The following is a 43,527-nucleotide window of genomic DNA, read 5'->3' as shown; positions in this document are numbered from 1 at the left end:
GAGGCGTGCACCCTGGCCGGAGGCTGCACCACCGGCACGGTCACGATCACCGTCACCCCCCGGTGCGCGGCCCCGCCCCCGCAGGCCCCCGGCGCCTGACCCCGTCCCCACCGACATCCCGCCCGTCAGCGGCCCGTGCGGGCCACGGGATCGAGCCCGCCCCCGCCGACCGGCTCGACCCCGCCGCCGAACACCCCTGCTGACCGGCTCGACCCCGCCCCCGAGCGCCCCCGGCGCCGTGACCCTCACCTGCTCCCCCGCGGCTCGCCGGACGCGACGGCTCAGTGCGCGACACGGACGGAGGTGGGGATGCTCCAGGGGCCGCAGTCGGAGCTGAACGTGCCGCGGTCGCACCCCTGGACGACGAAGGCGAACCTGTTGACCTCGTGCCCGTTGGTGGTGCTGCACACGTCGCCGTCGCAGTACGGCGTCATGACGTACTGGCCGCTCCACGGGGTCAGCCGGCCGACCTTGACCTGGGTGGCCCGGCCGCCGTCCTTGCTCCAGCGGACGTTGAAGAAGTCCCAGTCGCGCCCCACGCCGCTCCATTTGAAGACGACTTTGTTCCCCTTCTGGTACGCGCGCACCAGGGTGCCGTTGCCCAGGTTCGGAGACCAGACGATCTTGCCGTTGCGGAAGGTCTGCCAGGAACCGCGCTTGTCGGGGTAGCCGAACTCCTTGCTGGTGGGGCAGCCGTAGACGCTGCCCTGGCCGCCGTTGGAGCGCCACAGACCACCGATCAGGCTGCCCTCGGGTGCCACCAGTGACGCGTCGCACGCGCTGTGAGCGGTCGAGGCCTGCGCGCCGGTCGGCACGGCGAGGACGGTGGCGCTCGCCGCGACGGCGACGGCGAGACCGAGAAGTGAACGAGAGGCGCGTCCCATGGAAGTGGTCCTTTCGGGTGGGATTCGCTGTTGCCCCTCATATGTACGATGAGCCGCTTTCACCCCGGCATCCACGCCTTGAGAATGACTTGCAAGCCGCATATCCGACCTTACAAAGCCCTAATATCCCGACATATCCATAAATACATAGGAGGTCAAAATAAAGACGAGAAACCTGACACTCCCGGCCCTCGCCCTGCTGCTCTGCGGATGCACCCTCGTCACCGAGCGGGACGCGTCCCCGGTGCCGTACGTGACCCCGTCGGCGCTGTTGCCCGAACCGCCGTCACCACCACCGTCGTCGTCCCCCCGGCCGGATCAGGAGAGGCAGGTGGCACTGCCGCCCCCCGAGGGAAAGGGCAGCCGCGACCCCGGCGACGTCAACGGCGACGGCTTCGCCGACCTGGTCCTCCTCGTGCCCCACGACCGCTGGTCACCCGATCTCGTGATCGTGTACGGCTCGCGGCACGGGCTGAATCCCGTGACCCGGACGACGGTGGCCTCCACGCACGTGGAATTCACCCTGGGGACGAGCACCGCCGATCTGAACGGCGACGGCTTCGCCGACATCCTCGCCCACGGCCGTCCGGCGAAGACGCTCAAGAAGCCGGAGGCGCCGTACATCCTGTGGGGCGGCCCGAAGGGGGTGGATCCCACGGTCAGACCGACCCCCCTCGGAAGCCTTTCGGCCTCTATCGCCCTCATGGAGGCGGGGACCGCGGGGGACTTCGACGGCGACGGCAACGCCGACCTGGCGATCCCGGCACGGGAAACGGACAATCCGGCCCCCTTCTTCTCGACCCACCTGGCGCTGCTCTACGGACCGTTCGCCTGGGTCGGCACCGCCCGGCGTCACGACATCCGGCGCTCACCCGACGGAGAGGCGCCCGGCCCCATGATCGCGGGAAGGATCGGCCGTCACCGCGCCACCGACCTGGTCGAGCACATCTCGGGCATCGAGGGCCAGAACGCGCCGTGGCTCCTCAAGGGCGGCCCCACCGGCCTCTCCCGCACCCCTTCCACACTGAACGAGGGCGGCACCGTGGCCGTGGGCGACTTCGACGGGGACGGCAGGGACGACGTCGTGGTCGCCGACGACGGCGGACGCCACGGCGAACCGGGGCACGAGACCGAGCCACCCGAGGTGGACGGCGTGATGACCGTCTCCTTCGGCGGGGCGCGACGTGCGCCACAGGTGTTCAGGAACATCAGGTTCGCACGGGACCTGGTGGCGGGAGACTACGACGGCGACGGGGACGACGACCTCGCGGTCGACCTCGGCCAGGACGGCGGCCCCGGCCGCGTCGAGCTGTTCCACGGCGGAGGCTCCGGGCTGCGTCGCAGCGGGAAGACGACCCAGCGGCTCGGGCCGGCCACAAGCCCGACCGGCCGGAAGGAGTCCGGCTCGAACCGCCGGGCAGAACTGCAGGGGGCGGCCGACTACGACGGCGACGGCCGGGACGAGCTGGCGCTGACCTGGTCCGCCTACTACTCCGAGGAATCGGGGTGGGAGCGGGGAGTGTCGGTGTGGTGGATCACGGACGGCACCCGCGACGAGACCGTCTTCGGCACCGGCGGCTGGTGAGCGCGGCGCCGCACCGCGTCACAGGAGCTGTACCGTCGCCGAAAGGCCCGGCCCTGCGCTCGAAAGGCCCGACCCTGCGCTCCTTTCCGCAGGGGCGCTTCAGCTACGGCGGCTCCCCCGGGTCGTCCCGCAGGGAGGCTTCAGCGTCGGCGCGCACCCTGGGCGGCCGGAGACGGAGCGGCTACGGCCTGCACCCCCTACGGCCGGATCGCGGTGCGCGGAGGCGGGCCGGTGTTCCGGGCGGCGTATAAGAAAGCGTAACCGTCGCGCCCGACAGGCCGGAGGCCTGACCGCCGGAGCGCGCCACGACGGCCGCCCGGAGCACCGGCCCGCCGCAGCGCGAACCCCGCCCGCTCTCACCCCGGACGCCGCCCCACCCTGAGAATCACCACATCCAGGAAAACCGGGATCAGCGAACCGGATGCCCCGCCAGCCGCAGCGTCTCCTTGACGTCACCGATCTTCAACTGCCCGAAGTGGAACACCGAGGCGGCCAGCACCGCGTCCGCCCCCGCCTCCACCGCCGGTGGGAAGTGCTCCAGCTCCCCGGCGCCGCCGCTGGCGATGACCGGGACCGACACCGCGGTCCGGACGAGCCGGATCAGCTCCAGGTCGTAGCCGTCACGCGTGCCGTCGCCGTCCATGGAGTTGAGCAGGATCTCCCCCACGCCGAGCTCCTCGCCCCGCCGCGCCCACTCGACCGCGTCGAGGCCGGCGCCCCGGCGGCCGCCGTGCGTGGTCACCTCGAACCCCGAGGCCGTGGGCGGGCCGTCGACGACCCGGCGGGCGTCCACCGACAGGACGATGCACTGCGCCCCGTACCGCTGCGACGCCTCGGTCAGCAGCTCGGGCCTGGCGATGGCCGCGGTGTTCAGGACGACCTTGTCCGCACCCGCCCGCAGCAGCTTGTTCACATCGTCCACCGAACGTATCCCGCCGCCCACCGACAGCGGGATGAACACCTGCTCGGCGGTCCGGCTGACCACGTCGTACATGGTCGTCCGGTCGGAGCTGGAGGCCGTGATGTCCAGGAACGTGAGCTCGTCGGCCCCCTCCGCGTCGTAGCGGCGGGCCAGCTCCACCGGGTCCCCGGCGTCCCTGATGTTCTCGAAGTTGACGCCCTTGACCACCCGCCCGGCGTCCACGTCCAGGCAGGGGATCACGCGCACCGCGACACTCATCACAGGCTCCTCGAAAGGCAGATCACGAACGTACCGCCGCGAGGGCGTCCTCAAGGGTGAAGGCCTGCGCGTACAGCGCCTTGCCGACGATGGCGCCCTCGACGCCGATCGGGACCAGCGAGGCCAGGGCACGCAGGTCGTCCAGGGACGAGACGCCGCCGCTGGCGACCACGGGCTTGTCCGTACGGGAGCAGACCTCGCGGAGCAGGTCCAGGTTGGGGCCGCGCAGCGTGCCGTCCTTGGTGACGTCGGTGACGACGTAGCGGGGGCAGCCGTCGCCCTCCAGCCGCTCCAGGACCTCCCACAGGTCACCGGCATCCTGGGTCCAGCCCCGGGCCGCCAGGGTGGTCCCCCGCACGTCGAGGCCGATCGCGATCCGGTCCCCGTACTCAGAGATGATCTTCGCGCACCAGGCCGGGTTCTCCAGCGCGGCGGTGCCGATGTTCACCCTGCGGCAGCCGGTGGCCAGCGCCAGCTCCAGGGTCGCGTCGTCGCGGATGCCTCCGGACAGCTCCACCTTGACGTCGAGCGCCCCCACCACGGTGGCGAGCAGCTCGCGGTTGCTGCCCCGGCCGAAGGCCGCGTCCAGGTCGACCAGATGGATCCACTCCGCACCGGCCTCCTGCCAGGCGAGCGCCGCCGACAGGGGGTCGCCGTAGGAGGTCTCGGTGCCCGCCTCGCCCTGGACCAGGCGGACCGCCTGGCCGTCGGCGACGTCCACGGCGGGGAGCAGCTCAAGCGACATCTGTTCAGGTCCTCCGGTCGAAAACAAGGGTGAGGAAAAGCGGTACGAACAACAGGGACAGGACCAGGGTGCCGAACCGCGCGGCCCACGAGGACCAGAGTAGCCAGGCGATGACCTGGACGATCAGGAACAGCACCGCCGCGACGGCGTTCTGCGCCCGGCGGCGCCGGGCCATGATGCCGCCCTGGGACACGATTTTGACGGGTCTGCCCGGCAGCAGCGCGGTCACCCTGCCGACGCGCTCGCGCCGGCGCGCCAGCCTGGCCTCGCGCTCGGCGCGCAGGGCCTCCTGACGGGCCCGCTCCGCCTCCCGCTCGGCCCGCCGCCTGGCCCGCTCCTTGCTCACCACGTACCCGCCGGAAGGCTCGTCGCGAAGACACCCGCCGAAGATCCGCCGCAGGAAAAGCTCACGCGATCGTTCCCAGCCAGTTCACGAGCAGCTGGGCCCCGGCGTCGCCCGACTTCTCCGGGTGGAACTGGGTGGCCGCCAGCGGCCCGTTCTCCACGGCCGCGACGAACGGCACGCCGTGCTCGGCCCAGGTGACCAGCGGGTCGTCGAAGCCCGGCCCGGGATGCAGCTCCCAGGAGCGTACGCCGTAGGAGTGCACGAAGTAGAAGCGCGTGGCCGCGTCGAGCCCGGCGAACAGCGCGGTCTCCGCCGGGGCCTTGACCGTGTTCCACCCCATGTGCGGCAGGACCGGCGCCTCCAGGCGCTCCACCGTGCCCGGCCACTCCCCGCAGCCCTCGGTCGTGACGCCGTGCTCGACGCCCGTCTCGAAGAGGATCTGCATGCCGACGCAGATGCCCAGCACCGGCCGTCCCGCCGACAGGCGCCGCGCGACGATCCGCTCGCCCCGTACGGCGCGCAGCCCGGCCATGCAGGCCGCGAACGCTCCGACCCCGGGGACGACGAGGCCGTCGGCCTCCATCGCCGTCTCGTAGTCGGCCGTGACCGTGACGTCCGCGCCGACCCGGGCCAGGGCCCGCTCCGCGGAGCGGAGGTTGCCCGAGCCGTAGTCGAGAACCGTTACCTTCTTCACCACCACAGCACCGCCGCCGTCGTCGCCAGGACCGCCAGAACGCCGAGCAGCACCGCGCCCCGCCTCAGGCCCTGTTTGATGAATGAGATGATCCCGCCGACGAGGAAGAGGGCCACGAAGGCCATCGCGACCGCCGACCAGTTGTCACTCACGGCCGCGCCCTCTCGTCCGGGAACCGGTCACAGCACGCCCTTGGTACTGGGCACCCCGGTGGCACGCGGGTCGCGCTCCGAGGCCGCCCGCAGCGCCCTGGCCAGCGCCTTGAACTGGGCCTCCACGATGTGGTGGGCGTTGCGCCCGTACGGGACGCGCACGTGCAGGCAGATCGCGGCCTGGGCGACGAACGACTCCAGGATGTGCCTGGTCATCGTCGTGTCGTACTCGGCGCCGATCATCGGCGCCATGCCCTCGGGCTCGGCGTGCACCAGGTACGGGCGGCCGGACAGGTCGACCGTGACCTCGGCGAGCGACTCGTCCAGCGGGCAGGACGCGTTGCCGAACCTCCGCAGGCCCGACTTGTCGCCCAGGGCCTCGCGGAACGCGGCGCCCAGCGCGAGCGAGGTGTCCTCGATCGTGTGGTGGGAGTCGATGTGCAGGTCGCCCTCGGTCTTCACGGTCAGGTCGAACAGGCCGTGCTTGCCGAGCTGGTTCAGCATGTGGTCGAAGAACCCGACACCGGTGGACACCTCGACGTTCCCGGTGCCGTCGAGATCGACCTCGACCAGCACCGAGGTCTCCTTGGTGACGCGCTCGACCCGACCGCGACGGGGCGCGGCCGTGCCGCCGGCAGTGATGCTCACAGGATCTCCTCCAGGGCGGCGCGGAACGCCGCCATCTCCTCGGTCGTTCCGATCGAAACCCTAAGCCACCCCGGCGGGCCCACCTCACGGATCAGCACCCCGCGGTCCAGCAGGCCCCGCCACACCGCGTGCCGGTCCTCGAAGAGCCCGAACAGCACGAAGTTGGCGTCCGAGTCGGCGACGGTCAGCCCCCGGCCGCGCAGCCACTGCACGACGGAGTCCCGCTCGGCCCGCAGCGTGTCGACCGCGCTCAGCAGCTCGGCCCGGTGGGCGAGCGCGGTCAGCGCCGCCGTCTGGGTGAGCGTGGACAGGTGGTACGGCAACCGGACCAGCAGCAGGGCCTCGACGACCGCCGGGTGGGCGGCCAGGTAGCCCACCCGGGTACCGGCCATGGCGAACGCCTTGGACATGGTCCGCGTGACGATCAGCCTCGGGTTGTCCGGCAGCAGGGTCAGCGCCGACGGGGTGCCGGTGCGGGCGAACTCGAAGTAGGCCTCGTCCACCACCACGACGCCCGGCGCCGCCTCGACGATCCGGGCGATCAGCGCCGGGTCCAGCGCGGTGCCGGTCGGGTTGTTGGGCGAGGTCAGGAAGACGACGTCGGGCCGGTGCTCCTCGATCGCGGCGACCGCCTTGCCGGGGTCGATCCCGAAGTCCTCCTCGCGCGAGGCGGAGATCCACTCGGTGGACGCGCCGGTGGTGATGATCGGGTGCATCGAGTAGGACGGCTCGAACCCCATCGCCGACCGGCCGTGGCCGCCGAAGGCCTGCAGGATCTGCTGGAGCACCTCGTTGGAGCCGTTGGCGGCCCACACCTGCTCCACGCCCAGGCCGTGGCCCAGATATCCCGCCAGCTCCCGGCGCAACTCCAGCGCGTCCCGGTCGGGGTAGCGGTTGAGCTCGGAGGTGACGCCCCGCACGGCCTCGGCCAGGTCCGCGACCAGGGACGCGGACGGCCCGTAGGGGTTCTCGTTGGTGTTGAGCCTGACCGGGACGTCGATCTGCGGGGCGCCGTAGGGCGTGCGTCCCCGCAGGTCGTCCCGGATCGGCAGGTCCTCCAGCCTCATGGGCGCACCGGCCTCACCGGACGAAGGAGCCGTCACGACGGCACCTCCCCGTCGAACCGGGCGCGGATCGCCGCACCGTGGGCGGGAAGGTCCTCGGTGTCGGCCAGCACGCACACGTGCGCGGCCGCCTCGGCCAGGGCCTCGCGGCTGTAGTCGACGACGTGCACGCCCCGCAGGAACGTCTGCACCGACAGTCCCGAGGAGTGACAGGCACAGCCGCCGGTGGGCAGCACGTGGTTGGAACCGGCCATGTAGTCGCCCAGCGAGACCGGCGCGTACGAGCCGACGAAGATCGCCCCGGCGTTGCGCACCCGGGCGGCCAGCTCGGCCGCCCCGGCGGCCTGGATCTCCAGGTGCTCGGCGGCGTACGCGTCGACGACGCGCAGCCCGGCCTCCATGTCGTCGACCAGCAGGATGCCCGACTGGCGCCCGGCCAGCGCCTCGGTGATCCGCTCGGCGTGCTTGGTCGCGGCGACCTGGCGGGGCAGCTCCCGCTCGACGGCCCCGGCCAGCTCCTCGGAGTCGGTGACCAGGACGGCGGCGGCGATCGTGTCGTGCTCGGCCTGGCTGATCAGGTCGGCGGCCACGTGCACCGGGTCGGCCGTGGCGTCGGCCAGGATCGCGATCTCGGTCGGGCCGGCCTCGGAGTCGATGCCGATCCGCCCCTTGAGCAGGCGCTTGGCCGCGGCGACCCAGATGCTGCCCGGGCCGGTGACCATGGCGACCGGCCGGCACTCCTCGGTGCCGTAGGCGAACATCGCCACCGCCTGGGCGCCTCCGACGGCGTAGACCTCGTCCACGCCGAGCAGCGCGCACGCGGCCAGGATCGACGGGTGCGGCCAGCCGCCGAACTCACGCTGCGCGGGCGAGGAGACCGCCAGGGAGGCCACCCCGGCCTCCTGGGCCGGGACCACGTTCATGATCACGCTGGACGGGTAGACGGCCCGGCCGCCGGGGACGTACAGCCCCACCCGGTCGACGGGGATCCAGCGCTCGGTGACCGTGCCGCCCGGCACGACCTGGGTGGTGACGTCGGCGCGGGCCTGGTCGCGATGGACGAGGCGGGTGCGGCGGATCGACTCCTCCAGCGCGGCCCTGACCCTCGGGTCGAGCTTCGCCAGCGCCTCGGTGATCACCTCGGCGGGCACGCGGGTGGACTCCAGCTCGACGCCCTCGAACCGGGCGGTCAGCTCGCGCAGCGCGGCGACCCCGCGATGGCGCACGTCCTCGCAGATGGGCCGCACCTTCTCCAGGGCGGCTTCGACGTCGAGGTCGGCACGGGGCAGCACGTCACGGAGGTCCTCGGGGAGGGCCCCTCGCAGGTCGGTACGGGAAATCACCCATTCAGTCTACGGAGGCGCGCCACCCGTTATCGTCACGTCCACCATGCGGACAGCACCTTTACGATGTAGATTTCGTTCAGCCGCTACGCTCCCCGCGTGAGCAAGAACAGGAACAGGGGCGGCCAGGGAACGCCCGCGACGGTGGCCCTCACCCAGGCCGGGGCCGATTTCACCCTGCACCCCTACGAGCACGACGCGAACGCCCAGGCCTACGGCGAGGAGGCCGCCGACGCGCTGGGCGTGCCGTACGGGCGGATCTTCAAGACGCTGGTGGCCGAGGTGGAGGGCGGCCTGGCCGTGGCGGTCGTGCCGGTGGCGGGCAAGCTCGACCTCAAGGCGTTCGCGGCGGCACTGGGGAGCAAGCGGGCGGCGATGGCCGACGCGGCCAAGGTCGAGCGGGTCACCGGGTACGTGGTCGGCGGCATCAGCCCGCTGGGCCAGCGCAGGCTCCTGCCGACCGTGGTCGACGCCTCCGCCCTGGAGTTCGGGACGATCTACTTCTCCGCCGGGCGGCGCGGGCTGCAGATCGAGACCTCCCCCGCGGAGCTGGTATGCCTCACCAAGGCCGTCACCGCCCCCATCGGCAGGACCGCGTGACCTCCCGCCGAGCCCACCCGTCAGAACCACGCGATCGGGAAGCACACGACCGCCAGGCAGGACCACGCGACCGCCGACCGGAAAACACACGACCGCCAGGCAGGACCACGCGACCGCCGACGGGGAAGCACACGACGCCCCCGAACCCCGCCCTCTGAGCCCCTGGGCCCCTGAGCCCCTGGGCCCCGAAGAGAGCAGGCCCCCCGGGCGGCAGGTGACGTTTCCCCACCTCCGCGCCGCCCCCGCTGTCGAAGGTTGCCGACGCGCCCCACCTCGCCGATCGGCCAGACTCGTCCGCGACGTCGTATCCGATCGGGGGAAAGATGCACTACCTGACCGCTACCGAGATGCTCCGGCTGCTGCGGACCAGGCAGGTCAGCGCGGTCGAGCTGCTCGACGCGCACCTGCGGAGGATCGAGGAGGTCAACCCGGAGGTCAACGCGATCGTCACGCTGGTCGCCGACCGCGCCAGGAAGGAGGCCGAGGAGGCCGACCGGGACCTGGCCCGCGGCCGGTGGCGGGGACCGCTGCACGGGCTGCCGGTCGCGCACAAGGACCTGACCGACACCGCGGGGATCCGCACCACGTACGGCTCGCCGCTCTTCTCCGGGCACGTGCCCGGAGAAGACGCGCCGATCGTGCGGCGGATGCGCGAGGCCGGGGCGATCACGGTGGGCAAGACCAACACCCCCGAGTTCGGCACCGGCTCGCACACGGTGAACGAGATCTTCGGCGCCACCCGCAACCCGTACGACCTCTCCAGGTCGGCCGGGGGCAGCAGCGGCGGGGCGGCGGCCGCGCTGGCGACCGGCATGGTGGCGCTGGCCGACGGCTCGGACATGGGCGGCTCGCTGCGCAACCCGGCCTCCTTCTGCAACGTGGCGGGGCTGCGGCCCACTCCCGGCAGGGTGCCCGCGCCGTCGGCCACGGCGGCCTGGTTCACCCTCGGCGTGCCGGGGCCGATGGCCCGTACCGCCGAGGACCTGGCGCTGCTGATGAGCGTGGTCGCCGGGTTCGACGCGGCCTCTCCGCTGTCGATCGCCGAGAGCGGCGCCGGGTTCGCCGAGCCGCTGGACCTCGACCTGACCGGGGTACGGGTGGCCTGGAGCCCGGACCTGGGCGGGCTGCCGATCGACGCCGAGACGGCCGAGGTCACCGCGGACGCCCCGGCCGTGCTCGCCGCGCTGGGCGCGCGGGTGGAACGGGTGGACGTGGACCTGACGGACGCCGAGGACGCGTTCCGGATCTACCGGGCCTGGTACTACGCCCTGTCCTACGGCGACCTGCCGCGGGAGGGCCTGGGGGACAACGTCCGCTGGAACGTCGAGCGGGGCCGCGAGGTGACCGGGGCCGACCTGGCCCGCGCCGAGCGGCTGCGCAGCGGGCTGTACCGCAGGATGAACGACTTCTTCGGCACCTACGACTTCCTGATCGCCCCGGCCAGCCAGGTGCCGCCGTTCCCGGTGGAGGCGCCCTACGTCTCGGAGATCAACGGCGAGAGGCTCCCGGACTACCTGGCGTGGATGCGCTCGGCGTACTGGATCAGCGTGCTGCACGCCCCGGCGGCGTCGGTGCCGTGCGGTTTCACCCCGGGCGGGCTGCCGGTGGGGGTGCAGATCGTGGGGCGGCCCTTCGCCGACATGGCGGTGCTGAGGCTGGCCCACGCGTTCGAGCGGGCCACCGGCCACGGCGCGCGCCGCCCGCCCCGCTGACCCGTCCCCCGCGTGCCCCGGCTCCACGGAACCCGGTCGTGGAACCCGACCATGGAACCCGGCTCGGGGAACCCGCCCGTGGACCCGGGCCCGCGGGACCCGGGCCTGCGGGACCCGGGCCTGCGGGACCCGGGCCTGCGGGACCCGGGCCTGCGGGACCCGGCCGCCGACCTACCGGTCGCTGATGTCGTACGTCGACCGCGGCGCGTACGGGTCGTCCCCGCCGAACGGGCGGCGCAGCGGGGACTCGCGGTAGCCCGCGACGCCCTCCAGGGCGAAGAAGAGCCCGGCGGCCAGGGTCGGCCACGCGTACAGCACGCCCCTGGCGGTCAGCTCCAGCGGCCCGGCCACCACCGAGGCCGACACCCCGGAGGCCGCGACGCTCACCGCGCCCAGGGTGACCGACCGGCCCACCAGCAGCGCCAGGTGCGCGCCGAGCAGCCCGCCCGCCGCCAGGCCGGCCACCACCGGCACCGGGCGGCCGTTGCGCGACACCGCGTACCCGACGGCCCCGCAGACGAGCCCGAGCCCGCCGGTGACGACGGCGAACCACCCGTCCGCGGCGATCAGCGCCTGGGTGGAGGGGTCGGCCAGCAGCGGTCCCTGCTTCGTCACGACGTACGGGGGGCGCGGCGCGGCCAGCGACCACAGCACCCCGGCGAGGACCCCGGCGACGGCGATCACCAGCACGGTGATCACGAAGTCACGCACAGCGCGCACCATGGCTCCCTCACCCTCTGTGCTGATGTGCCCGATGTTACCCATCCGTCCGGCCGGTGCCACCCAAGGCCATGATGCGAACCCCGTTACTCTGGCGGGGTGAACGAAGAGGCATGGCTGATCGAGCCCTCCGGACCGCTCCGCGGTGACGTCGAGGTACGCGGTTCCAAGAACGGCGTCTCCAAGCACATGGTCGCCGCGATGCTCGGTACCGGTGAGAGCACCATCCAGAACGCCCCCGACGTGGGCGAGGTCGGCATCACCGCGCAGATGCTCAGGGCCCTCGGAATCGACGTGGAGATCTCCGCAGGGGAGATCGGCGTCGCCCCGGGGCCGCAGATCAACCCGCACGTCCCCGCGGCGTTCACCGGCCTGAACCGGATCCCGATCCTCATGCTGGGCCCGCTGCTGCACCTGGCCGGCGAGGCGTTCGTGCCGCTGGTCGGCGGTGACCCGATCGGCCGCCGCCCGGTCGACTTCCACGTCGAGGCGCTGCGCGCGATGGGCGCCGAGGTCGAGGTGAGCGACACCGGCGTGTACGCCAAGGCCAAGCGGCTGCGCGGCACCCGGATCGAGCTTCCCTACCCCAGCGTCGGCGCCACCGAGACGATCCTGATGTCGGCGGTGCTGGCCGAGGGCAAGACCGTGCTCAAGGGCGCGGCCATGGAGCCCGAGGTGGTGGAGCTGGCCCTGTTCCTGCAGCGGATGGGCGCCCGCATCGAGCTGAGCCCGGACCGGCGCATCGTGATCGAGGGCGTGGAGCGGCTGCACGGCGCCTCCACCTGGCTCAACGGCGACCGCATCGAGGCGTTCTCCTACCTGGCGGCCGGCCTGATCACCGGCGGGCAGGTGCGGGTGCACGGCTGCCCGCAGGACCGGCTGGTCACCGCGATCACCACGCTGGCCCGGATGGGCGCCGAGGTCGACATCACCGACGACTACCTGTCGGCGTCGGCCCCGCGCGGGCTGCGGGCGGCGGCGGTGCAGACCGACACGCACCCGGGGTTCATGACCGACTGGCAGACGCCCCTGATGGTGCTGTTCACCCAGGCCCAGGGCATGTCGGTGCTGCACGAGACGGTGTTCGAGAACCGCCTGGTCTACGTGCCCGCGCTGCAGAGGATGGGCTGCGAGATCGAGGTGTTCGACGTGTGCCTGGGCGGCCCGGCCTGCCGCTACCACGACACCAACGCCAAGCACTCGGCCGTCGTGCGCGGCGTGTCCAAACTGAGCGGCGCCGACGTGACGCTGCCCGACATCCGCGCCGGGTTCTCCGCGGTGCTGGCCGCCGCCGCGGCCGAGGGGACGTCCACGCTGCGCGGGGTGCACCACATCGAGCGGGGGTACCACCGGCCGTTCGAGCAGTTCGCCTCGCTCGGGCTGAAGATCCGTCGAGAGAAGGTGCAGAACGGGTAAGGATTGGGCGATCGGCGTTTGCAGGTGATCACCGGGCCGCACGTTACTATGCGTGACATCCCGCTCGGAGCCGAGACGTGACCTCGCCGCCTGCCTGCGCGTCCTGGCGGCCTGCGGGGTGCTGGGCGGGCTGCTGGCCGCGCTGGCCGCGCTACCGCTGGTCGGCACGGCCGGGATCACCGTCAACCGGGTCAGCCGCACCCTGACCGACCTGCCGGACGGCCCCCGGGAGAACCCGCTCCCCCAGCGCACCGTGCTGCTGGACAGGAACGGCAAGCGGTTCGCCCAGTTCTACACGGAGAACCGGACGGTGGTGCCGCTGGAGCGGATCGCCCCCGTCATGCGGGACGCGATCGTGGCGATCGAGGACTCGCGCTTCTACGAGCACGCGGGCCTGGACGTCAAGGGCACCCTGCGCGCCCTGGTGACCAACACCAGGGCGGGCGGGGTGCGCCAGGGCGGGTCCTCGCTCACCCAGCAGCTCGTGAAGAACATCCTGGTGGAGAACTCCGAGAGCGAGAGCGAACGGGCCCAGGCCCGCGCGCCCAGCATCCAGCGCAAGATCACCGAGCTGCGGTACGCGCTGGCCATGGAGCGCCGCTACACCAAGGCCGAGATCCTGGAGCGCTACCTCAACATCGCCTACTTCGGCGCGGGCGCCTTCGGGGTGGAGGCCGCCGCGCAGCGGTTCTTCTCGGTCCCGGCCTCCCGGCTGACCCTGCCGCAGGCCGCGACGCTGGCCGGCGCGGTCCGCACGCCGTACTCGACCGACCCGTCGCTGGACGCCCGGCGCCGGGAGCGGCTGCGCGAGCGCCGCGACCTGGTCCTGGAGCGGATGGCCCAGCTGTCCTACGTCCCCCGCGCCCAGGCCGAGGCGGCGATGAGAAAACCGCTGGCCATCCGGCTGCGCCCCGAACCCGGCGGCTGCAACGGCAGCGACCACCCCTACTTCTGCCTGTACGTGCACCGGGAGCTGCTGACCAACCCGGCCTTCGGCCACACCCGCGCCGAGCGGGAGCGCCGCCTGGCCAGGGGCGGCATCGTGCTGCGCACCACCCTGGCGCCCAAGGCCCAGCTCGCCGCGGAGCGCGCCGTCTCCGCGCGCGTCCGCGCCCGCGACACCGAGGTGGCGGCCGAGGCCATGGTCGAGCCGGGCACCGGCCGGATCCGGGCCATGGCCGCGAGCAAGCGCTACGGCCGCAACGCCGGCGACGACGGCCGCAGCTCCTACGGCCCCCGTACCACCTACAACCTGCCCGCCGACACCGCGCACGGCGGCGGGCAGGGCTTCCAGGCCGGGTCGACGTTCAAGGTGTTCACGCTGGCGACCGCGCTGGCCAAGGGGTGGCGGTTCGACCAGGGGTTCATGACGCCCGGCAGCTTCGTGCCCGCCAGGGGCTTCACCGACTGCGCCGGCAACAGGGTCGACGACCCGCGCGCGAAGATCTTCAACGCGAGCGGGGAGGGCAAGGGCGGCCCGCAGAGCCTGTCCACCGGCACGTGGAAGTCGGTGAACGTCTTCTACATGATGCTGGAGCAGAGGGTGGGCCTGTGCCCGGTGGTGCGGACCGCCCGCGCGCTGGGGGTCGTCCGCGCCGACGGCGCCCCGCTGCGGGAGGTGCCGACCTTCACCCTCGGGGTGAACGAGATGGACCCGGTGACCGTGGCCGCCTCGTTCGCCGCGTTCGGCGCGCGGGGCCGCTACTGCCGTCCGATGGCGATCGTCGAGATCGCCGAGCGGGACGGCGAGAGCCTGCGGATCCCGCCCAGCTGCGCGCAGGCGATCGAGAAGGACGTGGCCGACGCCGTCAACCACCTGCTGTCCGGGGTGTTCACCAAGGGCACCATGACCGGCCAGGGCATCGGCCGCCCGGCCGCGGGCAAGACCGGCACCAACAACGGCTACACCTCGGCCTGGTTCGCGGGCTACACCCCGGACCTGGCCGCGGCGGTCAGCGTGGGCGACATCCGCGGCTCCTACCGCTACCCGCTGCGGGACGTGGAGATCGGCGGCGAGTACTACGGCTCGGTCCAGGGCGCCTCGCTGCCGGGACCGATCTGGGTGGCGTCGATGGCGGCCGCGCTGGAGGGGACCTCCGAGACGCCGTTCCACCGTCCCGACATGGGCCGCTTCGGCGGCGGGTTCACCCCCGGCATGGCCGAGGCCCTGGCCGCCGAGCGCGAGCGCGAGGCCGGGCGGGACGGCGGGCGCCGGCCGGTGTACCGCGGTCACCGCACCCGGGGCGGCACGGACGCCTACGGCCACCGGGGGTACCGGGAGCCCCGCGGGTACCGGTATCCGCGGGCGTACCGGGAACCGCGCGCATACCGGGAACCGCGCGGGTACGGGCGCGGCGGGACGGACGCCCGCCGCGACGGGCGCGCCCCGGCGTGGTGGCGCTACCGCGACCGCGACCGCTGAGCCTCCGGCCCGTCGCCCGGCCGGGCACCGGACGTCCGGGTACCCGGACGGGAGCCGGGCCACCGGCCGATCGGTGCTCGACCGGCCGGTGGGGTGTCAGCGGACGGTCAGCGCTTGACCAGGACCTGCTGGGTCGGCAGGAGCGACGGCCATCCGGGGCCGCGAGCGGCCGTCGCGGCCGAGCCGCAGAGCGCCCGCTCGAAGTGCGCCCCCATGGCCGCGTCGATCGCGTGCGGCATCGGGTAGCCGTTCTCGTTCAGCCTCTGGTACTTCATGAGGTTGAAGCCGTAGGAGATCTGGCGACGACCGTCCGGGCTGGACAGCGAGACCGTCCCCATGCCGAACACGGCCCCGTCGTGTCCCCAGAACCGGCCGCAGGGGGTGTCCTGGGCGTAGATCCCCAGGCCGTAGTGCATCGCGACGCCGCCCTGGCCGTCGGGGACCGGCACGGTCGTCCGCATCTGGTCGAGCTGGGCCGGGGACAGCAACCCGCCGCCGAGCAGGACCCGGTAGAACCGGTTGAGGTCGTCCATCGTGGAGACGATCGCGCCCGCGGTGGTCCCCCACGACATGTCGTAGACGCTGTAGTCGCGCGGCGGGTCGATGTAGCCGTACAGCGCCTCGTAGGCCTTGGAGTGCGGGCCGGGGACGAACGGGGTGCGCGGGAAGGAGGTGTCGCGCAGCCCGGCCCTGCGGATCACCTCGCGGGTGATGTACCGCTCGGCGCCGGTGCCGGTCACCTTCTCCAGCAGCAGCCCGGCGATCACGTAGTTGGTGTTGGAGTACGACCAGTTCTGCCCCGGCTCGCCCGTGCGCGGCGCCGCCAGCCCGAGCCTCACCAGCTCCTGGGGGGCGATCCTGCGGAACCGGTGCTCGTCGAGGCTCCGCGAGGAGAGCTGGACGAAGGAGGGGAAGGCGCCCGCGACGTAGTCGCCGATGCCGCTGGTGTGGTTGAGCAGCATCCGCACCGTGACCGTGCCGGCCAGGTCCTGGGGCAGCAGGCCGGGCAGGTACCGCGCGACCGGCGCGTCCAGCTCGACGCGGCCGCGCTCCACCTGCTGGAGGATGGCCACCGCGGTGAACGTCTTGGTGATGCTGCCCACCCGGTGCAGCATCCGCGGGTGCACGGGCCGCCGGGTCCGCACGTCGGCGACACCGGCCGCGCCGTTCCACCGCTCGCCGCCGTCGCGCACCGCGGAGTAGGAGCCGTACATGCCGGCCTCGTGGACCGCCCGGACGGTGGACCGCAGTGCCTCACGGTCGAGGGCCGCCCGCCCGGCCTCACCGGACGGCGCGGTCGCCGAACCCGTCGTCGGGGCGGGTTCCGATCCGGTCGGCGCGGCGGGCCCCGCGGGTCCGGGCCCGGCCGACGCCGGGGGTGCGGCGGCGCAGGTCAGCAGTACCGCGCTCAGCCCGAGCCCGGCGATCGTCCGTCCGCGGTGGGTCCGTCCGCGGTGAGGGGGTCCCGCGAGGGTGATCAACTGTCATCTCCTCTGATTCCGGAAAAAAACGACAGGATGATCATCCCAAATCCTCCCGGAACCGCCCTCCTTTCACCGGATGAGGTTCGACCGCTCCGAACGGATGACCCGCGCCTCCCGGCCCCGACGAACGACCCGTTCTTCGCCCGTGTCGAAGAACGAGCCGTTTCTTACTCGTACCGGAGAGTGGGTCGTTCCTTGGTCGTACCGGATGAAGCCATGCGGGAGCAGGCAGGCCCCGTCAGGCTCCCAGGCAGGCGGGGCCGAGGAGCTGCTTCAGGTCGCCCATCAGGGCCGGGGACGGCGAGACCCGCAGGCGGTCGTCCAGGCGCATGACGGTGGTCCTGGGCCCGTTGTGGAGTTGCAGGTGGACCTCGGTGGTGCCGGGGTGGGCGGTCAGCACCTCCTTGAGGCGCCCGACCACCGGTGGGGTGCACCGGGCCAGGGCGAGGCTGACGGCCAGCGGCCCCCCGGCCTCGCGGGTCAGGTCCGGGGCCGTCACCTCCATCGCGATGATCTTCCCGACGTCCTCGCGCTTGTCCAGGCGTCCCTTGACGAAGACGATGGCGTCCTCGGCGAGGATCGTCGCGCAGAGCTGGTACGCCGACGGGAAGATCATCACCTCGATGGAGCCCGCCAGGTCCTCCAGCTGGGTCAGCACCCAGGTGTCGCCCTTCTTGGTGACCTTGCGCTGGAGTCCGCTCAGGATGCCGCCGACGGTGACGATCTGGCCGTCCGGGCGGTGCTCGTCCTGGAGCGAGGCGATCGAGCAGTCGGCGCCGGAGGCGAGGATGTGCTCCACGCCGAAGAGCGGGTGGTCGGAGACGTACAGGCCGAGCATCTCCCGCTCGAACTGCAGCAGGGTGTTCTTGTCCCACTCCCCCGCGGGGATCTGCACGTCGAAGGTCTGGTCCTCGGCGCCCTCGATGGCGCCGAACAGGGAGTCCTGCCCCTGGGCCTCGTTCTTCTTGATGCCGATGATGCCGTCGACGGCCTGCTCGTGGACCATCACCAGGCCCTTGCGCACGTGCCCGAACGAGTCGAAGGCCCCGGCCTTGACCAGCGACTCGATGACCCGCTTGTTGCAGACCACCATGGGCACCTTGCGCAGGAAGTCCTTGAAGTCGGCGAAGCGGCCCTTGTCCTTGCGCGCGGAGATGATCCCCTCGACCACGTTGCCGCCGACGTTGCGGATGGCCGACAGGCCGAAGCGGATGTCGGTGCCGCGCGGGGTGAAGTCGAAGTCGGAGTCGTTGACGTCCGGCGGGAGCACCTTGATGCCCATCCGGCGGCACTCGTTGAGGTAGAGGGCGGACTTGTCCTTGTCGTCCTTGACCGAGCTCAGCAGCCCGGCCATGTACTCGGCCGGGTAGTTGGCCTTGAGGTAGGCCGTCCAGTAGGAGACCAGGCCGTAGGCGGCACTGTGCGCCTTGTTGAAGGCGTAGTCGGAGAACGGCAGGAGGATGTCCCAGAGCGTCTTGATCGCGGCCGCGGAGTAGCCGTTGTCCTTCATGCCCTGTTCGAACGACTCGAACTGCTTGTCCAGCTCGGACTTCTTCTTCTTGCCCATCGCGCGGCGCAGCAGGTCGGCCTTGCCGAGCGAGAACCCGGCGACCTTCTGCGCGATGGCCATGACCTGCTCCTGGTACACGATCAGGCCGTGGGTGGTGCCGAGGATCTCCTGCAGCGACTCCTCGAACTCCGGGTGGATCGGGACGATCTCCTGCAGCCCGTTCTTGCGCAGCGCGTAGTTGGTGTGGGAGTTGGCGCCCATCGGGCCGGGCCGGTAGAGCGCGCCGACGGCGGAGATGTCCTCGAAGTTGTCGGGCTTCATCAGCCGCAGCAGCGACCGCATGCCGCCGCCGTCCAGCTGGAACACGCCCAGGGTGTCGCCCCGGCCGAGCAGCTCGTAGGTCTTGCGGTCGTCCAGCGGCAGCTTGAGCAGGTCGATGGCCTCGCCGGTGTTGGCCTCGATCATCTTCAGGCAGTCGTCGATGATCGTTAGGTTGCGCAGGCCCAGGAAGTCCATCTTCAGCAGGCCGAGCGTCTCGCAGGTCGGGTAGTCGAACTGCGTGATGATCACACCGTCGGAGTCGCGGCGCATGATCGGGATGTAGTCGGTCAGCACCTCCGCCGACATGATCACCCCGGCGGCGTGCACGCCGGTCTGCCGGATCAGGCCCTCCAGGCCCCGGCCCAGATCCATCGCCGACTTGACGTCGACGTCCTCCTCGTACAGCTTGCGCAGCTCACCGGCCTCGTTGTAGCGCGGGTGGTCGGAGTCGAAGATGCCCGACAGCGGGATGTCCTTGCCCATCACCGCGGGCGGGAACGCCTTGGAGACCTTGTCGCCCAGCGCGTACGGGTACCCCAGGACGCGGGCCGCGTCCTTGATGGCCGCCTTCGCCTTGATGGTGCCGAAGGTGGCGATCATGGCGACCTTGTCGGCGCCGTACTTCTCCGTCACGTAGCGGATCACGTCGCCGCGCCGGCGCTCGTCGAAGTCGATGTCGACGTCGGGCATGGAGACGCGGTCGGGGTTGAGGAACCGCTCGAAGATCAGGCCGTGCGGCAGCGGGTCGAGGTCGGTGATGCCCAGCGCGTACGCGGCCAGCGAGCCCGCGGCCGAGCCTCGGCCGGGGCCGACCCGGATGCCGTTGTTCTTGGCCCACATGATGAAGTCGGCCACCACGAGGAAGTAGGAGGGGAACCCCATCTGCAGGATGACGTTCATCTCGAACTCGATCTGGGCGCGGTGCTCCTCGTCGATCCCCTCGGGGAAACGACGCTCCATGCCCTTCCAGATCTCCTTGCGGAACCAGCTCTCCTCGGTCTCCCCCTCGGGCAGGGGGAAGGTCGGCATCAGGTTCTTGAAGCCGAACATGCCGCTCGGGTCGACCTTCTCGGCGACCAGCAGGGTGTTGCGGCAGCCCTCGGCCCACAGGTCGGAGGAGTCGACGGCCCGCATCTCGTCGGCGTTCTTGATGTAGTAGCCGCTGCCGTCGAAGCGGAAGCGGTCGGGGTCGGAGAGCTGCTTGCCGGTCTGGATGCACAGCAGCGCGTCGTGCGAGGTGGCGTCCGACTCGTAGGTGTAGTGGGAGTCGTTGGTGACCAGCGGCGGGATGTTCAGCTCGCGGGAGATGCGGGTCAGGCCGTCGCGGACCCGGCGCTCGATCTCCAGCCCGTGGTCCATGATCTCCAGGTAGTAGTTCTCCTTGCCGAACAGCTCCTGGAACCTGGCCGCGGCCGCCAGCGCCTCGTCGTACTGGTTCAGCCGCAGGCGGGTCTGCACCTCACCGGACGGGCAGCCGGTGGTGGCCATCAGCCCCTCGGCGTGCTCGGCCAGGATCTCGGCGTCCATCCGGGCCCACTTGCGGACGAAGCCCTCGGTGTACGCACGCGAGGAGAGCTTCATCAGGTTGCTCAGACCCTTGGCGTTCTTCGCCCAGATGGTCATGTGGGTGTAGTAGCCGCCCGCCGACACGTCGTCGCGCTTCTGGTGCGGCTCCCCCCACAGGACCGGCTTCTTCTGGTGGCGGGAGGCGGGGGCGACGTAGGCCTCGATGCCGATGATCGGCTTGATCCCGGCCCCGGTCGCCTGCCGGTAGAAGTCGTAGGCCCCGTGCATGTTGCCGTGGTCGGTGATCGCGATGGCGGGCATGCCCAGATCGCCGACCTGCTTGAACATCTGCTTCAGCCGGGCGGCGCCGTCCAGCATGGAGTACTCCGTGTGAACGTGCAGATGCACAAACGAGTCTGACATGCGGCTTCGTCCTCCCCTGGTCCCACCGTCGGCGGGGCAAGAGTATCCAAACAAGGGAGACCGGAGGGACTCCTGCGCCTCGCGTCGCCGGTCTCGCGACCATGATTCTTCCGGGTTCGGGGCCGGTGTCCCGGATCACTGGATCGGCCCCGGACACTCCGGGATCCGCCGGAGCCCGCCGGATCCCACCGGGGCCGCTGAGGTCCAGGGGCGGGATCCACCGATGTCCACCGGGCCTCACGGGGCTTCACTGGGCCTCACGGGATCCGGCGGGGCCCGGGGTCAGTTCGGGGGCGGCGGGCGGCGTTCCTCGGCGAGGTGCAGGCCCGCCTCGATGACCGCGTTCATGATGGGGGCGAGCCGGGTCTCCCCCAGGGTGGGGGCCCGGCGCGCCATCTCGGCGACCAGGCGGCGCTCACGGTCGGCGTCGCGACCCGCGAAGCCGCCGACCGGCTTGAGACGCTGGATGGTCATGGCCAGCTCGGCGCGGCGCTCCAGCAGGACGGCCAGGGCCGCGTCCACCCGGTCGATGGCCTCCCTGGCGGCGGGGATCGAGGCCGGGACCTCCTGGCGGGTGACCGCGCCGATGATCCTGGCGGCCTCCCGTACGGCCAGCGCGTCCCGCTCGGCCGAGCCTGGGGGCAGGAGCAGGCCGTCGGCGCCCGCCGCGACCGCCGCTGCGGCCAGCGCGGGCCCGTCCTCACGACCGGCTCCGTTCTCGTGAACAGTCGCGGCGGGAGCACCCCCGCCACCTCCGGAACCGGCTCCGCAACCGGCCTCCGGACCGCTCCCGGAAGCGGCTTCGGAACCCGCTTCGAGGCCGGCTACGTGACCGGCCGGGAGACCGGCACCCGCTCCCAGGTGAGCCCCGAGGTCGGCCAGGACGGGACGGCCCGACAGCTCGCGGGCGGCGCGCATCAGGGCGAGGTCGAGGACGAGGCCGCCCCGGGCGGTGCCGTCGCCGCTCTCGCAGAGCAGCACCCGGTCGTTGCCCTCCGCCGCGCAGTCCTCGGCCGCCGCCAGCCACTCCCGCAGCGTCGCCGAAGGCGCGCGCCGCAGGATCACCGGCAGGCCGAGCCGGGCGACGGCCCGTACCAGGGCGAGGTCCCGCATCCAGGCCGCACCGGCCACCGCGCCGTCGGCGCCCTCCGCGATCACCGGCAGGTCCGCCGCGCAGGACGGCTCCACCAGGACCGGTCCCGGCCACCGCGCGCGGGCCGCGGCCACCGCCTCCGCGGCGGACAGGCCGTCGCGGCGGTCGCGCAGGCTGATCCAGCGGGCGTCCGCGCCCGGCCCGCCGATCACCACGGCCGGTCCGGCCCCGATCGTGAGCGCGCCGAGCCCCACCGGCACGCGTTCCCTGTGTACGGTCGACGACATGAGGCTCTCCCATGCTCGGCCGGCACGCGTCCCGCGAGCCGGCGGCCGTTCGTAAGAGACGTTCGGAAACAGAAAAAGGCAGAGACTTCACGTCTCCGCCTCGGGGCCGGCTCCGGCTGGTCGTCAGATCACGCTGTCACGACCGGCTCTCCGGAGCCGGCTCGATAAACGCGAAACAACAGGTCATATGCACAATCTTAGGCCATCCCTCCGGCGCACGCCACGGACCGGACAGCATGTCTCAGGATATGGACTTCTCCGCGGCGGGTGAGTCGATCACTTTACCGGGCTATGAGAGTATTCGGGGGTTCCGAAGGAGGTAAGCCGGTTGATGGCCGAAGCACAGCCCGAGGGGCGCCGTATCGCCTCTCGCTACCACCTGCTCGAAGCCATCGGCCGGGGTGGCATGGGCATCGTGTGGCGGGCCCACGACGAGCTCCTCGACCGTGAGGTCGCGATCAAGGAGGTCCGTTACGCCGACACGCTCGGCGAGGACAGCCAGGAGGACTTCAACAGGCGCACCAAGCGTGAGGCGCGTGCCGCCGGCCGGCTGACGCACCCCAACGTGGTGGTCGTCCACGACGTCGTCGAGGAGGACGGGCGTCCCTGGATCGTCATGCAGCTGGTGGAGTCGCGCTCCCTCGGCAAGGTGCTGCGCCAGGACGGGCCACTGCCCCCGCAGCGCGTCGCGGAGATCGGCCTGCAGGTGCTGGAGGCGCTGCGCGCCGCCCACGCCCAGGGGGTCCTGCACCGCGACGTCAAGCCCGAGAACGTGCTGCTCGCCGACGACGGCCGGGTGGTGCTGACCGACTTCGGCATCGCCACGCTGGAGGCGGAGACCGCGCTGACCATGACCGGCATCGCGGGCACCCCCGCGTTCATCCCGCCGGAGCGCATCAAGGGCGGCAGCGCGCAGCGCGAGTCGGACCTGTGGTCGCTCGGCGCGACCCTGTACGCCGCCGTCGAGGGCAAGCCCCCGCACGACCGGGGCGGGGCGCTGCCGACCATGCACGCCATCCTGAACGACGAGCCCGAACCTCCCGTGCACGCCGGGCCGCTGGCCCCGGTGCTGGAGGGGCTGCTCCGCAAGGACCCCGCGCTGCGCATGCCCTACAAGGAGGCCGCGCGGCTGCTGCGCAAGGTGGCCGAGGGCCCCGAGCGTACGGCCCGGCAGCAGCCCGCCAGGACCGCCGTGATGCCGGCCGCGAGCAGCCCGGACGGCACCGACCCCTCGGCCGACACCGACCCGGGCGCGCGCTTCCGGCCCGGGGGCGTCCCGGAGACGGGCGCGAAGCTGGGCGCCGCGTCCCCCGCCGGTGCGGCGGGCGCGCCGCCTGCTCCCACGCGCCGCGAGGAGTGGCCGGAGCCCGTACCACCGAAGGACGCGGGCGGACGGCGCCAGGACGACCCCGCGGTGAGACCCGGAGCGGCAGCGGCCGGAGCGGCCGGTGCCGCGAAGGCGGCGTCCCCCGCGGCCGTGCCGGAGGCCAGGCCCGCGAAGGACGGGGCGCCGAAGGACGGGAACGCCGCGGACCGGACCGGCAGGGACGGTGCCGGTGAGGACGGGGCGGCACCGAAGGCCGTTCCCGGTGCGAAGGACGGCGCGGCCGGCCGGGTGGGGCCGAGATCCACCCCGGGCCCCGCGCCCGGCAGGGCCGTCCCCTCCCCCTCGGGCGGGGACGCGTCCAAGGCCGTTCCCGGGCGCACGCCCGTCCCCGCGAGGGGGGACGACGCGGCGGCAGACAGGAAGGCAGCGGCGAGCGCCTCGGTGGGTGCGGCGGACCCGGTCGAGGACGTCCCGGCCCCGCGCGGGGGCCCCTCCTCCGCACCCGGTACCGGCGAACCCGCCGCCTCCGGCGACGTCGCGTCGCGGGACGGGGCCGCGGGCGCCTCCGGCGCGGGGCGCAAGGGCGCCGCACCGGACGCGGGCGCCCCCGCGCGCCCGAGACCCGTTCCCGCTCCGCGGCCCAACCCGTTCCCCCCGGTGGCCGCGGCCTCCCGTGAGAACACCCCGCCCCCGAAGCCCTCCCGCGACCCCGTTCCCCCGGTCGCGGCTCCGCCGACCGCGGCCCCCTACGCCGAGCACCCCTCCGGCGAGGCCACGATCGTCCCACGCGGCCCGGGTGGTTCCCCGATGAAACGGGGGCTGCTGGTGCTGCTGCCGGCGCTGCTGATCGTCGGGGTGGTCGCCGGCTGGCTCGGCATGCGCAGTCGCGCGAACGAGGGCACCTCGCAGGCCGGGCGCGGCGTACCGACCGCGACCGGCGTGTCGGAGGGCCCGACCGGCGGCGCGGTGAACGACCCCTCGAAGGGATCGCCGGAGCCGTCGGCCCCCTCGTCCTCCTCACCGCCGTCCTCGTCGCCCTCGTCGTCCCCGTCCGAGCCCAGCCCGTCCCCCGGCAGGACCGAGAAGAAGTCCCCCCTGCCCAGCGGCTGGAAGATGCACAAGGACTCCAACGGCTTCTCGATCGGCCTGCCCAAGGGGTGGGGCCAGGACAAGCGGTCCGACACCCGGGTGTGGTTCCGCGGGCCGGACCGGGTGAGCTTCGTGATGATCGACTACGTCGACAAGGCGGGCCCCGATCCCAAGCAGGACTGGCTGGACTACGAGCCGACCGTGCGCGGCCAGTTCTCCGGCTACAAGCGGATCCGGATCGAGAACGTCTCGTACATGAAGAAGGCCTCCGACTGGGAGTTCACCTGGAACACCAGCTCGGGCAAGGCCAGGGTGATCAACCGCGGCTTCGTCACCAAGGGCGGACGCGGGTACGCGATTTACTGGCATACCCTGGCCAAGAACTGGGAGAAGAACATGTACCTCTTCGAAGGGTTCGCCGCGACCTTCTCCTCGAAAAAGTGAGCGGCATCCCTACCGGCTGCGATCCGTGAGCTTGGGGGGACGGGGATGACGGAGAGAAAGGTCGCGGGCCGCTACCGGCTGATCGAGCACATCGGCGAGGGCGGCATGGGCATCGTCTGGCGTGCCCACGACGAGCTCCTCGACCGGATCGTGGCCGTCAAGGAGGTCCGCTACGGCGGGGTCGACGAGACCGCCCGGGCCGACCTGAACCGGCGCACCATCCGCGAGGCCCGGACCGCCGGTCGCCTGGACCACCCCTCCGTGATCATCGTGCACGACGTGGTCGAGGAGGAGGGGCGTCCCTGGATCGTCATGCAGCTGGTCCGCTCCCGGTCGCTGGGCGAGATCGTCCGCGTCGACGGGCCGCTGCCGCCCGAGCGGGTCGCCTCGGTGGGACTGCACGTGCTGGGCGCGCTGCGCGCCGCGCACGCCGCCGGGGTGCTGCACCGTGACGTCAAGCCGGAGAACGTGCTGCTCGCCGACGACGGCCGGGTGGTGCTGACCGACTTCGGCATCGCCTCGATGACGCAGGAGAAGAGCATCACCCGTACGGGCGCGATGATCGGCACTCCCGCGTTCCTGCCCCCGGAGCGGCTGCACGGGCTGCCCGCGACCCCCGAGTCCGACCTGTGGTCGCTGGGGGCGACGCTGTACGCGGCGCTGGAGGGCAGGCCGCCGTTCGAGCGGCCCACGGCCGCGGCCACCATGATGGCCGTCCTGCACGGCGAGCCCACCCCGATGGCACGTTCCGGCCCGCTGGAGACGGTGATCCTCGGCCTGCTGGCCAGGGACCCGGCCACGCGGATGGTGCCCGAGCAGGCGGAGGCCCTGCTCGGCCGCGCCGCCGCTCACGCCTCCGCGAGCCCCTCCGGTCACGTGTCCCCGGGTCACACGCCCCAGCGTCACGCCGCCCCGGGTCACACGCCTCAGGGGCACGCGCCTCAGGGGCACGCGCCCCAGAGCCACACGCCCCAGGGGCACGCCGCGCCCGGTCACCCGTCTCCGGCCTTCGGCCAGGGCGCCTTCCCCGGTGCCGGTGGCGGCCAGGCGGATCGTCCGGTCCCGTGGGCCGCGGCCCCCTGGACGCCGGACGCGGCCCCGCAGAACCCCCCGTCCCACGACCCCTCGTCCCAGCGCCGGGCGTACGGCCTCCACACCGGCGGGCCCACCCATCAGGACCGGTCCCCGTACGGGCCCGCGCACACCCTTCAGGACCCCTCGGCCCACACCCGCCCGGGACCGCAGGGACACCAGGGACCGCAGGGACACCAGGGGCACCAGGGGCACCAGGGACACGGTTCCGAGCCCCTGCCCCCCAACGCCTGGCCGTTGCGCGAGCACACCACCGGCCCGCCGTCCGGCACCGGGCCGGCCGCCCCCTCCGGACGGCGGGCCGGGACGACGCTGCCGGTGCTGCTGGCCGGGGGGCTCGCGCTCGCCGTGCTGGCCGGGGTCGGCGGGTGGCTGATCCTGCGGGACCGCGACGACACGCCGGACCCGCGTCCCAGCGGGTCGGCGGTCACCACCGGGGCCCCTGCCACCTCGGAGCCGGCGACCGGGCCGACGACCGCGACCCCGCGTCCCGGCCGTACCCTCCCGGCGGGCTGGCGGCTGCACCGGGACCCGATGGGCTTCTCCGTCGGCGTGCCCGCCGGCTGGCGGGTCAAGCGGTTCCCCGGGCGCGACCGGGTGGAGTTCCGCGCCCCCGGCTCGGACTCCTTCCTGTGGATCGAGTCGACCGACGACCCCGAGAAGGACCCGGTCAGGCACTGGGAGAAGGTGGAGCGGGCCGGGACGGCCGACGGCGTCTGGCCGGGCTACCGGCGGATCGGGATCACCGAGCTGACCTACCGGGGGATGCCGGCCGCCGACTGGGAGTTCACCTACCTCAGGAACGGGGTCCGCAGGCACGTCCTGGACCGGGGGTTCCGCACCCCCGCCGACAAGCCGTACGCGATCTACTGGGAGAGCCCGGAGCAGGAGTGGAAGCGCTCCTCCTTCGACGCGATCACCGGTACCTTCCGGCCGTGAGCGACCTGGAGAGGGCGCGGCTGTGGCGCCCGGCCGCCCTGCCCGGGGTGGAGCTGCTCAAGGCCAGGTACATCACCCACCGCTTCACCCTGCACGCGCACGAGGGCTACGCGATCGGGCTGGTGCTGTCGGGGGTGGAGGAGTTCTTCTACCGGGGCGCCGTCCACCGGGCGGGCGCGGGCAGCCTGAGCACGCTCAACCCCGAGGAGGTGCACGACGGCTACCCGGGCGTGCCCGGCGGATGGTCCTACCGGGTGCTGTACCCGTCGGTCGCGTTCGTCTCCGGGATCGCCGCCGAGCTGATGGCCGGGAGCGGCACCCCCTGCTTCCCCGAGGTCCTCACCCACCATCCGCCCACCGTCGCGCTGCTGCGGGCCGCGCACGCCGCGGCCGAGCGGGGCGACGACCTGGCCTCCTCCACGCTGGCGCGTACCGCCTTCGCCGCGCTGCTGCGCAGGAACGCCGCGCGCCGGCCCCCGGACGCCCCGGTCCGGGACGTCGGCCCGTCGGTACGGCGGGCCCGGGAGATCCTGCACGAGCGGCTCGTCGACCCGCCCACCATCGAGGAGCTGGCCCGCGCCGTGGACGCCTCCCCGTTCGCCCTGATCCGGTCCTTCAAGGCGGCCACCGGGCTGCCCCCGCACGCCTACCTGAACACGCTGCGGATCATGCGGGCCCGGCGGCTGCTCCAGGCCGGTACGCCTCCCGCGCAGGTGGCCGGGGACGTGGGCTTCACCGACCAGGCCCACCTGAGCAGGCACTTCAAGCGTGCCGTGGGCGTGCCCCCGGCCGCGTACCAGCGCGCAGGAACGTACAAGAGCGGGATCGGCATCCCGGCATAGGCTCGCCTCCCATGGAAGCAACCACTCGTTCCTCCGCAATACGGGACGGACTGGGCGTGGGGATCGCCGTCGGGTTGTCCGGGGTGGCCTTCGGCGCCGCCGCGACCACCGCGGGACTGAGCGTCGCGCAGGCGTGCGCGCTGAGCCTGTTCGCCTTCACCGGCGCCTCGCAGTTCGCCCTGGTCGGCGTCGTCGCCGGCGGCGGCAGTCTGATCGCGGGCACGGCCGGCGCGGCCCTGCTGGGAGCCCGCAACGGCCTGTACGGCCTGCGCATGGCCGGGACGCTCGACCTGCGGGGCTGGCGCAGGCTGCCGACCGCCCACGGGGTGATCGACGAGACCACGGCGGTCGCCATGGCCCAGCCGGACGAGGAGTCGGCCAGGACGGGGTTCATGGTCACCTTCGTCAGCCTCTACCTGATCTGGAACGCCACCACCCTGGCCGGGTCGCTGGGCACCTCCTGGCTGGCCGATCCCGCCGTGCTCGGCCTGGACGTGGTCGGCCCCGCGACGTTCCTGGCCATCCTGTGGCCACGGCTGTCCGGGAAGGACCCCGAGGCCCGCGGCCTGCGCCCGATCGCGGCGGGCGGGGCTGCGGTCGCACTGGCCGCGACCCCGTTCACCCCGCCGGGCGTGCCCGTGCTGCTGTCCGCGCTGGTCGTGCTCGCACTGCTGCTGAGGAGGCCGCGATGAGCGTCTGGTGGGCGATCGCCGCCACCTGCGTGGCGTGCTACGCGTTCAAGTTCGCCGGACTGTCGGCGCCGCGCCGGATCCTCGACCACCCGGGCGTGCAGCGCTTCGCGACCCTGGTCCCGGTGGCCCTGCTGGCGGCGCTGATCGCCGTGCAGACCTTCGCGGACGGGCAGGCGCTGCACCTGGACTGGCCGCGGACCGCGGGGCTGGGCGCGGCGGTGGTGGCGCTGCTGCTGCGGGCCCCGTTCCTGGTGGTGCTCGCCGCGGCCGCGGCCGTCACCGCCGCGCTCCGGTACGTCCTGGGCTGAGACCGGCGTCCCCCGCACCCGGAACACCGGGAACACCGGGAACACCCGGAGTGCCGGGGACGCCGGGATTCCCGCGCGGGAGCACGTCACGGGCCCTGCGCGGGAAGGCCCGTGAGCGCCCCGGGAGACCTCACGGTGAACCGGAGAGTCCACTGGGTAGATCATGGGTAAAGAAGTGTCTTCGTGATGGTCCGCGGCACCTATCCCGAATGCCAAGGGAAATCCTGGGTACTCGCCAGCGCATGACCGATTCTCAGGGGATCATCGGAGCCCGCTACCGCCTGCTCGAACCCATCGGCCGAGGAGGCATGGGGACGGTCTGGCGCGCTCGGGACGAGGTGCTCGGCCGTGAGGTCGCGGTCAAGGAGGTCATCCCCTCACCCGATCTGACCGGCCCGGAGCGCGAGGTCTTCACCGTGCGCACGCTCAGGGAGGCCAGGGCCGCGGGAAGGGTCGGCCACCCGGGGGTGGCGACCGTCTACGACGTGATCGAGGAGGACGGCCGTCCCTGGATCGTCATGCAGCTGGTCGACTCCCGTACCCTCGGGGCGGTCGTCAGGGAGGACGGGCCGCTGCCGCCGATGCGGGTGGCGCGGATCGGCCTGGAGGTGCTGAGCGCGCTGGTCGCCGCCCACCACGCCGGCGTCCTGCACCGGGACGTGAAGCCGGACAACGTGCTGCTGGCCAGGGACGGCCGGGCCGTGCTCACCGACTTCGGCATCGCGGTGCTGGAGGGCGACTCCTCGATCACCAGGACCGGCTCGCTCATCGGCACCCCGGCGTTCATCGCGCCGGAGCGGGCCGCCGGCGGACCGGCCGAGTTCGCCTCCGACCTGTGGTCGCTCGGCGTGACGCTGTACGTGGCGGTCGAGGGACGCTCCCCCTTCGAGCGGGCCCACCCGCTGGCGACGCTCAGCGCCGTCATGCACCACGAGCCGGAGCCGATGCGGCTCGCCGGGCCGCTCGCTCCGGTGATCTTCGGTCTGCTCCGCAAGGACCCGGCCGAGCGCATGCCCGCCCACGAGGTGCAGGCCCACCTGGCGTCCCTGGCCAACGGGGTCGCCCCCGAGCCGACCATCCCGATCGAGCTGTCCCCGGCCGGCGCCGCGGCGGCCGTCACCGCGCCGGGCGGCGCGCCCCTGACACCCGTGACACCCGGGGCACCGATCACCTCCGCGGCACAGGCCGCACCGGCCGCGTTCGCCGCGGGCGCCGCGTCTCCCCCGCAGGACCCGTCCGTGCCCACCCCGATCGTGCCCGCCCCGCGCAGAAGGCGCCCGGCCGTCGCCGGGGTGGCCGCGGCTGTCGTGGCCGTCGCGCTGACCTCCGGGGGGATGATCTGGGTCGCCACCAACGCCCAGGACACGCCCACGAACGAGCCGACGACCTCGGCGAGCGTGCCGCCCTCGAAGAAGAAGCCGACCAGGGAGGCCGAGCAGGCCAAGGTGCCGGCGAGCCAGGACGCCTCCCGGGACGGCGACGCCCCCTCGCGTCCCTCCCAGAACACGCCCCGGACCGACGACCCGGCCCCCCGGACCCCGACGGGCGAGCCCTCGTCGAAGCCCTCGGCCGAACCGTCCCGGGACGAGTCCCAGGCCCCCGAGGACCCCGCCGACGAGCCGGGCCAGGAGCAGGACCAGAGCGGCGAGGGCGGCGGGGACGACGGGAGCGGTGAGAGCGGCGGCGGAGGCGAGGGCGGCGGCCAGGACGACGGGGGTGGCGAGGGACCGCAGGGTGACTCCCCCGAGGGGGTCGATCCCGGTGCCGCCGCCGAGGCCCTCGGCTCGAAGGCCTCCGGCCAGGTCAAGAAGGCCGGGGCCGCCGCCAAGGGGGCGTCCGCCGGGAAGGCGAAGTGGAAGAAGCCGGGCAAGGTCCTGAAGGTGAAGGCCTGACGGTCCCGGGACCACACCGGCCCGGGACCGGCCCGTCCACACCGAGGACCGGCCTCACGGCGGGGCCGCTCACGCCGAGGACCGGCTCACCACGGGGGACGCTCCACACCGGGAGCCGATCCACGACGAGAGTTCACCACCGGGGCTCACCACGAGGACCGGCTCACGACGAGGACCGGTCTAGGACTCCTCGGCGACGACCTTCAGCGCGTGCGCCAGGTCGTCCGGGTAGGCGGTGCTGAAGGAGACCCACTCGCCGGTGGAGGGGTGCTCGAAGGCCAGCGAGACCGCGTGCAGCCACTGCCGGCTCACGCCCAGGCGCACCGCCAGGGTCGGGTCGGCCCCGTACAGCATGTCGCCGACGCACGGGTGGCGCAGCGCCGACATGTGGACCCGGATCTGGTGGGTCCGCCCCGTCTCCAGCTTGATGTCCAGCAGGGACGCGGCCCGGAACGCCTCGATCGTGTCGTAGTGGGTGATCGAGTCCTTGCCTCCGGCCACGACCGCCCAGCGGCCGTCCCCGACCGGGTGGCGGTCGATCGGCGCGTCCACGGTGCCGCGGTGCGGGTCGGGGTGACCCTGGACCAGCGCGTGGTAGCGCTTGTCGACCGTGCGTTCCTTGAAGGCCCGCTTGAGGTGGGAGTAGGCGTGCTCGCTCTTGGCGACGACCATGGCGCCGGTGGTGTTGGCGTCCAGCCGGTGCACGATGCCCTGGCGCTCGGCCGCGCCGCTGGTGGCCACCCGGTGACCCGTGCCGAGCAGCCCGCCGATCACGGTGGGGCCGGTCCAGCCGGTGGTCGGGTGGGCCGCCACGCCGATGGGCTTGTTGACCACGACGATGTCGTCGTCCTCGTACACGATCTGCATGCCCGGCACCGGTTCGGCCACCGGCATCGGCGCGCTGGGCGGCGGCGGGAGGGTCACCTCCAGCCACGCCCCCCCGTGCACCCGGTCGGACTTGGACGCGGTCGAACCGTCCACCAGCACGTCACCGGCGACGATCAGCTCGGCCGCGCGGGTGCGGGAGAGGCCGAACAGGCGCGACAGGGCGGCGTCGAGGCGCTCGCCCTCCAGCCCTTCGGGCACCGGGAGGCTTCGCCGGTCAGGCATCGTCGTTCCCCTTCGCGTCCCGCGCGGACCCGGTGTCGCGGGTGCCGTCGATCTGGTAACCGCGCCAGGCCAGCAGGACCGCCAGGATCCCGCCGCAGACGATCGCCGAGTCGGCCACGTTCCAGACCGGGAAGTGCCCGGGGAAGGTCTCCACGAAGTCGACCACGTGCCCCTGGAGCGGTGAGGGACGGCCGGGCCCGAAGCCCGAGGGCCAGCGGAAGAGCCGGTCGGTGAGGTTGCCCATCGCCCCGCCGAGCAGCAGGCTCAGCGTGATCGCCCAGGGCAGGCTGCGCAGGTTGCGCGCGGTGCGCAGGATCGCCACCACGACGGCGGCGGCGACACAGGTGAAGACGATCGTCATCCCGGTGCCGAGACCGAAGGCGGCCCCGGAGTTGAAGATCACCCGGAACTGGAGCAGGCCGGGGACGACCACGAGGGGTTCCCTGCCCTCCAGCGTCCTCAGCACCAGCGTCTTGGTGGCGAGGTCGAGGACGTAGACGATCGGGACGATCACCGCGAGCACGGCGACCCGCCGTCTCGCGAGCGGGGCGGCCGGGACCGCCCCGTCCACGACATCGCCGGTGCCGCCGGTCTCACCGGTGCCGCGGGGCACGCCGGTGTCGCCGGGGTCCCCGGTGCCGGTGGTGTCGCCGGTCAGCGGCGCTCCTCCCGCTGCTTGCAGGCCACGCAGAGCGTCGCCCTCGGAAACGCCTGAAGGCGCTCCTTTCCGATCGGCTGATGGCACGATTCGCACACTCCGTAGGTCCCCGCGTCGATCCGGGCGATCGCTCGCTCGTTCTGCGCGACCAGATCGCGCGAGTTCAGGGTAAGGGCGATTTCACGCTCGCGTTCATACGTACGGGCTCCGGCGTCCGCCTGGTCGTCACCCGCCCCGTCCGTCACGTCGCTCGACGCGATCTCCGTCTCGGACTTCGCGATCTCCGCGGTGAGCTCACGGACCTCCTCGGCAAGCTGCCCGCGGACCTCCGCGAGCTCCTCGGCCGACCAGGTGACGACGGTGCCGTCCTTCGACGACGCCACCGCGCTGTTGTCTGCGCGCACGGTCGCGGCCATGGCGGCCTCCTTGTTCGATGGACCGTATCCGATGTGGTAAACGGTGCGGGCAGCTTAGGTCCCCCATAACAGAACGGCAAACGACCCGCCGTGATGTTTACCACTCCAGTAACATCCGGTCGCTTCTTCCTGATTCCGCCCGGCGCCCCCCGATATCCGGAAGCCTCCACCCTGCGGGTGCGTTATCGTGTGAGCCTGCAGGGCGTTGATGGGGACAGCCACCTCCGCATCCCCTCGCACGAGCGACCCGGGGACGGTGTGAGCCCGGGGCGAGGCGCGGTGGGAAGATCACCCCGGAGCCGCCGGAAGAACGGACGCGTCGACCCGACAGGGTCCGCGGCCCACTAGACCCGGTAGCAGACCAAGGAAGAGGGCCTCTCCGCGCGGAGGGGTCAAGGAGGGTGGTACCGCGGGGCCCGACGGCCTCGTCCCTCCACGCCACAGCAGGTTTCCAGCGTGGAGGTCCCGCCATCATGTCCGCCCATTTCCGCTCCCTTCCCGCGCAGGTCGATCTTCCCGCGATCGAGCACGAGGTGCTCGGCCGCTGGCAGGACGGCAAGATCTTCGAGCGCTCGGTCGAGCAGAACGCGGGCGCCCCGACCTGGGTCTTCTACGAGGGCCCGCCCACCGCCAACGGCATGCCCGGCGTCCACCACGTCGAGGCCCGCGTCTTCAAGGACGTCTTCCCCCGCTACAAGTCGATGCGGGGCTACAGCGTGCCGCGCAAGGCCGGCTGGGACTGCCACGGCCTGCCCGTCGAGGTCGCCGTCGAGAAGACGCTCGGCCTGTCCGGCAAGAAGGCGATCGAGGAGTACGGCATCGCCGCGTTCAACGACAGGTGCCGCGAGTCCGTGCTGAAGCACGTGGACGCCTTCGAGCAGATGACCGAGCGGATGGGCTACTGGATCGACCTGTCCCAGGCCTACCGCACGATGGACCCCGACTACGTGGAGTCCGTCTGGTGGTCGCTCAAGGTCATCTTCGACAAGGACCTGCTCTTCCGCGACTTCCGGATCACCCCGTACTGCCCCCGCTGCGGCACCGGCCTGTCCGACCACGAGCTGGGCCAGCCGGGCGGCTACGAGACCGTCACCAGCCCCTCGGTCTACGTCCGCATGCCCGCCACCTCCGGCCCGCTGGCCGAGCTGGGCGCCTCGCTGCTGATCTGGACCACCACGCCGTGGACGCTGGTCTCCAACACCGCGGTGGCCGTGCACCCCGACGTGACCTACGTGGCGGCCCGCCCGGCCGACTCCGACGAGGTCCTGGTGGTGGCCGAGCCGCTGCTGGCCGCCGCGCTGGGCGAGGGCGCCGAGGTGCTGGCCTCCTTCTCGGGCACCGAGCTGGAGCACACCACCTACGCGCGCCCCTTCGACCTGGTCGACATCCCCGGCGCGCACTACGTGGTGCTCGGCTACTACGTCACCACCGAGGACGGCACCGGCCTGGTCCACCAGGCCCCCGCCTTCGGCGCCGACGACATGACGACCTGCAAGCGGTACGGGCTGCCCGTGGTCAACCCGATCGGCCCCGACGGCCGGTTCCTGGACACCGTGCCGCAGGTCGGCGGCCGGTTCTTCAAGGACGCCGACGAGGACCTCACGGCCGACCTGCGGGAACGCGGCCTGCTGTACCGGGGCGGCCACTTCGAGCACAGCTACCCGCACTGCTGGCGCTGCCACACCGCGCTGCTGTACTACGCCCTGCCCGCCTGGTACATCCGCACCACCGCGATCAAGGACCGGATGCTCGCCGAGAACGAGAAGACCGGCTGGTACCCCGAGACGATCAAGTGGGGCCGCTTCGGCGAGTGGCTGCGCAACAACGTCGACTGGTCGCTGTCGCGCTCGCGCTACTGGGGCACCCCGCTGCCGCTGTGGGTCTGCACCGCCGACGAGTCGCACGTCACCTGCGTCGGCTCGCTGGAGGAGCTGGGCCGGCTGTCCGGGCAGGACGTCTCCGCGCTCGACCCGCACCGCCCCTACGTGGACGACGTCACGCTGCCCTGCCCCACCTGCGGGAACGAGGCGCGCCGGGTGCCGGACGTGATCGACGCCTGGTACGACTCGGGCTCGATGCCGTTCGCCCAGTGGGGTGCGCCGTACCGCAACGCGGAGATGCTGGACAAGGCCTACCCCGCGCAGTTCATCTGCGAGGCCACCGACCAGACCCGCGGCTGGTTCTACTCACTGATGGCGGTCGGCACGCTCGTCTTCGACCGGTCCTCCTACGAGAACGTGCTCTGCCTGGGCCTGATCCTGGCCGAGGACGGCCGCAAGATGAGCAAGCACCTGGGCAACGTGCTCCAGCCGATGCCGCTGATGGACCGGCACGGCGCCGACGCGCTGCGCTGGTACATGGCCTGCTCCGGCTCCCCCTGGGCCGCCCGCAGGGTCGGGCACGGCGCCCTGGAGGAGATCGTCCGCAAGGTCCTGCTCACGTACTGGAACACCGCCTCCTTCTTCACCCTGTACGCCAACGCCGAGTCCTGGTCACCGGCGCGCCTGGCCGAGGCGCCCGCGTACGCGGAGCGCCCGCTGATCGACCGCTGGGCCCTGGCCGAGCTGCACCGGACCGTGGCCGAGGTCACCTCGTCGATGGACGTCTTCGACACCGCCCGGGTGGGGCGGCGGCTCGCGGAGTTCCTCGACGACCTGTCCAACTGGTACGTGCGGCGCTCCCGCCGCCGGTTCTGGGCCGGGGACACCGCGGCGTTCGCCACGCTGTACGAGTGCCTGGAGACCGTCACCCGGCTGATGGCGCCGGTGGTGCCCTTCACCACCGACTACATCTGGGACGTGCTCCGCGACGCAGGCTCCCCCTCCTCGGTCCACCTGGCCACCTGGCCCGATGTGAACGCCGGGCTGCTGGACGCGGAGCTGTCGGAGCGGATGGCCCTGGTCCGCCGCCTGGTCGAGCTGGGCCGCTCGGCCCGCGCCTCCAGCGGGGTGAAGACCCGCCAGCCGCTGGGACGTGCCCTGGTCGGCGCCCCGGGCTGGGCCGCGCTGCCCGTGGAGCTGCGCGAGCTGGTCGCCGAGGAGCTCAACGTGAAGGGCCTGGAGGACCTGTCCGGAATCGGCGCCGACCTGGTCTCCTTCACGGTCAAGCCCAACTTCCGGGCGCTGGGCAAGCGGTTCGGCTCGCAGACCAAGCTGGTCGCGGCGGCCGTCACCTCCGCCGAACCCGCCTGGCTGGCCGCGGCCCTGCGTACCGGCGCGCCGGTCGCGGTGGACGTGGGCGAGCTGGGCGTGGTGGAGCTCGGCACCGAGGACATGATCGTCACCGAGCAGCCGAGGTCGGGCTGGGCGGTGGAGAGCGGGGCCGGGGAGACCGTCGCCCTCGACCTGACCATCACCGACGAGCTGCGCCGTTCGGGCCTGATCCGCGACGTCGTCCGCCTGCTCCAGGACACCCGCAAGTCCACCGGCCTGGCGATCTCCGACCGGATCGACGTGTGGTGGTCCACCGACGACGCCGACCTGGCCGAGGCGCTGCGGACCGAGGGCCGGACCGTGTCCGCCGAGGTCCTGGCCGTCTCGCTCACCGAGGGCGGCGCCGAGGACCTCCCCGTCCACCGCGACGACGAGCTGGGCCTGACCTTCCAGCTCCGCCGCGTCGCCTCCTGACCGGCTCCCGGTCCCTCTCCCGCCCGCTGATCGGACGGGAGAGGGACCGGGGACGCACGGCCGTCAGACCGGGGGGCGTACGCCGTCAGGTGGCCGGGGGTCCGGTGCTCCGCTGATCCGGTGACGAGGGCGTCGGGCCGTCCCGGAAGCCGACGGGTCCGGAAGCGGCGGTCCCGAAGACGACCTCGGGACCGGCTCGTTCAGGACGCGATGCCGTTCAGGACGCGGTGTCGTTCAGGCAGACCGAGCAGCTGCCCAGCCCGGCCTTCTCCGCCTCGCCGAGCGTCATGGACTCGACCCCGCCGTCACCCACACCCTTGACGAGGGGACAGGCAGGGTCGTGGAAGCGGCGGGTGCCGACGATGACCATGACGGTGGCGTCGTCGACCGCCTCCTTGCGGCCGGCGGAGGACGACCCGTCCTTGACGGCGGGGATGCCACCGGGAGAGGTGTCGTCATCGTCCCGGCCGGAGGAGCGGCCGTCCTCGGCGGGGGTCACGTCCCCGGACGCCGCGCCTTCGGGCGCCGCATCTTCAGAGGCCCTGTCTTGGGAAGCCGGGGTCTCGGGTGCCGAGCTCTCGGACGCGGTGTTCTTTGACGCGGTGTTCTTTGACGCGGTGTTCCCGGACGCGGTGCTCTCCGGCGCCGTCTTCCCGCCCGTCTCGCTCTCTGACGCCGTGTCGGGCTCCTCCGAACCGGAGTGCCCCTCCCGCGTCGCGGGCACGGCCTCGTCGCCGGCCTCTCCGGCGCTCTTCACCGGGACACCACCGCTGGAGGTGGCCCCCTCGGAAGCGGCACTCCCGGAGCTGGTGGGCTCGGGAGCGACGGACCCGGAGGTTGCGCTCCTGGAATCGGCAGGCTCGGGGGTGGCGGGCTTGGAAGCGGTCGCCGCGGGGTCGGTCCGCGACCCGGCCGGGGCTCCGGACTCGGAGGACCCGTCAGGCCTGGCGGACGCGGCTTCCGCGGACGTGGCCTCTTCCGACCCGGACGTCGCGGTCCCTGACTCGGCGGTCCCTGACTCAGCGGTCCTGTTCTCCGCGGCCCCGGACCCGGCCGCCCTGGTCTCCGCGATTCCGGAATCGGCGCTCCCCGATCCAGCGCTCCCCGATCCGGCGCTCCCGGACTCGGCGAACGCGGGCCGTGCGAGCTTCGGCCTCGTGGGCTCCGGCTCGGCTGCCTCTGAGTCCTCCGGCTCGGAACCGGTCCCGGTGACAGCGTCCTTCCCGTCGCTCTCCCGCTCGGTGCGCTCGGGCGCCCGGTCACGCCCCTCCCCGGGCGTCTCGGCCCGGCTTCCGGAGGAGGCGGGCCCGGACACCGTGAGCCCGGACACCGTGGACTCGGGCGCCGCGGACGTGGAGGCCGTGGACCCGGCGGACGTCGCGGACGAACCGGTGTCGGCCTTGGCCTCGGGCTCGGCCTCGGAGGACCGGGCAGGCGTCTCCGGCCCGGTCGGGCTCTTCGGCTCGGCCGCGGGTGTCCGGGTGACCGCGTCGCGGGTGAACCAGCTGGTCGCCTCGGACGCGGCGTGCGGGATCTCGGGGATCTTCGGCAGCCGGATCGGCAGCGCGGGGGTGGGCGCGTCCATGGCCCGGGCCGGGGCCCTCTCGGGCTCCTGGGGCCTCTTCTGCGGCTCGGAAGGGTGGACGTAGGGCCGTGCCACCGGAGCGGCGGGCTCCTGCGGGGAGCGCGCTCCCTCCTGGCGGAACACGGTGGTCTCGCGGGCCGCGGACGTCTCCCGGGACGCGGCGCCCTGCTCCCGCCCCGCCGGGGCGTCGTCTCCGGCGGACGGCGAACCCGGCCCGCGCTGCGAGGTCCCGGGACGGGTGCCCGGGTCCTGGGATTCGTGGGAGCGGGCCTGCGAGGCGGCGAAGCCGGACCTCGGGGACTCGGCCCTCGCGGAGTCGGGCACCGAGGACGCCGGGGACGCCGGGGACGCCGTCCTCGCGGAGTCGGGTCGTGCAGCCTCGGGTCGCGCCGCGGGGTGCGTCCGGCCGGCGGGCCCCTGCCCGCTGGAACCGGTGGAACCCGTGGCCCCCTGTCCGGCGGACGGCGTCGCCGATCCGTACGGGGAGGCGAAACGGGTGGTGGCGGTCTCGCGCGGGGTGGTCTCGCGCTGTGCGGGCCGTGCGGAGCCGGGCTCACCGGCGGGACCGGACTCGTGGAGCTCGCGGAGCTCGCGGGAGGCGGTCAGCGACCCGGCGGGTTCCCGTACCCCTGACGGGTCGTCCTGCGGCCGGGTCCCGGCCACCGGGTCGGGCAGGCACGTGGTGCAGGGCGTGAAGCCCTCCTCGCGCGCCTCCTCGTGGGTGAGCTCCTCATGCTCCCTGCCGGCCAGCTGACGGCATCCCTCGACGTGGTAACGCTTGCGTCCCGGGATGACCAGGACGATCGCGTCGGCGGGCAGGGAGTCCCGCCTCGCCGTCGCGGCGGTGGCGGGCGCGGTCACCGGGCCGCTGCGCGGCCGGCCCGGGGCGACGGGCACCTGCGGCCGCATCCCGTGCGCTGCCGTCGGGTGCACCGCGACCTGATGCGCTGCCGCCGGGTGCGGTGCCGTGGGGGGCCGGTTCGGCATTCCGTGCGGCACGGGCATCGGCCCGGCCGGCACCGGTCCCTGCGGGCCGGAGGGCTTGGAGGCCCCGGCGCGCCCGCCGGGGAACAGCTCGTGGCGGCGCAACAACGCCCCGATCACCAGGAAGACGGCGGACAGCATGCTGACCGCGATCGACCATACGACCAGGTACAGCTCGGCCAGCACGAACCCCGCGATGAGCAGGATGATGGCCGTGAGTACCAGACCGGCGCTGATGAGGATCACAGAGAGACTCCCGGATGCGGGTCAAAGGAATGACCCGACACCTTAGCGGCGGTCGTTGTGAGGACCGTCAACACCCTGGAAGGCGCCCGAGTGCTGCGAGGGCTCGCCACCGAACGGGTTGGGCGCGCTCTGCAGCGTCGGCTGACCGCCGGGAGCCACCGCGTGGGACATGGCCGGGGGCCCGCTCACGATCGGGAACCCGCCGCTGCCCTCGGCGGCGACGTTCAGCTCGGCCAGCTGGTTCTCCAGGTACAGCTTCAGGCGGCTGCGGTACTCGCGCTCGAAGCTGCGCAGCTCCTCGACCTTGCGCTCCAGCTCGTCACGGGTCTGCACCAGAGAGCCCATGGCCTGGCGGTGCCGCTCCTGCGCGTCGCGCTCCAGCGTCTCGGCGCGGGCACGGGCGTCACCGATGACCTGCTCGGCCTGGCGGCGCGCCTTGCCGAGGATGTCGTCGGCCTCGCGGCGCGCACGGGTCACGGTCTCGTCCGCCTCCCGGCGGGCGTCCGCGATGGCCTGGTCCGCGGTCTGCTGCGCGAGGGCGAGCACGCGCGCGGCGGTGTCCATGTTGTCCTCGGCCGGGGGCATTCCCATGCCGACCGGGACGGGCTGCTGGTGCTGCACCGGCTCGGGAGCGCGCATCGGCTCCGGCTGCTGCATCATCATCTCGGGCTTGGGCTCGGCGATGGGGGCCGGCGCCATGGCCATGCCCATGCCGCCGGGCACCTTGCCCCGCAGGCACTCCGCCAGCTTGGCGCGGAGCTCCTCGTTCTCCTGGATGAGACGGTCCAGCTCGGACTCGACCTCGTCGAGGAAGGCGTCTACCTCCTCCTCGTCGTAGCCCGGCCTGAGGCGGGTCGTACTGAATTGCTTGTTCCGCACGTCGGCGGGCGTCAACGGCATTTCGGTCTCCTTGGCGCGCTTGGAGTCTGTCCGGGGGGACGGTACCCGATCAAAAACGCGCGGACACGAGTTGGATCAAGACCACGACCAAGATGAACAGCAGTGTGAAGCTTAGGTCAAAGGCCACCGTACCCAACCGGAGTGGTGGAATGAAACGGCGGAGGAACTTGAGAGGTGGGTCGGTCACCGTGTATACGAGCTCCGCCAGCACCAGGACGATGCCGGTGGGCCGCCACTGACGGGCGAACGCCTGCACCGTCTCCAAGATCATTCTGCCGATCAGCAGAACGAGGTAGATGGACAGGACAAAGACCAGGACCCCACTAACGATCTCCACGGTCCGCCCCCGCCTCCACTTCGCTCCGCCGTCCCCTGCCCCGTCGGGACCTGTCGGGCCGGTCACTGTTCATGATGGAACTCTAGCTCTGGTTGAAGAATCCGCGTTCCGCGATTCGGGCCTTGTCCTCGGCGGTCACCTCGACATTGGCTGGGGACAACAGGAACACCTTGTTGGTAACACGTTCAATGCTGCCGTGTAGGCCAAAGACCAGACCTGCCGCGAAATCGACGAGGCGTTTTGCGTCACTGTCAACCATCTCGGTCAGATTCATGATGACCGGTGTGCCGTCCCGGAAGTGCTCGCCGATGGTCCGCGCCTCGTTGTACGTACGGGGGTGAAGGGTGGTGATGCGTGCCAGATCGGTCGTACGACGCTCCAGAACGGCCGTCGCGGGCCTGACGGCGGGTACGGCCGGGTCGGTGTCGTCCGGGAGGTCGTGGACCGTGCCAGGACGCTCGTCGCCCTCGCGGCGCGTGTCGTCGAACTCCTCGTACTCGTCGTCGGGGTAGCTGTCGTATCTCTCGTAACGGTCGTCCTCGACAAGACCGAGGTAGACCGCCATCTTGCGCATCGCGCCGGCCATCGCTACTTCTTCCTCCGTCTTACCTCGATGCGCCCGAGGGGCCGGCCGACCGCCTTGAGCTCACCACCGTTCGACCGCTGTCAGGACACGTGGATGCCAAGGTCCACTTGAAGGGACATTACCTGACGAAGGGCTTCCTGCGACCGAGCAACGCCGTACCAACACGCAGGTGTGTCGCGCCGTTGGCAATGGCCTGGGACAGGTCCCCGCTCATCCCGGCCGAGACGACGACGGCCTCGGGGTGGGCGTCGCGGACGGAGCGCGCGATCTCCCGCAGCCGGGCGAACGCCCTGCCCGGGTCCTCGCCGAGGGGCGCGACCGCCATCACCCCGCCGAGCGCGAGTCCTCCGGCACCGGCGACGGCGTCCGCCAGCGCCTCGACCTCCTCGGGCCGCGCGCCGCCCCTGGCCGGGTCCCCGTCCAGGGCCACCTGCACCAGGCAGGTGATCCGGCGTCCCGCCGCGAGCGCCTCCCGGCTGAGCGCGGTGACCAGGCGCGGACGGTCGACCGAGTGGACGACGTCGGCGTAGCCGGCCACCGAGCGGGCCTTGTTGGTCTGCAGCTGGCCGATGAAGTGCCAGCGCAGGCCCAGGTCGGCGCAGTCGCGCGCCTTGGCCGAGGCCTCCTGGTCGCGGTTCTCCCCCACGTCGGTGATGCCGAGCCCGGCCAGCAGCCGCACGTCGGAGGCGGGGTAGGTCTTGCTCACCGCGACGAGCGTCAGCTCCTCGCGGTGACGTCCGGCCGCCCGGCAGGCCTCGGCGATCTCCGCCTCGACCCGGGCCAGGCCGGCCGCGATCTCGTCGCGCCGGGTCGCCGGCGTCGCGTCCGCGCCGGCCGGCGCCGGCCGGTCCGCGGAGCCGTCCCCGTCGGCTCCGGCCGGCGCGGCGGGGTGCTCGTCCCCCGTCCCCGGGGTGACCGATCTCACTTGAGGAAGTCGGGGACGTCCAGCTCCTCCTCCTGCTCCTCGAAGATCACTGGTCGGCGCCGGGCGCGTGGTCCGGGACCCGCGCGGAGATCGGCGTGGGCTGTGACGGCTCGGGGGGCGGGACGCGGGATCGACAGCGGCGGGGTGTGCGGCCTCCTCCCCGCGGTGCGGCTCGCCGCCCTCGGACGGGGAGGACGCGGGCTGGACCTGGTGGATCTGCTGGGCGGGCTGCTCCCACGGGCGCGGGCTGCGGGGTGACGGCCGGCCGCACCGGCGGGGGCGGGGCGTGCTCCACCCTGGGCTCGGGCCTGGCCTCGTGGCGGGCCCTCGTGCCGCGGCTCGTGCCTGAGCTCGGGGCGCTGCTCGCTCTTGGCCGTGGGGGCCAGCGGCCGCACCGGGGCCGCGGCCTGCTGCGCCGGGGCGGGACGTGCGGCCTGCTGGGGACGCGCGACCGGCTGGGCGAACGGCTTGGGCGCCGGCTCGGGCTCGTCGAACCCGGCGGCGATCACGGTGACGCGCACCTCGTCGCCGAGGGCGTCGTCGATGACCGTACCGAAGATGATGTTGGCGTCCGGCGCCGCGGCGGTGGAGACGAGCTGGGCCGCCTCGTTGATCTCGAACAGGCCGAGGTCGGAACCACCGGCGATGGACAGCAGCACGCCGTGCGCGCCGTCGATGCTGGCCTCCAGCAGCGGGCTGGACACGGCCATCTCGGCCGCGGCGACCGAGCGGTCGTCGCCGCGCGCGTGGCCGATGCCCTGATCAGGCCGACAACCGGCCCCAAGGACATGACGGACATGACAAACACGTCGGCGAAAAGTCGGGTGTGATGATCAGAAGCCGGTGGTCGTCGGTGCATCAGGTCGGGACTAAGGCCCTGGACACCGGTAGAGCAGCACCTGGTGCGGAACCGCCATGAAGGTCGCTCCTAGGCACGCTCACCTGCCGATTCCGGTCACGGAGATCTGACAGCAGCGGGCCGTTCGAGATGGACGATGGAGCCACGGTGTCGACTCTCGCGGATGTCATCGATCCGGCGTCGGCCTGCATCGCCCGCCGCCGGCCCTCGGAAGCTGATCTTAACGGGCCGTGTCAATCACCAACGCCGAATGGTACCAGCGAGCAGCCCAAGCGTGGGGGCTGATGTGTGGCCACCCACGAGCGCGGTCCGACGCGGTGCCCGGGTGCCACCACGAGCCCTCCGACCCGCGGTGACGAAGTAACATGTCACGGCACCATTACCTTGAGGACCTCTGTCGATCTCGCTCCGCGGTGGTCCTCGGCAGCCTTGCGCCCGACCTCGAGAGTGTTCGCACCCCAGCGCCGAGGCCGCCGGTGACTCTCCGCCCGACGTCCGAGCTTGACGTCGAGCGTCAACTCGCAGGCGCGCCCTG

At 72.6% G+C, this 43,527-nt stretch carries 34 protein-coding genes; 12 read left to right on the top strand and 22 right to left on the bottom strand.

Annotated features, from left to right (window positions below; genetic code table 11):
• Window positions 1-281 precede the first annotated feature (281 nt).
• Window positions 282-884 (bottom strand): LGFP repeat-containing protein, encoded by a 603-nt coding sequence (locus ABD832_RS35375; protein ID WP_344904415.1) that lies wholly within the window; start codon window positions 882-884, stop codon window positions 282-284.
• A 331-nt stretch (window positions 885-1,215) separates the two neighbouring features.
• Between ABD832_RS35375 and ABD832_RS35370 the strand changes: the two genes are divergently transcribed.
• On the top strand, window positions 1,216-2,469 hold the full coding sequence (locus tag ABD832_RS35370; protein ID WP_344904418.1) for an FG-GAP repeat domain-containing protein: 1,254 nt from the start codon (window positions 1,216-1,218) through the stop codon (window positions 2,467-2,469).
• 409 nt (window positions 2,470-2,878) lie between these two features.
• On the opposite strand, the gene hisF is transcribed toward ABD832_RS35370, so the two are convergent.
• The 8 genes from hisF to hisD all read right to left on the bottom strand — a co-directional run bounded on the left by hisF (window position 2,879) and on the right by hisD (window position 8,641).
• Window positions 2,879-3,649 (bottom strand): imidazole glycerol phosphate synthase subunit HisF, encoded by a 771-nt coding sequence (hisF, locus tag ABD832_RS35365; RefSeq protein ID WP_344904701.1) that lies wholly within the window; start codon window positions 3,647-3,649, stop codon window positions 2,879-2,881.
• A 22-nt stretch (window positions 3,650-3,671) separates the two neighbouring features.
• A complete protein-coding gene (gene priA, locus ABD832_RS35360) occupies window positions 3,672-4,394 on the bottom strand; it encodes a bifunctional 1-(5-phosphoribosyl)-5-((5-phosphoribosylamino)methylideneamino)imidazole-4-carboxamide isomerase/phosphoribosylanthranilate isomerase PriA (protein ID WP_344904698.1) in 723 nt (240 codons plus the stop codon).
• 4 nt (window positions 4,395-4,398) lie between these two features.
• Window positions 4,399-4,740, bottom strand: coding sequence for a hypothetical protein (locus ABD832_RS35355; protein WP_344904695.1), 342 nt, complete (start codon window positions 4,738-4,740; stop codon window positions 4,399-4,401).
• A 61-nt stretch (window positions 4,741-4,801) separates the two neighbouring features.
• Window positions 4,802-5,437 carry an imidazole glycerol phosphate synthase subunit HisH gene (gene hisH, locus ABD832_RS35350; RefSeq protein WP_344904692.1) on the bottom strand — a complete coding sequence of 212 codons (636 nt, stop codon included), beginning with the start codon at window positions 5,435-5,437 and terminating at the stop codon, window positions 4,802-4,804.
• On the bottom strand, window positions 5,431-5,586 hold the full coding sequence (locus ABD832_RS35345) for a hypothetical protein (protein ID WP_344904689.1): 156 nt from the start codon (window positions 5,584-5,586) through the stop codon (window positions 5,431-5,433). The genes hisH and ABD832_RS35345 overlap by 7 nt, the downstream gene beginning before the upstream one ends.
• A 27-nt stretch (window positions 5,587-5,613) precedes the next feature.
• Window positions 5,614-6,234: an imidazoleglycerol-phosphate dehydratase HisB gene (hisB, locus tag ABD832_RS35340; protein ID WP_413224699.1), complete on the bottom strand. Its 621-nt coding sequence runs from the start codon at window positions 6,232-6,234 to the stop codon at window positions 5,614-5,616.
• Window positions 6,231-7,301, bottom strand: coding sequence for a histidinol-phosphate transaminase (locus tag ABD832_RS35335; RefSeq protein ID WP_344904707.1), 1,071 nt, complete (start codon window positions 7,299-7,301; stop codon window positions 6,231-6,233). The genes hisB and ABD832_RS35335 overlap by 4 nt, the downstream gene beginning before the upstream one ends.
• 32 nt (window positions 7,302-7,333) lie before the next feature.
• Window positions 7,334-8,641: a histidinol dehydrogenase gene (gene hisD / locus ABD832_RS35330; protein ID WP_344904685.1), complete on the bottom strand. Its 1,308-nt coding sequence runs from the start codon at window positions 8,639-8,641 to the stop codon at window positions 7,334-7,336.
• A 99-nt stretch (window positions 8,642-8,740) separates the two neighbouring features.
• On the opposite strand from hisD, the gene ybaK reads away from it, so the two are divergent.
• Together ybaK and ABD832_RS35320 are read left to right on the top strand one after the other, a co-directional pair.
• Window positions 8,741-9,241 (top strand): Cys-tRNA(Pro) deacylase, encoded by a 501-nt coding sequence (gene ybaK / locus ABD832_RS35325; protein ID WP_344904682.1) that lies wholly within the window; start codon window positions 8,741-8,743, stop codon window positions 9,239-9,241.
• Window positions 9,242-9,564: 323 nt separating this feature from the next.
• Window positions 9,565-10,953, top strand: a complete 1,389-nt coding sequence (locus tag ABD832_RS35320; protein WP_344904680.1) for an amidase — start codon at window positions 9,565-9,567, stop codon at window positions 10,951-10,953.
• 171 nt (window positions 10,954-11,124) lie between these two features.
• On the opposite strand, the gene ABD832_RS35315 is transcribed toward ABD832_RS35320, so the two are convergent.
• Window positions 11,125-11,664 carry a hypothetical protein gene (locus ABD832_RS35315; protein ID WP_344904677.1) on the bottom strand — a complete coding sequence of 180 codons (540 nt, stop codon included), beginning with the start codon at window positions 11,662-11,664 and terminating at the stop codon, window positions 11,125-11,127.
• Between the two features lie 108 nt (window positions 11,665-11,772).
• On the opposite strand from ABD832_RS35315, the gene murA reads away from it, so the two are divergent.
• The gene (gene murA, locus ABD832_RS35310) at window positions 11,773-13,089 is read left to right on the top strand and encodes a UDP-N-acetylglucosamine 1-carboxyvinyltransferase (protein WP_344904674.1); all 1,317 of its coding nucleotides are present in this window, start codon (window positions 11,773-11,775) and stop codon (window positions 13,087-13,089) included.
• A gap of 52 nt (window positions 13,090-13,141) precedes the next feature.
• Window positions 13,142-15,511, top strand: a complete 2,370-nt coding sequence (locus ABD832_RS35305) for a transglycosylase domain-containing protein (protein ID WP_344904670.1) — start codon at window positions 13,142-13,144, stop codon at window positions 15,509-15,511.
• Between the two features lie 107 nt (window positions 15,512-15,618).
• Here the strand turns inward: ABD832_RS35305 and ABD832_RS35300 are convergent, their stop codons facing one another.
• The 3 genes from ABD832_RS35300 to ABD832_RS35290 form a co-directional block, all read right to left on the bottom strand.
• Window positions 15,619-16,992, bottom strand: a complete 1,374-nt coding sequence (locus tag ABD832_RS35300) for a serine hydrolase domain-containing protein (RefSeq protein ID WP_344904667.1) — start codon at window positions 16,990-16,992, stop codon at window positions 15,619-15,621.
• Between the two features lie 241 nt (window positions 16,993-17,233).
• Complete coding sequence (dnaE, locus tag ABD832_RS35295; RefSeq protein ID WP_344904663.1) at window positions 17,234-20,755, bottom strand: DNA polymerase III subunit alpha; 3,522 nt, start codon at window positions 20,753-20,755, stop codon at window positions 17,234-17,236.
• A 282-nt stretch (window positions 20,756-21,037) separates the two neighbouring features.
• On the bottom strand, window positions 21,038-22,135 hold the full coding sequence (locus ABD832_RS35290; RefSeq protein ID WP_344904660.1) for a chorismate mutase: 1,098 nt from the start codon (window positions 22,133-22,135) through the stop codon (window positions 21,038-21,040).
• A 331-nt stretch (window positions 22,136-22,466) separates the two neighbouring features.
• Between ABD832_RS35290 and ABD832_RS35285 the strand changes: the two genes are divergently transcribed.
• The 6 genes from ABD832_RS35285 to ABD832_RS35260 all read left to right on the top strand — a co-directional run bounded on the left by ABD832_RS35285 (window position 22,467) and on the right by ABD832_RS35260 (window position 30,760).
• Window positions 22,467-24,995: a serine/threonine-protein kinase gene (locus ABD832_RS35285; protein WP_344904657.1), complete on the top strand. Its 2,529-nt coding sequence runs from the start codon at window positions 22,467-22,469 to the stop codon at window positions 24,993-24,995.
• 45 nt (window positions 24,996-25,040) lie between these two features.
• Window positions 25,041-27,026 carry a serine/threonine-protein kinase gene (locus tag ABD832_RS35280; RefSeq protein WP_344904653.1) on the top strand — a complete coding sequence of 662 codons (1,986 nt, stop codon included), beginning with the start codon at window positions 25,041-25,043 and terminating at the stop codon, window positions 27,024-27,026.
• On the top strand, window positions 27,023-27,868 hold the full coding sequence (locus ABD832_RS35275) for an AraC family transcriptional regulator (protein WP_344904650.1): 846 nt from the start codon (window positions 27,023-27,025) through the stop codon (window positions 27,866-27,868). Before ABD832_RS35280 ends, ABD832_RS35275 begins: the two co-directional genes overlap by 4 nt.
• A gap of 11 nt (window positions 27,869-27,879) precedes the next feature.
• Window positions 27,880-28,560 carry an AzlC family ABC transporter permease gene (locus ABD832_RS35270; RefSeq protein ID WP_344904646.1) on the top strand — a complete coding sequence of 227 codons (681 nt, stop codon included), beginning with the start codon at window positions 27,880-27,882 and terminating at the stop codon, window positions 28,558-28,560.
• Window positions 28,557-28,868: an AzlD domain-containing protein gene (locus tag ABD832_RS35265; RefSeq protein ID WP_344904643.1), complete on the top strand. Its 312-nt coding sequence runs from the start codon at window positions 28,557-28,559 to the stop codon at window positions 28,866-28,868. The genes ABD832_RS35270 and ABD832_RS35265 overlap by 4 nt, the downstream gene beginning before the upstream one ends.
• A 242-nt stretch (window positions 28,869-29,110) precedes the next feature.
• Complete coding sequence (locus ABD832_RS35260; protein ID WP_344904638.1) at window positions 29,111-30,760, top strand: serine/threonine-protein kinase; 1,650 nt, start codon at window positions 29,111-29,113, stop codon at window positions 30,758-30,760.
• 180 nt (window positions 30,761-30,940) lie between these two features.
• Here the strand turns inward: ABD832_RS35260 and ABD832_RS35255 are convergent, their stop codons facing one another.
• The 3 genes from ABD832_RS35255 to ABD832_RS35245 are packed head-to-tail and all read right to left on the bottom strand — an operon-like array spanning window position 30,941 to window position 32,944.
• On the bottom strand, window positions 30,941-31,870 hold the full coding sequence (locus ABD832_RS35255; protein ID WP_344904634.1) for an RluA family pseudouridine synthase: 930 nt from the start codon (window positions 31,868-31,870) through the stop codon (window positions 30,941-30,943).
• Window positions 31,863-32,483, bottom strand: coding sequence for a signal peptidase II (locus ABD832_RS35250; protein WP_344904631.1), 621 nt, complete (start codon window positions 32,481-32,483; stop codon window positions 31,863-31,865). The genes ABD832_RS35255 and ABD832_RS35250 overlap by 8 nt, the downstream gene beginning before the upstream one ends.
• 41 nt (window positions 32,484-32,524) lie before the next feature.
• Window positions 32,525-32,944: a TraR/DksA family transcriptional regulator gene (locus tag ABD832_RS35245; protein WP_344904629.1), complete on the bottom strand. Its 420-nt coding sequence runs from the start codon at window positions 32,942-32,944 to the stop codon at window positions 32,525-32,527.
• Window positions 32,945-33,417: 473 nt separating this feature from the next.
• Here ABD832_RS35245 and ileS point away from each other — a divergent pair, with 473 nt between their 5' ends.
• Window positions 33,418-36,570 (top strand): isoleucine--tRNA ligase, encoded by a 3,153-nt coding sequence (gene ileS / locus ABD832_RS35240; protein WP_344904626.1) that lies wholly within the window; start codon window positions 33,418-33,420, stop codon window positions 36,568-36,570.
• 217 nt (window positions 36,571-36,787) lie between these two features.
• Here the strand turns inward: ileS and ABD832_RS35235 are convergent, their stop codons facing one another.
• From ABD832_RS35235 to ABD832_RS35210, 6 genes are all read right to left on the bottom strand, one after another.
• Window positions 36,788-39,385, bottom strand: a complete 2,598-nt coding sequence (locus ABD832_RS35235) for a prolipoprotein diacylglyceryl transferase (protein WP_344904623.1) — start codon at window positions 39,383-39,385, stop codon at window positions 36,788-36,790.
• Between the two features lie 42 nt (window positions 39,386-39,427).
• Complete coding sequence (locus ABD832_RS35230) at window positions 39,428-40,285, bottom strand: DivIVA domain-containing protein (RefSeq protein ID WP_344904620.1); 858 nt, start codon at window positions 40,283-40,285, stop codon at window positions 39,428-39,430.
• A gap of 49 nt (window positions 40,286-40,334) precedes the next feature.
• Window positions 40,335-40,622, bottom strand: a complete 288-nt coding sequence (locus ABD832_RS35225) for a YggT family protein (RefSeq protein WP_344904616.1) — start codon at window positions 40,620-40,622, stop codon at window positions 40,335-40,337.
• Between the two features lie 82 nt (window positions 40,623-40,704).
• On the bottom strand, window positions 40,705-41,208 hold the full coding sequence (locus tag ABD832_RS35220; RefSeq protein ID WP_344904613.1) for a cell division protein SepF: 504 nt from the start codon (window positions 41,206-41,208) through the stop codon (window positions 40,705-40,707).
• Window positions 41,209-41,326: 118 nt separating this feature from the next.
• Complete coding sequence (locus ABD832_RS35215; RefSeq protein ID WP_344904704.1) at window positions 41,327-42,004, bottom strand: YggS family pyridoxal phosphate-dependent enzyme; 678 nt, start codon at window positions 42,002-42,004, stop codon at window positions 41,327-41,329.
• A gap of 125 nt (window positions 42,005-42,129) precedes the next feature.
• On the bottom strand, window positions 42,130-42,843 hold the full coding sequence (locus ABD832_RS35210) for a hypothetical protein (RefSeq protein WP_344904610.1): 714 nt from the start codon (window positions 42,841-42,843) through the stop codon (window positions 42,130-42,132).
• Between the last annotated feature and the right edge of the window lie 684 nt (window positions 42,844-43,527).

Source organism: Streptosporangium longisporum (assembly GCF_039534895.1).
GTDB classification, from domain to species: domain Bacteria; phylum Actinomycetota; class Actinomycetes; order Streptosporangiales; family Streptosporangiaceae; genus Streptosporangium; species Streptosporangium longisporum.
The sequence above is the reverse complement of the archived record's forward strand: the minus strand, read 5'-3'. Positions and strand labels throughout refer to the sequence as shown.

Bases quoted from the DNA above. Each gene is read 5' to 3' on its own strand.
- ABD832_RS35375 (WP_344904415.1), bottom strand. From the start codon at position 884: ATGGGACGCGCCTCTCGTTCACTTCTCGGTCTCGCCGTCGCCGTCGCG.
- hisF (WP_344904701.1), bottom strand. From the start codon at position 3,649: ATGAGTGTCGCGGTGCGCGTGATCCCCTGCCTGGACGTGGACGCCGGG.
- priA (WP_344904698.1), bottom strand. From the start codon at position 4,394: ATGTCGCTTGAGCTGCTCCCCGCCGTGGACGTCGCCGACGGCCAGGCG.
- ABD832_RS35335 (WP_344904707.1), bottom strand. From the start codon at position 7,301: ATGAGGCTGGAGGACCTGCCGATCCGGGACGACCTGCGGGGACGCACG.
- ABD832_RS35320 (WP_344904680.1), top strand. From the start codon at position 9,565: ATGCACTACCTGACCGCTACCGAGATGCTCCGGCTGCTGCGGACCAGG.
- dnaE (WP_344904663.1), bottom strand. From the start codon at position 20,755: ATGTCAGACTCGTTTGTGCATCTGCACGTTCACACGGAGTACTCCATG.
- ABD832_RS35290 (WP_344904660.1), bottom strand. From the start codon at position 22,135: ATGTCGTCGACCGTACACAGGGAACGCGTGCCGGTGGGGCTCGGCGCG.
- ABD832_RS35285 (WP_344904657.1), top strand. From the start codon at position 22,467: ATGGCCGAAGCACAGCCCGAGGGGCGCCGTATCGCCTCTCGCTACCAC.
- ABD832_RS35280 (WP_344904653.1), top strand. From the start codon at position 25,041: ATGACGGAGAGAAAGGTCGCGGGCCGCTACCGGCTGATCGAGCACATC.
- ABD832_RS35270 (WP_344904646.1), top strand. From the start codon at position 27,880: ATGGAAGCAACCACTCGTTCCTCCGCAATACGGGACGGACTGGGCGTG.
- ABD832_RS35265 (WP_344904643.1), top strand. From the start codon at position 28,557: ATGAGCGTCTGGTGGGCGATCGCCGCCACCTGCGTGGCGTGCTACGCG.
- ABD832_RS35260 (WP_344904638.1), top strand. From the start codon at position 29,111: ATGACCGATTCTCAGGGGATCATCGGAGCCCGCTACCGCCTGCTCGAA.
- ABD832_RS35255 (WP_344904634.1), bottom strand. From the start codon at position 31,870: ATGCCTGACCGGCGAAGCCTCCCGGTGCCCGAAGGGCTGGAGGGCGAG.
- ABD832_RS35245 (WP_344904629.1), bottom strand. From the start codon at position 32,944: ATGGCCGCGACCGTGCGCGCAGACAACAGCGCGGTGGCGTCGTCGAAG.
- ileS (WP_344904626.1), top strand. From the start codon at position 33,418: ATGTCCGCCCATTTCCGCTCCCTTCCCGCGCAGGTCGATCTTCCCGCG.
- ABD832_RS35230 (WP_344904620.1), bottom strand. From the start codon at position 40,285: ATGCCGTTGACGCCCGCCGACGTGCGGAACAAGCAATTCAGTACGACC.
- ABD832_RS35220 (WP_344904613.1), bottom strand. From the start codon at position 41,208: ATGGCCGGCGCGATGCGCAAGATGGCGGTCTACCTCGGTCTTGTCGAG.
- ABD832_RS35210 (WP_344904610.1), bottom strand. From the start codon at position 42,843: ATGGCCGTGTCCAGCCCGCTGCTGGAGGCCAGCATCGACGGCGCGCAC.